At 63.9% G+C, this 46900-nt stretch carries 50 protein-coding genes; 28 read left to right on the forward strand and 22 right to left on the reverse strand.

Annotation, left to right across the window (positions count from 1 at the left end; genetic code table 11):
- Positions 1 to 314, reverse strand: a 314-nt coding sequence (locus FEZ63_RS25345; RefSeq protein ID WP_201274283.1) for a hypothetical protein, incomplete at its 3' end; no start/stop codon positions are given.
- Between the two features lie 353 nt (positions 315 to 667).
- Here FEZ63_RS25345 and map point away from each other — a divergent pair.
- The 3 genes from map (at position 668) to FEZ63_RS24525 (ending at position 2478) form a co-directional block, all read left to right on the forward strand.
- The gene (map, locus tag FEZ63_RS24515; RefSeq protein WP_150950035.1) at positions 668 to 1417 is read left to right on the forward strand and encodes a type I methionyl aminopeptidase; all 750 of its coding nucleotides are present in this window, start codon (positions 668 to 670) and stop codon (positions 1415 to 1417) included.
- Positions 1418 to 1618: 201 nt separating this feature from the next.
- Positions 1619 to 2062 carry a DUF4112 domain-containing protein gene (locus FEZ63_RS24520; protein WP_244622980.1) on the forward strand — a complete coding sequence of 148 codons (444 nt, stop codon included), beginning with the start codon at positions 1619 to 1621 and terminating at the stop codon, positions 2060 to 2062.
- The gene (locus tag FEZ63_RS24525) at positions 2059 to 2478 is read left to right on the forward strand and encodes a hypothetical protein (RefSeq protein ID WP_150950038.1); all 420 of its coding nucleotides are present in this window, start codon (positions 2059 to 2061) and stop codon (positions 2476 to 2478) included. Before FEZ63_RS24520 ends, FEZ63_RS24525 begins: the two co-directional genes overlap by 4 nt.
- Before the next feature lie 16 nt (positions 2479 to 2494).
- Here the strand turns inward: FEZ63_RS24525 and FEZ63_RS24530 are convergent, their stop codons facing one another.
- The 5 genes from FEZ63_RS24530 to FEZ63_RS24550 form a co-directional block, all read right to left on the reverse strand.
- A complete protein-coding gene (locus FEZ63_RS24530) occupies positions 2495 to 3289 on the reverse strand; it encodes an ABC transporter ATP-binding protein (protein ID WP_150950040.1) in 795 nt (264 codons plus the stop codon).
- Complete coding sequence (locus FEZ63_RS24535; protein ID WP_150950041.1) at positions 3282 to 4007, reverse strand: ABC transporter permease; 726 nt, start codon at positions 4005 to 4007, stop codon at positions 3282 to 3284. The genes FEZ63_RS24530 and FEZ63_RS24535 overlap by 8 nt, the downstream gene beginning before the upstream one ends.
- Positions 4007 to 4729: an ABC transporter permease gene (locus FEZ63_RS24540; protein ID WP_275552365.1), complete on the reverse strand. Its 723-nt coding sequence runs from the start codon at positions 4727 to 4729 to the stop codon at positions 4007 to 4009. Before FEZ63_RS24540 ends, FEZ63_RS24535 begins: the two co-directional genes overlap by 1 nt.
- Positions 4730 to 4798: 69 nt before the next feature.
- The gene (locus FEZ63_RS24545; RefSeq protein WP_150950043.1) at positions 4799 to 5644 is read right to left on the reverse strand and encodes a lysine/arginine/ornithine ABC transporter substrate-binding protein; all 846 of its coding nucleotides are present in this window, start codon (positions 5642 to 5644) and stop codon (positions 4799 to 4801) included.
- A 228-nt stretch (positions 5645 to 5872) separates the two neighbouring features.
- Positions 5873 to 6718, reverse strand: coding sequence for a lysine/arginine/ornithine ABC transporter substrate-binding protein (locus FEZ63_RS24550; RefSeq protein ID WP_150950046.1), 846 nt, complete (start codon positions 6716 to 6718; stop codon positions 5873 to 5875).
- Positions 6719 to 6935: 217 nt separating this feature from the next.
- On the opposite strand from FEZ63_RS24550, the gene FEZ63_RS24555 reads away from it, so the two are divergent.
- Positions 6936 to 8420, forward strand: coding sequence for an FAD-binding oxidoreductase (locus tag FEZ63_RS24555; protein ID WP_150950048.1), 1485 nt, complete (start codon positions 6936 to 6938; stop codon positions 8418 to 8420).
- Positions 8417 to 9340: a sugar kinase gene (locus FEZ63_RS24560; RefSeq protein WP_150950049.1), complete on the forward strand. Its 924-nt coding sequence runs from the start codon at positions 8417 to 8419 to the stop codon at positions 9338 to 9340. The genes FEZ63_RS24555 and FEZ63_RS24560 overlap by 4 nt, the downstream gene beginning before the upstream one ends.
- Positions 9341 to 9388: 48 nt before the next feature.
- Here FEZ63_RS24560 and FEZ63_RS24565 read toward each other — a convergent pair whose 3' ends face one another.
- Positions 9389 to 10069 (reverse strand): DUF4142 domain-containing protein, encoded by a 681-nt coding sequence (locus FEZ63_RS24565; RefSeq protein WP_150950051.1) that lies wholly within the window; start codon positions 10067 to 10069, stop codon positions 9389 to 9391.
- Positions 10070 to 10333: 264 nt separating this feature from the next.
- Between FEZ63_RS24565 and FEZ63_RS24570 the strand changes: the two genes are divergently transcribed.
- A complete protein-coding gene (locus FEZ63_RS24570; protein WP_244622981.1) occupies positions 10334 to 11398 on the forward strand; it encodes an acyltransferase family protein in 1065 nt (354 codons plus the stop codon).
- Between the two features lie 4 nt (positions 11399 to 11402).
- Here FEZ63_RS24570 and FEZ63_RS24575 read toward each other — a convergent pair whose 3' ends face one another.
- A complete protein-coding gene (locus FEZ63_RS24575) occupies positions 11403 to 12317 on the reverse strand; it encodes a metallophosphoesterase family protein (protein WP_150950053.1) in 915 nt (304 codons plus the stop codon).
- 494 nt (positions 12318 to 12811) lie between these two features.
- Between FEZ63_RS24575 and FEZ63_RS24580 the strand changes: the two genes are divergently transcribed.
- Together FEZ63_RS24580 and FEZ63_RS24585 are read left to right on the forward strand one after the other, a co-directional pair.
- Positions 12812 to 13300 (forward strand): NUDIX domain-containing protein, encoded by a 489-nt coding sequence (locus tag FEZ63_RS24580; protein WP_150950055.1) that lies wholly within the window; start codon positions 12812 to 12814, stop codon positions 13298 to 13300.
- Positions 13301 to 13448: 148 nt separating this feature from the next.
- Complete coding sequence (locus tag FEZ63_RS24585; protein ID WP_150950057.1) at positions 13449 to 13952, forward strand: GNAT family N-acetyltransferase; 504 nt, start codon at positions 13449 to 13451, stop codon at positions 13950 to 13952.
- 6 nt (positions 13953 to 13958) lie between these two features.
- Here FEZ63_RS24585 and FEZ63_RS24590 read toward each other — a convergent pair whose 3' ends face one another.
- From FEZ63_RS24590 to FEZ63_RS24605, 4 genes are read right to left on the reverse strand one after another with little or no spacing between them, the layout of a single operon-like run.
- A complete protein-coding gene (locus FEZ63_RS24590; RefSeq protein ID WP_150950059.1) occupies positions 13959 to 16031 on the reverse strand; it encodes a hypothetical protein in 2073 nt (690 codons plus the stop codon).
- Between the two features lie 15 nt (positions 16032 to 16046).
- Positions 16047 to 18848 (reverse strand): DUF4159 domain-containing protein, encoded by a 2802-nt coding sequence (locus FEZ63_RS24595; protein ID WP_150950061.1) that lies wholly within the window; start codon positions 18846 to 18848, stop codon positions 16047 to 16049.
- Positions 18849 to 19775: a DUF58 domain-containing protein gene (locus FEZ63_RS24600; protein WP_150950063.1), complete on the reverse strand. Its 927-nt coding sequence runs from the start codon at positions 19773 to 19775 to the stop codon at positions 18849 to 18851.
- Between the two features lie 10 nt (positions 19776 to 19785).
- Positions 19786 to 20802, reverse strand: coding sequence for an AAA family ATPase (locus FEZ63_RS24605; RefSeq protein WP_150950065.1), 1017 nt, complete (start codon positions 20800 to 20802; stop codon positions 19786 to 19788).
- A gap of 190 nt (positions 20803 to 20992) precedes the next feature.
- On the opposite strand from FEZ63_RS24605, the gene FEZ63_RS24610 reads away from it, so the two are divergent.
- Genes FEZ63_RS24610 through FEZ63_RS24625 form a run of 4 tightly spaced genes read left to right on the forward strand, consistent with a single transcriptional unit; the run spans position 20993 to position 23719 of the window.
- Positions 20993 to 21592: a DUF1285 domain-containing protein gene (locus FEZ63_RS24610; protein ID WP_150950068.1), complete on the forward strand. Its 600-nt coding sequence runs from the start codon at positions 20993 to 20995 to the stop codon at positions 21590 to 21592.
- On the forward strand, positions 21592 to 22227 hold the full coding sequence (locus tag FEZ63_RS24615) for a CoA pyrophosphatase (RefSeq protein WP_150950070.1): 636 nt from the start codon (positions 21592 to 21594) through the stop codon (positions 22225 to 22227). The genes FEZ63_RS24610 and FEZ63_RS24615 overlap by 1 nt, the downstream gene beginning before the upstream one ends.
- Positions 22224 to 22481, forward strand: a complete 258-nt coding sequence (locus FEZ63_RS24620; protein WP_150950072.1) for a DUF6111 family protein — start codon at positions 22224 to 22226, stop codon at positions 22479 to 22481. The genes FEZ63_RS24615 and FEZ63_RS24620 overlap by 4 nt, the downstream gene beginning before the upstream one ends.
- The gene (locus FEZ63_RS24625; protein WP_244622982.1) at positions 22478 to 23719 is read left to right on the forward strand and encodes a CCA tRNA nucleotidyltransferase; all 1242 of its coding nucleotides are present in this window, start codon (positions 22478 to 22480) and stop codon (positions 23717 to 23719) included. Before FEZ63_RS24620 ends, FEZ63_RS24625 begins: the two co-directional genes overlap by 4 nt.
- Before the next feature lie 2 nt (positions 23720 to 23721).
- On the opposite strand, the gene hemF is transcribed toward FEZ63_RS24625, so the two are convergent.
- Entirely contained in the window at positions 23722 to 24618 is an 897-nt protein-coding gene (gene hemF / locus FEZ63_RS24630) for an oxygen-dependent coproporphyrinogen oxidase (protein WP_150950130.1), read from the reverse strand.
- A gap of 7 nt (positions 24619 to 24625) precedes the next feature.
- The gene (locus FEZ63_RS24635) at positions 24626 to 25102 is read right to left on the reverse strand and encodes a tRNA (cytidine(34)-2'-O)-methyltransferase (protein WP_150950074.1); all 477 of its coding nucleotides are present in this window, start codon (positions 25100 to 25102) and stop codon (positions 24626 to 24628) included.
- A gap of 84 nt (positions 25103 to 25186) precedes the next feature.
- Between FEZ63_RS24635 and FEZ63_RS24640 the strand changes: the two genes are divergently transcribed.
- The 6 genes from FEZ63_RS24640 (at position 25187) to FEZ63_RS24665 (ending at position 31586) form a co-directional block, all read left to right on the forward strand.
- Complete coding sequence (locus FEZ63_RS24640) at positions 25187 to 27034, forward strand: ABC transporter ATP-binding protein (RefSeq protein WP_150950076.1); 1848 nt, start codon at positions 25187 to 25189, stop codon at positions 27032 to 27034.
- 207 nt (positions 27035 to 27241) lie between these two features.
- Positions 27242 to 27790 (forward strand): ubiquinol-cytochrome c reductase iron-sulfur subunit, encoded by a 549-nt coding sequence (gene petA / locus FEZ63_RS24645; RefSeq protein ID WP_150950078.1) that lies wholly within the window; start codon positions 27242 to 27244, stop codon positions 27788 to 27790.
- Positions 27791 to 27843: 53 nt separating this feature from the next.
- Complete coding sequence (locus FEZ63_RS24650; RefSeq protein WP_150950080.1) at positions 27844 to 29145, forward strand: cytochrome b; 1302 nt, start codon at positions 27844 to 27846, stop codon at positions 29143 to 29145.
- A 24-nt stretch (positions 29146 to 29169) separates the two neighbouring features.
- On the forward strand, positions 29170 to 30048 hold the full coding sequence (locus tag FEZ63_RS24655) for a cytochrome c1 (protein ID WP_150950082.1): 879 nt from the start codon (positions 29170 to 29172) through the stop codon (positions 30046 to 30048).
- Between the two features lie 63 nt (positions 30049 to 30111).
- Positions 30112 to 30987 carry an S-methyl-5'-thioadenosine phosphorylase gene (locus FEZ63_RS24660; RefSeq protein WP_150950084.1) on the forward strand — a complete coding sequence of 292 codons (876 nt, stop codon included), beginning with the start codon at positions 30112 to 30114 and terminating at the stop codon, positions 30985 to 30987.
- A 53-nt stretch (positions 30988 to 31040) separates the two neighbouring features.
- Positions 31041 to 31586: an adenine phosphoribosyltransferase gene (locus FEZ63_RS24665; RefSeq protein WP_150950086.1), complete on the forward strand. Its 546-nt coding sequence runs from the start codon at positions 31041 to 31043 to the stop codon at positions 31584 to 31586.
- A gap of 19 nt (positions 31587 to 31605) precedes the next feature.
- Here FEZ63_RS24665 and FEZ63_RS24670 read toward each other — a convergent pair whose 3' ends face one another.
- The 8 genes from FEZ63_RS24670 to FEZ63_RS24705 form a co-directional block, all read right to left on the reverse strand.
- Positions 31606 to 32619, reverse strand: a complete 1014-nt coding sequence (locus FEZ63_RS24670) for a MaoC family dehydratase (protein WP_150950087.1) — start codon at positions 32617 to 32619, stop codon at positions 31606 to 31608.
- Between the two features lie 143 nt (positions 32620 to 32762).
- Complete coding sequence (locus FEZ63_RS24675) at positions 32763 to 32948, reverse strand: hypothetical protein (protein WP_150950089.1); 186 nt, start codon at positions 32946 to 32948, stop codon at positions 32763 to 32765.
- 71 nt (positions 32949 to 33019) lie between these two features.
- Entirely contained in the window at positions 33020 to 34117 is a 1098-nt protein-coding gene (gene ychF, locus FEZ63_RS24680; RefSeq protein ID WP_150950091.1) for a redox-regulated ATPase YchF, read from the reverse strand.
- Positions 34118 to 34121: 4 nt separating this feature from the next.
- Positions 34122 to 34745 carry an aminoacyl-tRNA hydrolase gene (pth, locus tag FEZ63_RS24685; protein ID WP_150950093.1) on the reverse strand — a complete coding sequence of 208 codons (624 nt, stop codon included), beginning with the start codon at positions 34743 to 34745 and terminating at the stop codon, positions 34122 to 34124.
- Between the two features lie 84 nt (positions 34746 to 34829).
- Positions 34830 to 35471 carry a 50S ribosomal protein L25/general stress protein Ctc gene (locus FEZ63_RS24690; RefSeq protein ID WP_150950095.1) on the reverse strand — a complete coding sequence of 214 codons (642 nt, stop codon included), beginning with the start codon at positions 35469 to 35471 and terminating at the stop codon, positions 34830 to 34832.
- Positions 35472 to 35644: 173 nt separating this feature from the next.
- The gene (locus tag FEZ63_RS24695; protein ID WP_150950097.1) at positions 35645 to 36577 is read right to left on the reverse strand and encodes a ribose-phosphate pyrophosphokinase; all 933 of its coding nucleotides are present in this window, start codon (positions 36575 to 36577) and stop codon (positions 35645 to 35647) included.
- Between the two features lie 156 nt (positions 36578 to 36733).
- Positions 36734 to 37282, reverse strand: a complete 549-nt coding sequence (locus FEZ63_RS24700) for a hypothetical protein (protein WP_150950100.1) — start codon at positions 37280 to 37282, stop codon at positions 36734 to 36736.
- Between the two features lie 41 nt (positions 37283 to 37323).
- A complete protein-coding gene (locus tag FEZ63_RS24705; RefSeq protein WP_150950102.1) occupies positions 37324 to 38484 on the reverse strand; it encodes a benzoate/H(+) symporter BenE family transporter in 1161 nt (386 codons plus the stop codon).
- Between the two features lie 111 nt (positions 38485 to 38595).
- Between FEZ63_RS24705 and uvrC the strand changes: the two genes are divergently transcribed.
- The 10 genes from uvrC to FEZ63_RS24755 all read left to right on the forward strand — a co-directional run bounded on the left by uvrC (position 38596) and on the right by FEZ63_RS24755 (position 46687).
- Positions 38596 to 40641: an excinuclease ABC subunit UvrC gene (uvrC, locus tag FEZ63_RS24710; RefSeq protein ID WP_150950104.1), complete on the forward strand. Its 2046-nt coding sequence runs from the start codon at positions 38596 to 38598 to the stop codon at positions 40639 to 40641.
- A gap of 116 nt (positions 40642 to 40757) precedes the next feature.
- Complete coding sequence (gene pgsA / locus FEZ63_RS24715) at positions 40758 to 41354, forward strand: CDP-diacylglycerol--glycerol-3-phosphate 3-phosphatidyltransferase (RefSeq protein ID WP_150950106.1); 597 nt, start codon at positions 40758 to 40760, stop codon at positions 41352 to 41354.
- Between the two features lie 7 nt (positions 41355 to 41361).
- Positions 41362 to 41613, forward strand: a complete 252-nt coding sequence (moaD, locus tag FEZ63_RS24720; protein WP_150950108.1) for a molybdopterin converting factor subunit 1 — start codon at positions 41362 to 41364, stop codon at positions 41611 to 41613.
- A gap of 6 nt (positions 41614 to 41619) precedes the next feature.
- Complete coding sequence (locus tag FEZ63_RS24725; RefSeq protein WP_150950110.1) at positions 41620 to 42081, forward strand: molybdenum cofactor biosynthesis protein MoaE; 462 nt, start codon at positions 41620 to 41622, stop codon at positions 42079 to 42081.
- A gap of 56 nt (positions 42082 to 42137) precedes the next feature.
- The gene (locus FEZ63_RS24730; RefSeq protein ID WP_150950112.1) at positions 42138 to 42404 is read left to right on the forward strand and encodes a hypothetical protein; all 267 of its coding nucleotides are present in this window, start codon (positions 42138 to 42140) and stop codon (positions 42402 to 42404) included.
- 532 nt (positions 42405 to 42936) lie between these two features.
- Entirely contained in the window at positions 42937 to 43926 is a 990-nt protein-coding gene (locus tag FEZ63_RS24735; protein ID WP_150950114.1) for an extensin-like domain-containing protein, read from the forward strand.
- Between the two features lie 98 nt (positions 43927 to 44024).
- The gene (locus tag FEZ63_RS24740; protein ID WP_150950116.1) at positions 44025 to 44456 is read left to right on the forward strand and encodes a hypothetical protein; all 432 of its coding nucleotides are present in this window, start codon (positions 44025 to 44027) and stop codon (positions 44454 to 44456) included.
- Positions 44453 to 45112 (forward strand): ribonuclease T2 family protein, encoded by a 660-nt coding sequence (locus FEZ63_RS24745; RefSeq protein ID WP_244622983.1) that lies wholly within the window; start codon positions 44453 to 44455, stop codon positions 45110 to 45112. Before FEZ63_RS24740 ends, FEZ63_RS24745 begins: the two co-directional genes overlap by 4 nt.
- Entirely contained in the window at positions 45109 to 45957 is an 849-nt protein-coding gene (locus FEZ63_RS24750) for a 23S rRNA (adenine(2030)-N(6))-methyltransferase RlmJ (RefSeq protein WP_150950118.1), read from the forward strand. Before FEZ63_RS24745 ends, FEZ63_RS24750 begins: the two co-directional genes overlap by 4 nt.
- A gap of 124 nt (positions 45958 to 46081) precedes the next feature.
- Positions 46082 to 46687: a glutathione S-transferase family protein gene (locus tag FEZ63_RS24755; RefSeq protein WP_150950120.1), complete on the forward strand. Its 606-nt coding sequence runs from the start codon at positions 46082 to 46084 to the stop codon at positions 46685 to 46687.
- Positions 46688 to 46900: the final 213 nt, after the last annotated feature.

Genomic DNA, 46900 nt, shown 5'->3' on the forward strand with positions numbered 1-46900 from the left:
GCGCCGAATTTCGCCGCGACATCCGCCACGACGTTGCGCAGGCTGCCGGGCAGACAGGTGGTCGGCGCGCGCGGCCGCAGCATGATCGCCCCGCGTGCGACCTGCTGGTCGAAAGTCGAGAATCCACGCGTTGATCCCGCGGCGGCGTTCACGCGAGCCTGATCGCGTAAGCTGTTCCCGGGCAGGCTGACATACTGAGCCGGCGGTTGCTCTCCTCCTTCGGCACGGCCCGTGCCGGTCGAGACACTGAAAACGATTGCGGAGAGTGAAACGACAAGCCACATCGCGGCGGGCGATTGAGGTTCGGTGCTCATAGGGTTTCCCCGTTCGAGCCCCCTTTTTGGTGAGCCGTTCGCCACAACAACGCGCGGCTGGCTTTCGATATTATGTAACTAGTGTTTGAAGTTTTCAGACATTTGCAAGCTAAGGTAGTGCCCGCGTCAGGCAATTGGCCTTTGGCCGATGCGCACTGATCTTTGGGGGTAGAGGTCCGTTGCAGCTGGGTGATAAAGATGCATTCGGAGCTTTATCTATTCTCGCTACGACGGTGTCATCTCTACTTTGCGCGGGCAGTGGCATTTGTGACCTGCAACGACATTGGCGCGCGCTCTCCTGTTTGTGAGTCGCGTTCAAAAGCGCTATGCCGTGGCTTTCGGAAGAGCCTGATATGACGATCTCCAATGACAACGATCTCACCCGCCTCAAAGAGGTCGGGCGTATCGTCGCCAATACCCTTGAGGCGATGGGGAAGGCCCTCGAGCCGGGCATGACCACCTCTGAACTCGACCAGATCGGGCGAAAGCTCCTGGAGGCTGCCGGGGCGCGTCCGGCACCGGAGTTGGCCTACGCCTTTCCTGGGGCGACCTGTATCAGCGTGAATGAGGAGATCGCTCATGGCATCCCGGGTGCCCGACGGATCGAGCGTGGCGACCTGGTCAACATCGACGTTTCAGCCGAGAAGAACGGCTTCTTTGCGGATACGGGAGCCTCGTTCGCCGTTCCACCCGTAACTCGCTCGATTGAACGTCTTTGCAGGGATGGTCGGCGGGCCATGTGGACGGGCCTGCGGCAGGTGGGAGCCGGCAAACCGATTGCTGGCATCGGTCAAGCCATCGGGACCTTTGCGCGGAAAAACGGCTACAGTCTCGTCAGGAATCTTGCCAGTCACGGTGTCGGCTTATCGCTTCATGAGGAACCGACAGAGATCGCAACGTGGCCCGATTCCTCCGAACGTCGCATCATGAGCGACGGCTTGGTGTTCACCGTCGAGCCATTCCTGTCCTTTGGCGCAGAGTGGGCCGAGGATGGTGATGATCCGTGGACACTCTACAGCAGCCCCAAGGCCCCTACCGTCCAGTACGAACATACCGTTATCGCAACCCGAAACGGACCTTTGATCGTTACAATGGCCGGTTAAGGCCTACTAGGTCAGCGCCCGAGGCTTGCCCTAAACATCCTATCGAAAGTCCCGACGGATTCGCACGACTCGTCCTCGCCGGCCGGCGAGGACGGGGAAATCGGGTGCGACGTCCTGACAGCGCGTCGATCTTGCGTTGCCTTCGCCCAATACACACATCCAGCCAACGTGTCGCCATTCCGGGGCGCGAGGAGACAGAGATTGAACGCGGCGCACAGCGCGAACTTTGGCACGATGGGGATCCGCGACCGTAGCCCGGCCGATGCGGTCGCGCGGGTTGCCATGCTGGCGAGGCTCCTCGATAGCGCGTTCTTCATCCCGGGCCTGAATCGTCGCGTCGGCCTCGATTCCGTGATCGGTCTCTTTCCTGGCATCGGCGATGCGGTCTCGGCCGCTCTTGCGAGCTATATCATCTGGGAAGCGCACCGGCTCGGCTTGCCGCGCTGGAAAATTGCCCGGATGATCGGCAATCTGGTCGTCGATACGACGATCGGCGCCATTCCGGTCGCGGGCGATCTCTTCGACGTGTTCTTTAAATCCAACCAGCGCAACCTGCGCATCATTCACGAACATCTCGGCATGCCCAAGCGGGGCCCGCGCGAGATCGACGGCACTGCCGTGCGGATGGACGAACGAAAACAATGACACGGGTCTTGTGGGTCTTTGCCTTTCTGACCGTCTCGGTCTGGACGCTGCTCGCGTGGGGTGTTTACGGGCTGATCAATTTCTTCGGCGACACGGCCGCGCGAAACGCCGATGTGGTCACGAACCACCCGGAAAGCGTCGAATGGTTGTCGTGGGGGCTCTCTGCATTGCGCAATGTCGGCCTTGCGGCTGTCGTATTCGTCTGGGGCGTGGTGTCGTTCGTCATCCTCGCCGTGCCGACGCTTCTCAGCCTCGCGCTCGGAACGCTCGGTCGGGGACGGAAGACGGCGCAAGGGCCGATGACATGGCCGCCTCAGGCCCGCTGGCCCTCGGATGAACCACGGCCGGGCTATCGCGACGTCACGCCCGAAAAAGCGCCGCGCGATGCCGAGATTCGGCAGATCGAGCGTCAGTAGATGCGCGCCTCGCGATCTAGCGATGGCTTGAGATAAACTGCTTGAAGCGCTCCGATTTCGGGGCGCCGAACACGTCAGCCGGCGCGCCTTCCTCTTCCACCATGCCCTGATGCAGGAACATGACGCGGTTGGAAACGTCACGTGCGAACGCCATTTCGTGCGTGACGACGAGCATCGTGCGGCCTTCTTCTGCAAGCGAGCGCATCACGCGCAAGACCTCGCCGACGAGTTCCGGATCGAGCGCCGAAGTCGGCTCGTCGAAGAGCATCACCTGGGGATGCATGGCGAGCGCGCGCGCGATGGCGGCCCGTTGCTGCTGCCCGCCCGACAGGTGCGATGGGTATTGGTTGCGCTTGTCGACGATGCCGACTTTCTGGAGGATCGCCTCGGCCTCGGCAATACACTCGGCCCGCGGCCGCTTCTGCACGTGAATGGGCGCCTCGATGACGTTTTCGAGGATCGTCATGTGCGACCACAGATTGAAGCTCTGGAACACCATCGCGACGCGGGAGCGGATCCGGTCCACTTGCGCCTGATCCGCCGGTTCCATTCCCCGCCGCGTCCGTTTGATGCCGATCGCTTCGCCACCGATGCAGATCTGGCCGGAATCCGGCACCTCGAGCATGTTGATGCACCGAAGCATGGTGGATTTGCCGGAACCCGACGCGCCGAGAATCGAGATGACGTCGCCGTCATTCGCAGACAGCGACACGCCTTTCAGGACTTCGAGGGAGCCGAAACTTTTGCGGAGATTCTCCACCGAAACCGCGGGAGTGGACGCTGTCGTCAAGACCGATGCTCCGTTAGACATGGGCGGCCTCCAGACGCGGCTCGACGGTGGAGGGCCGGCGCAAATGCGGGGAAAGCCACCATTCGAACGCCATGATGATGCGTGTGATGGCGAAGTTGAGAATGAGGTAGATCAGGCCGGCCACGATGAAGACCTCTACCGCCCGGAAGGTCTGCGAGATGATCTTGGCGGCAAGCCCGGTGACCTCCATCATGGTGATGATCGAGGCAAGCGACGTCGCCTTCACCATGAGGATGATTTCGCTGCCATAGGCGGGCAGCGCCTGCCGCACCGCGATAGGGAAGACGATGCGGCGGAAGAGAAGAAAACCTGACATGCCGCATGCCTTCGCGGCTTCGACCTGCTGGTGCGGGACGGATTGCAGCCCGCCGCGAATGATCTCGCTCGCATAGGCGCCGGTGTTCAACGTCAAAGCCAGGATCGCGCACCAATAGGGCTCGCGAAAGAACACCCACAAGCCCCATTCCTGCAGCGTCGGGCGGAACTGGCCAAGGCCATAATAGATCAGGAAGATCTGCACCAGCAGCGGGGTGCCGCGGAAGACGAACACATAGGCTCTCGCAAACCCGTCGAGGGCGCGGATGCCCGACATGCGCATGAGCGCCAGCACCATCGCGAGCACCGCACCGAAAGCGACCGACGTGAACGAGAGATTGAGCGTCAGAGGAATGCCGCTGAGGAGCTGCAGGAACGTGTCCCACATGAAGCCGAAATCCATCAGGAAGCCCTCCTGATGCCGCGCATGGAATGCGTCTCGGCGCGCTGGAAGAGATAGGTCGAAAACCACGTGATGACGAGATAAAGGACGGCGGCCGTGATGTAGAAATCGAACGGCCGGCGCGTCGATCCGGCGGCGATGTGCGACTGACGCAGGAGTTCCACCAGACCGGTCACGGAGATCAGCGCCGATTCTTTCAGCACCAGCTGCCAGGTATTGCCGAGGCCCGGAATGGCATAGCGCAGAACCTGGGGCGCGATGATGCGGCGGAAGATCAGCCAGCGGTGCATGCCGACCGAGCGCGCCGCCTCGAGTTCGCCGCGGTTGAGGATCTGGTAGGCGCCGCGAAAGACTTCGGCCTGATACGCGCCCGAGACGATGCCGATGGCAAGCGCGCCCGTGACGAAGGCTGGCACGCCGATGAAGCCATCGGCGCCGAACAGGCTGCCGATCGCGCCAAGCGCCGCGCTGCCGCCGAAATAGAACAGGTAGATGACGAGCAGATCGGGAATGCCGCGAAGCACCGTGGTGTAGCCGTCGCCCAGCGTCCGCGCCGCCAGATTGCGCGACAGCTTGGCCCAGGCGACGAACGTGCCGACGACCGAGCCCGCGAGGAACCCGCACAGGGCGACCGCGAGCGTCATTCCCGTTGCGGTCAGGAGGGCGAGGCCCCAGCCCTTCGGCCCGAAACCGATGAGCTCGAAATAGCTCAGTTGCTGCACGTGTCGCACATCCTGCTATGCGTCATCCCCGGCGGGGATGACGCGGTTCGCGATCATGGGGTCGAACGTTCAGCCCTGCGGCGTCATATCGACCTTGAACCATTTCTGGGTCAACTTCGCGATGGTGCCGTCGGCGATGGCCGATTGAATGGCGGCGTCGAACTTGCCCTTCAATTCCGTATCGTCCTTGCGCACCGCAACGGCGACACCGCGGCCGAGAACGCCGCCCGACACACCGGCGCCGGCGATCGTCATGTCCTTGAATTCCGGCTGGTCGAGCGTCGCCTGCAGGGACGAATGCGCTGCGTAGATGGCGTCGACGCGTCCGGCTGCGAGATCGAGGTCGTGCTGCTCGGTGGTCTTGTACTCGCGGATCGTGACGACGTCCTTGAGGTATTTCTCAAGGAACTGCGAATTGACGGTGGAGCCCTGCGTGCCGACCGTCTTGCCCTTAAGAAGCGGCTTCCAGGCTTCGATCGTTTTCTCGGCGGCCTGAGGGTCCTTGTCGAGATTGACCCGCTCCCCGGTGCCGGCGAGCTTCGCCAGCGGCGAATTCTTCATGGTCGCGAAGCCGTGCATGCCCGACGCGTAAGGCCGGGTGAATGCGACGACCTCGAGTCGCTTGTCGGTGATGTTCATGCCGGCCATGATGGCGTCATACTTCTTGGCATTGAGAGCCGGGATGATGCCGTCCCAATCCTGCGCCACCATTTCGCATTTGACCTTTACCCGTGCGCAGAGGTCGGCCGCGAGATCGATCTCGAAGCCTTCGAGCTTGCCTCCGGCTCCGGTAAAATTCCACGGGGCGTAGGCGCCCTCGGTGGCGATCTTGATCGTCTTGTCCTGCGCCGCGGCGCTGCCGATCGCGAGAGCGGAAGCGAGCAATCCGAGGCTGATTGTTCTGAACAGTTTCATCGTCGTTCCCTGTGGTCAGTTTAACCGAACCATTTTCCGGGTCGCCCTTGGGCCCATGCCTGCGGCAATTTCCCGGTTGCTCAAAGCTAACAGGCAAATGCCGAGCTGGCGCAAGTGCCATTCCGGCCGAATATAGGGCGCGGCCTGTTGTTTTCGGTCGCAGATGAGGGCGATCGGGATAAAAAGGCGCGACCTCCGCCGCGCCCTTGTTCCTTAAGCTGTTCAGGGTCAAGTCGACGGGGTGGTGTCGATCTTGAACCACTTGAGCGAGAGCTTCTTCACCGTGCCGTCCTTGATGGCGGCCTGGATGGCCTCGTCGAAGCTCTTTTTCAGTTCCTGATCCCCTTTCCGGACGCCGACGCCCACGCCCGAACCGAGCATGCCGCCGGTGATGGAGGGGCCGACCAGGGCGTAATCCTTAAATTCCGGCTTCTCCAGAGTCCCGATGATAGCGGTGGCGTCGGCCAATACGGCGTCGATGCGGCCGGCGGCCAGATCGAGGTCGTGGGCTTCGGTCGACTTGTATTCCCGGACCTCGGCCGTGCCCTTCAGGTATTTGTCGGCGAAGTTCGAGTGGATCGTGGAGCCCTGAACGCCGACGGTCTTGCCCTTCAAAAGAGCCTTGCTTGCCTCGATGGCCTTCTCGGCGGCAGCCTTCTGAGTTCCGAGGTTATAGGCCTCGCCCGTGCCCGGCATCTTGGCGAGCGGCGAGTTCTTGGCCACCAGGAAGCCGTTGGGTGAGTTGGCGTAGGGACCGGCGAAATCGATGACCTTCTTGCGGTCGTCGGTGATGCTCATGCCGGCCATGATCGCGTCGTATTTCTTGGCGTTCAGGGCGGGAATGATGCCGTCCCAATCCTGCGCGACGACCTCGCACGTGACCTTCATGCGACCGCAAAGGTCGTTGGCGAGGTCGATCTCGAATCCTTCCAGCTTGCCGCCGGCGCCGGTGAAGTTCCACGGCGCATAGGCGCCTTCCGTCGCAATCTTCACGGTCTTGCCCTGCGCCGCCGCACCGCCGATGGCGAGCGTCGAGCCGAGGAGGGCGAGACTGACCGTCTTGATGAAATTCATCTTTGTTCCCTTTTTTAATCGCCCCGCCTGAGGCGGAGCTTCGAGGCCGCGATCGTTCCGACCGCGCTGATACTCAGTAACCGCCAAAGCAGCCAAAAAGGCAAGAGTGCTCCCGGCAACGTGTTTTCCGCGTGTGACGGGTTCACGGGACGGGCAGGAGATCTTGCGATCCGGCGCGCAAGACGCGATGAGTAGACCCGATCATTGAGGAGACCGGATGACCGTTCCGAGCCAAGCCGAAGCAGCGCTGATCGAGACCCTCCAGGAGCGCTTGGGGAAAGCCCACGTCCTGACGGCTGCGAGCGACATGGAAAGCGCGCTGGTCGAGCTGCGCGGCCTCTATCGCGGCACGGCGCTCGCCGTCGTGCGGCCGGGCGATACGCAGCAGGTCGCCTTTACGATCGCGCAATGCGCGAAGCGGGGCGTTCCTGTCGTGGCTCAGGGTGGCAATACCGGTCTGGTCGGCGGCGGCGTTCCGTTCGGCGGTGTCGTTCTGTCCCTGGCGCGGCTTAACCGCGTCCGCGAGATCGATCCTCTCAATGGTACCATGACGGTCGAGGCGGGCTGCGTCCTGCAATCGGTTCAGGCGGCAGCAGCAGCCGCCGGCTATCTCTTTCCGTTGTCGCTCGCATCCGAAGGCTCCTGCACGATCGGCGGCAATCTTGCGACCAATGCCGGTGGAACCGCGGTCCTGCGATATGGCAATACGCGCGAGCTCACTCTCGGGCTCGAAGTGGTGCTGTCAGACGGGCGGATCTGGAACGGGCTGAAGGGTCTGCGCAAGGACAATACGGGGTATGACCTGCGGGATCTCTTCATCGGCTCGGAAGGCACGCTCGGCATCATCACGGCGGCCGTTCTGAAACTTTCTCCAGCACCAAAGACGCGGGTGACGGCCTTCGTAGGATGCGCGTCGCCGGGCCATGCGCTGGCGTTGTTCAACAACTTGCGCGACCCTGCGGGGGACCAGTTGACGGCGTTCGAATACATGCCCGATTTCGGTCTCGAAATCGTTCTCAAGCATCGGCCCGCTTCAGTTCGGCCGCTCGCTGAACGGTATCATTCTTACGCATTGGTCGAGCTGACATCGCCGCGGGTAGACGCCGATCTCCGCCGAACTCTCGAAGAGATTTTGGCGAGCGCGCTGGAGGACGGCACGATCGCGGACGCGGTGATGGGCGACAGCGAGGCGCAAAGCCTCGCGCTGTGGGGATTGCGCGAGAACCTGTCGGAGGTGCAACGCCTCGAAGGCGGCTCGATCAAGCACGACGTCGCGGTGCCGGTGTCGCGCGTCGCGGAATTCATCGAGATTGCGACGAAAGCGTGCGAGGATGCGATGCCCGGCGTACGGGTCTGTGCGTTCGGCCATTTCGGTGACGGCAATATCCACTTCAACCTGTCGCAACCGCTTGGCATGGACAAGGACGCGTACTTGAGCGAATGGGCGCGCTTCAACGTCATCGTCCATGATATCGTGAATGGCATGAACGGCTCGATTGCCGCCGAGCATGGGATCGGCCTGATCAAGCGGGACGAGCTTGCGCGGTACAAGGATCCGGTCGCGCTCGACCTCATGCGCGCCATCAAGCGAACGCTCGATCCCGGCAATCTCCTCAACCCCGGAAAGGTCGTGGAGATCGGAGCCGACAGTCCGGCGACGTTTCCCGTCGAAACGCGCGTAACCAAAACAGGCCTTGCATGAAAACGATCGACATTCTCACCATCGGCGAACCTCTTGTGGAATTTGCGGAGGTCGAACGGGCCGGCGAGCGATTGTATCTGCCGGGGCACGGAGGCGACGTTTCCAACACGGCTGTCGCTGCTGCGCGACAGGGCGCGAAGGCTGCAATCTTCACCGCGTTGGGGGGCGACTCGTTCGGCGCGGATTTTCTGAAGCTCTGGGATCTGGAGGGCGTCGACCGGTCCTCCGTCGTCGTGCGGCCCGAGGGTCGAACCGGGGCCTACTTCATCAGCTATGGCAAGGACGGGCACGTGTTCTCGTATGCGCGTGCGGGATCTGCCGCGAGCCTCGTGCAGGTCAACGAGCTGCCGCTGAGGCAGATCGCTTCGTCGCGCATCCTGCACGCGTCCGGCATCAGCCAGGCGATTTCCGACAGCTGCGCGGATTCGGTCTTTGCCGCCATTCGCCACGCACGGGAGAGCGGCACGACCATCAGCTACGACACCAACCTGCGGCTGCGGCTCTGGCCGCTCGATCGCGCGCGCGCGGTCATCCACGGGGCCGTGGCGCTGTCCGATATCGCGCTGCCGGGCCTCGACGACGCGCAACAACTGACAGGTCTTGAACGGCCGGAGGACATCTGCGGATTTTATCTGACCCTGGGCTGCCAGATGGTCGCGCTCACCATGGGAAAATCCGGCACCATGGTGGCGGTGGGGGAACGGCGCGAGGTCATGCCTGCGCGCCCCGTGGAGGCGGTCGACGCGACGGGCGCAGGCGATACGTTCGACGGCGCTTTTCTTTCCGAATGGCTCGTGGATGGTGATCCGTTCCGCGCTGCGGCCTACGCGAATGCTGCCGCCGCGCTCTCCACCCTCGGACGGGGCGCCGTCGCGCCGATGCCGACGCGCGCCGAGACCGAAGCCTTCATGCGCACATAAAAAAAGCGGCGGGGCCGAAGCCCCACCGCCACTTTTGTTGATCGCGCCTCAGCGTGCTCGGGTCGCGCCGGGGAGACGCCGCGCATCCGCGAGATGCTGCTCAAGATGAGGAATGACCGACTGCGCGTAAGTGACCAGCGCGGGGTCGCTCCCGCTCTGCGCATATGAACGATAAAGGTTCAGCGCCTCCTCATGAGCCGCCAACTGGTAGCGGCCATAGCGCTGGTCGAACTGGCGACCCGTGCTTCCCGCCAACTCGTTCAACATCGCGGTCTTCTGCGGGTCGAGAGGGACGCCCATGCGCATCGGTGCCGACACGGAGCCGGTTGCCTGCACGTCCCGCGCGGTCGCCGCGCCAGCGACAGTTCCCGCCGTTGCTCCGACGCCGGCGCCGACTGCGGCACCGACCGGACCGCCCACCAACGCTCCGATGCCCGCGCCGGCCAAGGTGCCGCCGGCGGTCGTCCCGAGCCACTCACCGGAGGCGGAATAAAGCGGCTGGCCGCCATTGAGGGCCTGGCTCGTCTGGCTATGGCTGGAGATCATGTTCTGGGCGTAGGTTCGGACGCGTGGATTCTGCGACCGGTCCAGGGCGAGGCGGCTCGCGGCAATCTCAAACGCGTCCGCCTGGGAGGCCATTTGGCGGAAGGTTGCAGAATCCATGCTTTGAGCGAAAGCCGGTGCCGAAACCGTGGCCATAAGGGCCACCATGGCTACGTATTTTTTCATCGAATCATCTCCTTGGGAATTCGGAGATCGGAACTGAGTAATTGCCCGATCATCTTCCAGATCGTTACTGCACTGCACTAACGAATTGGATTTTGGAGGGTTCCCATACGTGATGATAATCCCCCAATACGCTCACGCTTGATTGTGAAAACTTTGTGGCATCGCGAAGTCCGGCTTAAATACTCGGCATGAGATGCGGTCATCGGCTCGGATGATCTTTGCCGCCGGATGGTCTAAGAGCGTGCACGCATTCACGAGACGCCCTTGTCCAAGCTGCTCCACATTCAATTTCTCAGAGGCCTCGCCGCCCTGTCGGTGGCATTTCTTCATGCCCAGCACGATGCGGCCTCGCTGGCGGCGCGCACGGGCGACGTGTTCGAGGCGTTCACGCGCCTCCCGTTCATGGCGGGTGTGGACGTGTTCTTCGTCATTTCCGGTTTCATCATGGTCTACGCGTCGCGACCGATATTCGGAAAGTCGGAGGCTCGCGGCATCTTTCTGACGCGGCGCATCGCCCGCATCGCTCCGCTCTACTGGACGGTTACGACGCTCTATCTCGGGATTGCGCTGGTCGCGCCCTTCGTCCTCAATCAGCCACCGCCTTCGGCATGGATGGTGATCGCCTCCTATCTGTTCATTCCGGCAACCCGGCCAGACGGTCTCGTGCAGCCGCTCTATTCCCTGGGCTGGACGCTCAATTACGAGATGTTCTTCTACGCCCTGTTCGCGCTGGTCATCGTGCTGCCGTTGAGAAGCGCGCTGGTGCGCCTGATGGCGATTCTGATCGGGCTGGCGCTGGTTGGCTACATCATGCGCCTCCCCGGGCCGCTGGCGTTCTGGACCGATCCGATCATTCTTGAATTCGCGCTGGGGGCCGGGCTTGGCTGGCTGCAAAGCCGGGGCGTCACCTTTGGCAGGGCGACCCGATGGGCACTCGCCCTGATCGGCCTCGCTCTCCTGGGTCTTGCGAGCTCGGATCTCGTTGGCGCTGGACCCTTCTCGCGCCCGGTCGTGTGGGGCATTCCCGCTGCCTTGCTGGTAGCGGCGGCGGCCTTGCGGGAGGATCGCGTGGAGAGGGTGAGCCCATTCACGCGCTTCTGTGCATTCCTCGGAGACATCTCCTACGCCATCTACCTCATCCATCCCTTCGTCATCCGCGGGGCGAGCGAGATTGCGGTGAGGTCGGGGATGGCAGGGGTCATCGGGCCGATCGGCTTTATCATCGTCGCAATGGCCGGAACATTGATCGCCGCGTGGGTCGTCCATCAGGCGTTCGAGAAGCCCGCGACGCGGTACCTGCGGCGCGGGCTCGAGCGCGCAGCCGCCTGACAGGTCAGGTCCCGCCCGATGATCGCCTGATCTGTCCCAGCGCCAGCATGCCCATTCCGCCAATGCCGCCTTCGGGCAGCAAACCTCGCTTTTCAGCAGTGAGCAGGAAGCCGCTTTCGTCGCGATCTATGGTGTAGAGCAGGTAGCCCGCCCGATGCGTCAGGGTTCCGCCGCGTGCGGATGCGGACGGCGCGCCGATCACCGGGATCGGGCCACGCGGACCTGCTATATGCGCGACGGAGCCCACATGGTTGTGCCCGTGCAGGATCAGTTCCGCCCCCACTCGGCCGATCATCGCCTCGAAAGCCTTGGCGTCGGTGAGATCCCGGCCCGGTTGCGCTCCGCCCCTGTGCGGCGGGTGATGGATCAGGACGACGCGGAAGCAGGAGGGGTCCCCTCCAAGGCGCGCCAGTATCGCTTCGGCCTCCCGCATCTGGCGCGATCCGACGCGGCCGCTGGCAACGAACGGAAACGTCGGAATGGCCGAGGACAACCCGACGATGGCGACCTCCTTATGCTGGCGCAGATAGGGAAAGACGCCTTCGGTGCCGTTGTCGCCCTGTGTCCAGGGTCCGATCTCGTGAAGCAGACCTTCGAGGGCACCGGGCACATAGGCATCGTGGTTTCCGGGCACGAAGCTGACGTTGCGGGGAGCACCGAGACCTTCCAGAAAGACGCGGGAGACCGCCCATTCGCTCGGCAGGCCGATATTGCAGGTGTCGCCCGTACAGGCGATGTGGTCGGGGTTTTGTCCGCGAACGTCGAAGACCAGCTGCGCCAGCAGCTCCATGTCGTGCATGCCGCGCCGGCCGCGGTGCCAGTTATACCAGCCTGTCAGGCGCTTGCTGAGCAATTGCCGCAATTGCGGGCGCGGCAGGGGACCCAGATGCGGGTCTGTCAAATGAGCAAGGCGGAACATGGCGACCTGATGAGCGAAGGACAGCGAGGGTTCGCTGAAGTGCCCGTCGGGGTCAAGCACTCAACCGGAGCGCACAAGGGGGTTATGGCCTCTGCAGAGGTTCTTTGCGACCAAGTCAGTTCGTCGGGAGGGACCAATACGAAGCCGTCGTGCAGCCCGTCATCGAAGCGCAAGCGTCGACGGAAGCCATGATCCGCGAAATCGGCAGGCGTCAAAAAGAAGCTTGGCCGAAATCGCGAAACGGATCAGTACTGTGCGCCGGCGATCAGGGTCGAGCGGATCGTATGATCCGTCAGGTCGAGGGCGGGCGACCAGGAAAAACGGGCGGAACGAGCGAAACGGGACAGGATGAGCGAGAGAAACATGGGACACCTTTTTGATGCGGAACTCATACTCCCGCGCCCCGAGCCGGTCACGCGCTGAAACAATGGATCAGCTATGCGTTTTTTGAATGAATCCGTTCATCAACCTGTAATCTTGGCTGTGCTTCGCTCATGAGACTGCCCAATCTGACCCGACCGACCCTTTCGGCCCGTTCGCTGCGCTGGGCATTCCACACATACTGGCGCTTCTCGCGCGGGCTGACGATGGGAGTGCGCGGGGTCGTCCTCGACGAACAGAACCGCGTCTTCCTGATCCGGCATACCTATGTGCCGGGCTGGCATCTGCCGGGGGGAGGGGTCGAGACGGGCGAGACCACCGAAGAGGCGCTGCGCCGCGAACTCCTCGAGGAGGCCTGCATCAGGCTCGATGGCGAGCCGCTGACACATGGAGTTTTCTACAATCGCGGTGCGTCGAAACGCGACCACGTGGTGGTCTATGTGGTCCGGGCCTTTACCGTGACGTGCCGGAAAGCACCGGATCAGGAAATCGCCGAAGCGGACTTCTTCCCGCTGGATGCCTTGCCCGAGGCGACGACCCAGGCGACCCGTCGCCGCCTGGCGGAGATCCTTGAGGGCCAAGTTCGAACAGCGACCTGGTAGGAGAAGCGTTTGCAGAGCGCCCGGGACGCTGCTATGGCGAAGGACCATAAGGAAGCGCCCCATTTCATGACTGCGACCCGGATCCTGCGACGACGACACGGCTGAGTTGCCTCCAGCCCCATTTGTTGCCGTCACCGCGAGTCCGTTCATGACCGAGCTCTCTCTTTCCATCCGTTCCGAGCAACAAGGCGATTCCGACGCGATCGATCGCCTGCACGAGCGGGCCTTCGGGCCCGGTCGTTTTGCCCGCACCGCCTCGCGGCTGCGCGAGGGCGCGCCGCACCTCTACGAATTGTCGTTTACCGCCCTTGTCGGAACCTTGCTGGTCGGCTCCGTCCGGCTCACCCCGGTGCAGGCAGGCGACGAACCGGCATTGATGCTGGGACCGTTGACGGTGGAGCCCGCTTTCGAGGGGCGCGGGATCGGCGCGGCACTGATAAGGCGGTCTCTGCAAGCCGCGACGCAGAACGGGCACGGCCTGGTGTTGCTGGTGGGCGACGAGCCCTATTACAGCCGCTTCGGCTTCGTGCACATACCGCCGGGGCATCTGGTGCTGCCGGGCCCGGTCAATCCCATGCGATTTCTGGCCCACGAACTTGTCGAGGGCGCACTCGCGCGGGCGCATGGGCTCGTGTCGGCGCTGCCCCGATAAGCGCCGTCAGGCGCGCCTGCGCCCTTCCGCGATCCAGGCGATGAGGGTTGCGCCGACCAACAGGACGAGGCCGAGGAATCCGAGCGCCAGCGGCAAGATCGAAACGCCCCGGATGACCGCGCTCTCGCTCGGCCGGATGCCGATCCAGTCGCCGCCCGAAAGTCTTGTGCCGGAGCGAACCGCCAGGATCCGCGGAACGGTGATGCCCCGGTCGCCTTCCATCGCCACGCGCCGGACCGAGCCGCCGGTCGCCTCCACGATGGGGCGAAGCGCATCCGTATTGCTGAACACGTCGGTCAACTCGCGAGGATTGGCAGGACCAATGCTCACGAAGGCGATGAGATCGCCCGATCGGAGGGTGTGCAATCCGAGTTCGGCGCTGTCGACCTGCGCCGTGAACACGCCCGGCTTGGTTTCGGCCAACTCGACGTTGCTCTGTGTGCCGCCTGGAGCCGTCAGCGTCACCGGGTCGGTCGTCTCCTTCATGGTCTGCCGCTCGATGCGAATGGTGCGGCCGGCCGCGCTGGCGCGCAGCGCCTCCTCCTCGAGCGCCGGCTCCTTCATGAGCCAATGCGCGAGGCGCCGCAGCAGATCGAGATGCGGTCCGCCGTCGTTATAGCCGCGCGCCCAGAGCCAAGCGTGGTCGGAAAGAAGCAGCGCGACCCGGCCCTTTTCCTCGCGCCGCAGGACGAGGAGCGGAAGATCGTTCGCGCCCGACATGAGCGCCGATCCCGACTGAACCTGAGCCCCGATGATGCGCAGCCACTCGCCCCAGGCCGGCGGTTGCGTCTCCGAGCCGGGGAGTTCGCGGGTGACCGGATGCCGGTTTCCCGTATCGGTAATGCGCGCCTTGTAGGGTTCCTCGACGATTCGCCCGCTGGGGGCGCCCGGAATAATCGGCGCAAGCCGCGTCTGCGCAAGACTGCCGTAACTGGCAAATTCCGGGCCTGCCGCTACGAGAACCGCGCCGCCGTCACGGACGTAGCGGACGATGTTTTCGAAATAGCTTGGCGGCAGAACGCTCTGGTTGGCGTAGCGGTCGAAGATGATGAGGTCGAAATCCTTGATCTTCTGCTGGAACAGTTCGCGCGTCGGGAATGCGATCAGCGAGAGTTCATTGATGGGCGTGCCGTCCTGCTTTTCCGGCGGACGCAGGATGGTGAAATGCACCAGATCGACGTTGGCGTCGGATTTGAGCAGGTTGCGCCAGGTTCGCTCACCCGGATGAGGCTCGCCCGAGACCAGCAGCACGCGCAGTTTCTCGCGAATGCCTTCGATCGGGATCACCGCGCGGTTGTTGGCAAGCGTCAGCTCGTCCGGGAGGCCCTCGACCTCCAGCTCGATCACATTGGCGCCGCCGTGCTCGACGCGCACGTCGATGGAAAACGGGGTGTCGGACCGCACCTGCTGGCGGGCGAATTCCTGTCCGTCCCGGCGCACGGTCACAAAAGCCGAACCCGTGCCGCCCCGTTCCATCACCACGGCGCGGATGGTCTGGTCACGGCCCACGATGCCGAAACGCGGAGCCTCGAGGAGCTTGATCTGCCGATCCCGCTCATCCGGCCGGCCCGTAATCAGAGCATGGAGGGGTGCGCGAAATCCGAGGCTCTCGATCGAGGGCGGGATATCGTGCACGACGCCGTCCGTGACGAAGATCACGCCGGCCAGCCGATCAGGAGGCACATCCGCCAGTCCGTTGGAAAGTGCCGCGAACAGGCGCGTTCCGTCATCGCCCGCGCCGTCATCGGCCTCGATGTAGCGGGGCTCGACATCGGCCAGCGACCCAAATCGGCGCTGCAATTCCGCCCGGACCTGTTCGGTCATCGGCTGCCGGTCGCCAAGCGTCTGCGAGGTGGAACGGTCGATGACCACGGCCACGACGTCCTTGACCTTCTCGCGTTCCTCCTGAACCAGCGACGGATTGGCGAGCGCCAGAACGACGAGGGCGAGCGCCACCGCGCGAATGAGCGCCACAGGCCCGCGAGATAGAAGAGCGAGCACGGCCAGAAGCACCGCCACGGCAACGATGACCCAAAGCGCGTAAACGGGGATGAGAGGCGAGAAGCTGACCGAAAGCAAACTTATGTCCTCACCCTATTGCCCGAGCCGCTCGAGCAGCGCCGGCACGTGGACCTGATCGGCCTTGTAGTTGCCGGTCAGCGCGTACATGACGATGTTGATTCCACTGCGATAGGCCATTTCGCGCTGGCGCGGATTGCCGCCCACCATCGGGTTGAGCGCCTCGCCGCGCGGTCCGACCGCCCAGGCTCCGGCGAGGTCGTTGGAGGTGATGATGATCGGCGACACGCCGTCGCCGGAACGCGCCGGACGCGCCGCCTCGTCCTCCTGCGGCGGCATGACCTCGACCCAGGTCTGACCGGTGGCGTAACGCCCTGGAAAATCGTCGAGGATATAGAACGTCTTCGTCAGCACGTGATCGAGGGGCACCTGCTCGAGTTCCGGGATGTCGAGCGTCGCCAGCATGTTGCGCAGGTAACGCCCTTCCGCGCTCACTGCCCCATCCGGCCGGGCGTTGAAGGCATCGCGGGTGTCGAAGATCACGGTTCCGCCGCTCTTCATGTAAGCGTCGAGCTTTCGAATGGCCGCTTCGCTTGGAATCGGCCGGTTCGCCGCGATGGGCCAGTAGAGGAGGGGGTAGAATGCCAACTCGTCCCGCGCCGGATCGATCCCGATCGGCTCGCCGGGCTGCAGCGCCGTGCGCAGGCCGAGCACCTGGGTCAAACCGGTCAGCCCGGCCTTGCTGTTCTCATCCACCTGCGCATCGCCGGTGACGATGTAGGCGAGGCGCGTGACAAGTGCGGATTGCAGGTTGTCGCGTGAGGGGGGAGGCCGCTGCTCCTGCGCCACGAGGGGGAAACCTCCTGCCGACACGAGAAGGACCGCCGCCGCAAGGGCCGCCGCAGCACCAGCCCGATGGGCACGCCTGAAGCGGTTGGACAGATGTCCTCCGAGCCATAGCGAGACCGCGGTGTCGATCAAAAGCAGGATAATCGCCAAGGTCAGAAGGGGCGCCCGCAGATCGACCGTCTGCGATCCGGCGAGCGGCGCTATCCGCGCTTGCAACGGCGCGAAGTCGAGAAGGGCCAGTTTGTCGCCCGGGACGAGGGCGTTCACCGCAAGAGAAGCATCGACCGGTCCGTAGAAGCCCGGCGGATGTTCGCTCGTGGCCCGATCCGCGAAGGTTCGGGTGATCGGGCGGGCGTTCGCCGGAGGCGATGTGAAGATGCCGAAACCGTCGAGGGTTAAGCGGGGAGCGATGGTCTGGTTCTCCGCATTGCGGGCCTCGACGCCCACATCATGAGGCGTGCCTGCGAGTGCCGTGATCCGCCGCAGCATGTCCACGAAGAGACCCGACAGGGGCAGGTTCGACCAGGTGGTATCGGCCGTCACGTGGTACAGCACGATGAGCCCGCTGCCGCGCTTGTCGGCCGTCACGATCGGCGTCCCGTCCACCAGCGCCGCCCAGGTTCTGGCCTGGAGGTCGCCATCCGGCTCGGCAAGGATCTGGCGTCGGATGCCGATCTCGTCCGGGACTGGCAAGCCGAAGAAGGGGCTCTCCCGCGGGAATGGCGCGAAGGTTTTGGGCGTGTCCCAAGACAGCGTGCCGCCGAGGTTGCGCCCGCCGCGGCGCAGATTCACCGGCACCAGCGGGTCGTTGCCGGCGGCAAGGCGGGAACCGGCAAAGCGCAGCAGCATGCCGCCGCCTTCCACGAATGCGCCCACCTTGGCGAGAGTCTCACGATCCAGGCCGCCCACATCGGCAAGGACGAGGATCGATACCTGCTCGTCAAGAAGTTGGGTCACCGCATCCGCCACGCCGCCGCGGCCGGTGCGGATTTCGGCGTAGGGCGCGAGCGCGCGCTCGATGTAGAAGAGCGGCGACAGAAGCGGTTGCGCCTGATCGGTGGTGCCGCCAAAAACAAGGCCGACCCGGCGGCGCTTGCCCCGCTCGTCGAGCAGGCTGACGGCTCCGGCGGAGCTTTCGCCGAGGATTTCGATTCGCGCGATCGCATTCCGGATCTCCGTCGGCGCATCGAACGCGACGGTGGTCTCGGTGGCATTCGGCGTGAAGGCGAAGCGGGCATCCGCGAGCGGGAGGTTCTTGAGGTCGAGCGCCCGCAAGGTTCCCCCGTCGCGGCCGTTCGGTTCGGCGCGCACCAGATGGGCCGTCAGTTGCCCGCCGGCATTCTCGGTGCCTGAAAGCGCAAGGGCACCGGCCTGGTCAGTCTTGAGGATCGTCACGCGGCGTCCCGTCACGACTTGCGACAGACCCGCCACAAAGGCCTGCCCATCGCTTCCGGCGACGCCATCGCTGATCCAGACGATTTCCGCGTCAGGCGCGGCCTGCAGGAACCGCCGGACGGAGTCCAAGTGGGCCTGCCTGTCAGGCAGAACAGGTTGCGGCACGAAGGAGCGCAAGCGCTCCAACGCGGCTCCCGGGCCTGCCGCCGTTATCTCAGCCGGCTCGCCAGCCGTCGCCACAACCGCAACGATACGCCCATCGCGCTCGGCCGCTTCGAGGCGTGAAGCGGCCAAATTCGTCCGCTCTCGCCAGTCGTGAGACGACGTAAAGCCGTTATCCACGAGCAGCAGGAGGGGAGCCCGGCTGCCGCTCTCGGCGAGCGGGTTCCAGAGCGGGCCCGAGGCGGCCAGAATGAGAAACGCTGCCAGCAACAGCCGAAGCAGCAGGAGCCACCATGGGGTGCGGGCAGGGGTTTCGCGCTCAGGACGCATATCCGTCATGATCTTCAGCGGCGGGAAATTCAGCCGCAGCGGTTGCGGCGGCGTGATGCGCAGGAGGAGCCAGATCGCCGGGAGAGCTGCCAGCGCCGTGAGAACCAGCGGAACCGTGAAGGTCAGTGGAAGGCCCAGCATCTAGCGCCCTCCCATGCTGACACCGCGCGAGGTTGCGACCAGGGTCAGAATTCGCAAGGCGGCTTCGCTGGCCGGTCGGTCGGTGCGATGAATGGTCAAGGTCCAGCCGCGGCTGCGGGCGATTTCCTCGATTTCGGCGCGATGTTGGCTGATCCGATCCCGGTAGGCCTCGCCCCAGGCGGCGGCATCGCCCACGCGCAGCGACAGACCCTCTTCCAGGTCGTAGAGGATCGCCTGCCCCTGAAACGGGAAGGTCTCCTCGACGGGATCGACGATCATCACCAGATGACCGCGCGCGCCGCGGCTGGAAATGCCCTCCACCGAGACAGCGATGTCTCGCGGCGCCGACAGGAAATCGCTGATCAAAATCGCCTCGTCGAGCGTCGCAATCGAACCGGAGGGCGGCAAATCCGTGTCCAGGGCGCGACTGTCGGCCACGAGAGCCTGGGCCATCGTCTCGGTGATGTGGGTCGCCGCGCGCGGTGGCATCAGCCCGAGCAGGCCGACCCGCTCGCCGCTTTCGACGAAGGTATCGCCGAGCGCGAGGCCAAGCACCAGCGCCCGCTCGATCTTCGATGCCTGCGCCAGATCGGAGGCGAAGCCCATGGAGGCCGAGCGGTCGGTCCAGACCCAGATGCTCTGCGCCGTCTCCCATTCGCGCTCGCGCACGTAAAGGCGGTCGTCACGGCCGGATCGGCGCCAGTCGATGCGCTGCGCGGCTTCGCCGGTCACGAACGGCCTGAATTGCCAGAACGTCTCGCCGATGCCCGCGCGCCGGCGGCCGTGGATCCCATGCGAAAGACTCGCCGCCACCCGTCGCGATTCGAGGATGAGATGGGGCATCCGCTGCGCCAGGGTAAGCGCCGTCGCGGTTTCGGCCCGCCCCGGCGAGCGGGCTTGTGGTTCCAGCACCCTCACGCGGGGCATCGCCGGAATCCTAGCGCGCCAGCCGCGCCGTCAGGCGGCCGATGAGGCTCGGGATGGTTTCTCCGTCGGCGCGTGCCGAGAACGTCAGCGCCATGCGGTGCTTGAGCACGGGTTCGGCAAGGGCCACCACATCGTCAATTGACGGTGCGATCCGGCCCTCGATCAGGGCGCGGGCGCGCACGGCGAGCATCAATGCCTGGCTGGCGCGGGGTCCTGGCCCCCAGAGCAGCTTGTCGGTCACGCCGGCGATGCCCTCGCTGCCGGGGCGTGCGGAGCGTACCAGATCCAGAATGGTCTCGACCACGCTGTCGCCGACCGGCAGGCGCCGGACGAGGCGCTGGGCGGTCTTCAGGGTATCCCCGGTCATGACCGGGACCGGATCGCGGGCGTCGATGCCGGTGGTCTCGATCAGGATGCGTCGCTCGGCCTCGCGATCCGGGTAGCCGATGTCGATTTCGAGCAGAAAGCGGTCGAGCTGCGCCTCGGGCAGGGGGTAGGTGCCTTCCTGTTCGATGGGGTTCTGGGTCGCCAGCACGTGGAACGGGTCCGGCAGATCGTGACGCTCCCCCGCCACCGACACATGATGCTCCTGCATCGCCTGCAGCAGCGCCGATTGGGTGCGCGGGCTCGCCCGGTTGATTTCGTCGGCCATCAGCAGCCGCGTGAAGATCGGCCCCTTGACGAAGCGGAAGGAGCGCCGCCGATCCGGGCCCTCATCGAGAATTTCCGAGCCGAGAATGTCGGAGGGCATCAGATCGGGGGTGAACTGGACCCGTCGCGCATCGAGCCCCAGGACCGTCCCGAGAGTCTCCACGAGCTTTGTCTTGGCAAGGCCGGGCACGCCGACGAGGAGGCCGTGGCCTCCTGCAAGAAGCGTGATCAGCGTCAGGTCGACGACCTCTTCCTGACCGAAAATGACCGAATGAATGGCGTCCCTGGCACGCCCGACCGTCTCAAGCGTCGCCTCGGCATTGCGGATGATTGCGTCGTCGAGGCCAGTGGGTGCTTGAGCGATGCCAGCCGTCATGTGGTATCCTTCCACTCATAAGCCCCCGCCGTACTGTGCCGTCGGTTGCCGTCGTTATGCAAGGGATCGTTGCGCCGCAGCAATGGGCAATGAACTGGACGGACCATCCGATGTTACTATGCTTAAGGAAGTAGCGATTCATGGCATTTCGTCGATCCTAAAGGTGCATTTTTTTGTTCACTGTTGCGTCATGACGAACGAACCCTCGCCCGCTTCCGACAGCGCTCTCTCGCGACTTCTCGATGCGCTCGGTCCCGCTGCCGGGCGCAAAGGACCCCCGCCCGTCGAGCGCTGGAATCCGGCCTATTGCGGCGAAATCGACATGCGGATCGCCCGCGACGGCACCTGGTTCTACATGGGCACGCCGATCAACCGACCCGCTCTGGTCAAGCTGTTCGCCACCGTGCTGCGCAAGGACCCGGAGCGGTATGTGCTTGTCACTCCGGTCGAATGTGTCGGCATCGAGGTGGAGGATGCGCCGTTCCTTGCGGTCGAGATGGCGGTGGATGGGGACGGCGATGCGCGCCAGATCGCGTTTCGCACCAATGTGGACGACGTGGTGGAGGTCGGACCCGATCACCCCTTACGGTTCGAGCGCGATGACGGCGGTGGCGTGAAACCGTATCTCCGCGTCCGGGGCGGTTTGTGGGCGCTTGTCACACGCCCACTTGCCCTCGACCTCATCGCCCTCGGCGATCAGCGCCGTTTCGGTGGGATCGAGCAATATGGGGTCGCCATCGGCGGCGTGTTCCATCCGATCGCGACCGTACCCGAACTGGATCGTTCCTGATGGAGGCGTCGCCCATCGCCTCCGACTTCGTCGCTCTCACCTCCGCGCGCCTGCGGCATGAGCCGCCCGATTTTACCGACGCGCTGTCCAATCCGCGCGGCGATCACACGCTCGACGATGTGCCGTTGCTTCATCCCCTCCAGCCGAAATCCGCCGCCGTGCTGGTTCCGGTCGTCATGCGGGAAGAGCCGACCCTGCTCTTCACCGAGCGGTCGTCGCAATTGCGCCAGCATTCGGGCCAGATCGCCTTTCCGGGCGGAAGAGTCGATCCCACCGATGCCTCCATCGCGGCCGCGGCCTGTCGCGAGGCCGACGAGGAGATCGGCCTCGAGGAGCGCCATATCCGGGTTCTGGGCTATCTCGATCCTTATCTGTCCACGACGAATTATCTCGTCATGCCCGTGGTGGCGGAGATTGCGCCCGCCTACACGCTCTCCCTTAATTCCCATGAGGTCGCCCACACGTTCGAGGTCCCGTTGCGGTTTCTGATGGATCCGCGCCATCACGAGCTCCATTCCCGGGAATGGAAAGGCCGCTTGCGCCGCTTCTATGCAATCTCCTACCAGGAACACTACATCTGGGGTGTCACGGCCGGCATCGTTCGAAATCTCTACGAGAGGCTCTACGCACCATGACCCGGGCGATCATTCAGGAATTGCTCCTGTTTCTCCTGCCTTTCGCCGCCTATGCCATCTTCCTCATCCTTGTCCGACGCGATCCGCTGGCATGGTCGTCGTGGAGCAAGCATACGTCCTGGCTCGTCATCGCCGGCCTGGGGTTCATTATCGTCTCGTTGCTGACGGGCGGGTTTCTGGCGGAACGGCGCACCGGCGCCTACGTGCCGTCGCACATGGAAAACGGGGTTCTGGTGCCGGGGCATTTCAAGTGACGCACCCCATCAACCACGCGGCTCCCGCCGCATTGCTGAAGCGGCCGCGGCTTCTTCGCCTGCTCGAGGTGATGAACGGCGACGGGGAGGAGACCCGCATCGTCGGCGGCGCCGTCCGCAACGCATTGCTCGACCGGCCGGTGACGGAGGTCGATCTCGCCACCACAGCGTCTCCGGCGGTGGTCGACGAACGAGCACGCCGCGCTGGCCTGAAAACCATACCGACCGGCATCGATCACGGCACCATCACGGTGATCGTCGAAGGGGAGACTTTCGAAGTCACGACCCTGCGGGAAGACGTGGAAACCGATGGGCGGAGGGCGGTGGTGCATTTCGGGCGTGACTTTGCGGCCGATGCGCTGCGCCGCGACTTCACCATCAATGCGCTTTTCCTCGATCGCGACGGTCGCATCCACGATTACACGGATGGTGTCGAAGATCTGGCGGAAAGACAGGTGCGCTTCATTGGCGACGCGCATGCGCGCATCCGCGAGGATTATCTGCGGATCCTGCGGTTTTTCAGGTTTTATGCCGAATATGCGGAAGCGGAGCCCGATGCCGAGGGACTTGCGGCTGCGGGCGCCGAGCGGGCAGGCCTCGCCATCCTGTCGCGGGAGCGCATCAGGCACGAGTTGATGAAGATCCTGATGGCGCGCAGGAGCGTGGAGACCATCAGAATCCTCGCTGAGCACGGCTTCCTCACATGGCTTCTCGGCGGGGCGGCCGAGTTCGGACGGTTCGAGCGCGTCGTGGCGGAAAGAAATACAGGCCCTGTCAGCCGCCTGTCAGCTCTTGCCGTCATGGTGCCCGATGATGCGGACCGCCTGCGCGAACGGCTGCGGCTCTCGAACGACGAGCACCGGCAGATGGCCGATTACGGCGACGTTCTGGGCGTTCTAAGGACCGGTCAGGGACCGCTCGACGCGGTTGCGGTTCGCCGTCTCGTTGCCGAGCACGGCATCAAGACGCTCGCGCTTGCGCTGACTGCTCTTGCGGGCGAGCCCCTGCCGATCCTGCACGACGATGCGAAGACGGCATTCCGGAATTATCGGAACGGCGTCGAGCCGGTGCCGGTCTTCCCGCTGCGCGGTGCAGACTTCATGGAAAAGGGTGTGCCGCCCGGACCGCGGATCGGCCGCCTGCTCGCACAGGCGCGGCAGGTGTGGCTCGACAGCGGCTGTCCGACCGACAGCGCCGCGACGCAATCGCTTCTCGAACGAATGGTCGCCAAACTCTGATCTTAAGGCCAGCGAACGGTCGGTGGCATGGATGAGAGGATCGATTCGATGTTGCCACCGGTCTTCAGGCCGAAGATCGTGCCGCGATCGTACAGAAGGTTGAATTCCACGTAGCGCCCGCGCCGGACCTGCTGCTCGACCCGGTCCTGCTCCGTCCAGGGCGTCGACGCGTTGCGCCGCACGATCTCGGGATAGATCTTCAGGAACGCCTCGCCCACGTCGCGGGTGAAGGCGAAATCGTCATCCGGATCGCCGGTCCAGTGATAGTCGTAGAAGATGCCGCCGACGCCGCGCGATTCCTGGCGGTGCTTGAGAAAGAAATACTCGTCGCACCACGCCTTGTATTTCTCATAAGGCGCGCCCGGCTGATGGCGTTTGCAGGCCTCTTTCAACGCGGCATGGAACGCGATGGTGTCGGGATCCTCCTGCGCCCGGCGTCGATCGAGCACGGGCGTGAGATCGGCGCCGCCGCCGAACCACGGTTTTGTCGTCACGACGAAACGTGTGTTCATGTGTACTGTCGGCACGTTCGGGTTCCACGGATGCGCGATCAGCGAGAGACCGGCGGCCCAGAAGCGCGGATCCTGGTCCGACCCCGGAATCTGGCCGCGAAATTCCGGTGCGAATTCCCCGTAGACCGTCGAGACATGCACGCCGACCTTTTCGAACACGCGTCCGCGCATCATCGACATGACGCCGCCGCCGCCCGGATGGCCACTGTGATCCTGGCGCTCCCACGGCTTGCGTTCGAATTGCCCCGGTGATGCAGCGTCCGGCGGCAGGGGCGCCGAGACCTCGTCCTCGATTGCCTCGAACGCGGCGCAGATCCGGTCCCGCAGGGCGGCAAACCAGATGGGCGCTTCGGTTTGAAGGCGTTCGGCGGCGGCTGCGTCGGTGATCAATGTCTCAGGTCTCCGAAAGGGGGCGGGGAAAGGTTCCGGTCTGCCGCAACGCCTCCCCCAAAATCATGGCGGCCGTCACCGCCACATTAAGCGAGCGCAAGCCCTGCTGCATCGGGACAAGCAGCCGCGCATCCGCGGCCTCATGCACTTCCTCCGGGACGCCTGCGGATTCCCGCCCGACCAGAATGATGTCGGCGGGCTGAAAAGTGAAATCCGCATACGATATGGCGCCTTTCGTGGTCGCCAGAACAAGGCGCCCTTCCGTCCCGCGACGCCATTCCGCGAAGGCGCGCCAGGAGATGTGGCGGGTGATCTTCACCTGGTCGAGATAATCCATCCCGGATCGCCGCAGGTTCCTGTCGGAGACGTCGAAGCCGGCAGGCTCGATGATCTCGACTGGAACGCCCAGGCATGCCGCGAGACGCAGCATCGTGCCGGTGTTCTGCGGGATGTCGGGTTGATAGATCGCGAGACGAGGCATGGAACGCGTCATCGGCGCAAGCGGACCCCTTCGTCAAGTGAACTTCGCCGTGTTAAACGGATGGCGGAGTGATCCGAGATGCGAATGTTCCAATGGCTTGAAAAACGGATCGATCCGTTCGCCCCCTTCGATGAGGAAGAAACGCCGCCCGCCAGCGTGAGCGCGTTCGCCTGGCATTATCTGCGGCCGGTGCGCCTGTGGCTCGGCGTGCTGTTCGTCGCCTCGCTCGTCGTCGGCCTGTTCGAAGCCTCCCTCTATGTGATCATGGGCTGGGTGGTGGATATTCTCGCCACCTCCACGCCTGACCGGCTGTGGGCGGACCACGGCACCGGGCTGATGTTGGTGGGCGGCGCCATCCTGTTCGTGCGGCCGCTCCTGCATTTCTCCCATGAACTCATCACCAACCAGATTCTGGTGCCGCAAAGCACCAATATGATTCGCTGGCGCACGCATCTCTATACGCTCGGCCACGCGCTCGGGTATTTCCAGGCCGATTTCGCCGGGCGGCTCGCCAACCGCATCACGCAAGGCGGGCCGGCAATCCGCGAGATCGCGGTGACGATCCTCGACACGCTTTTGTATGTGGCGATCTTCGCGTTCACGGCGCTGGGCCTGTTTTCGAGCGTCAGCCCGTGGCTCGCCTTGCCGATGGGGTTGTGGATCGTCGTCTATATCGCGCTGCTGCGCTATTTCGTGCCGCGGGCCAAGATCCGCTCCCTTCGGGTCGCCGATACCCGCTCGGCTTTGGTCGGGCGCGTGGTCGACAGTTACACCAACATTCTCACCGTCAAGCTATTCGCACGCAGGGCCGAGGAGCGGTCGGCGGTGCGGGATTCGATTGCCGCCCACACGCAGGCTTTCCTCAATTCCTTCCGGCTCATCACCGGGGTCGGCGTGGTGCTGACGGTGATGAACAGCGTGCTTCTGGTAGCCACCGGCGCGCTCTCCATCGTACTCTGGATGCGCGGGCTGATGACGAGCGGCGAGGCCGCGACCGGCATATCCCTCGTCATGCGCATCCTCGCCATGTCGGGCTGGGTGATGCAGTCGGTGCGCGGGGTCTTCGAGAATATTGGGGTGGTGCAGGAAAGCATGCAGACCATCGCCAGGCCGCACGGCATCGTCGATGTGCCCAGAGCCACCCAGCTCCAGGTCCCGCGCGGCGAGGTGCGATTCGAAGGCGTTTCGTTCCATTATGGGCGCGAGGACGGGGTCATCGAGGATCTCGATCTCACCATCCGCCCCGGCGAAAAAGTCGGGCTCGTGGGCACCAGCGGCGCCGGCAAGACGACGATCACGTCCCTGCTCCTGCGGCTGCACGATGTGGAGAAAGGGCGAATCCTGATCGACGGACAGGACATCGCGCGGGTCAGCCAGGACAGCCTGCGCTCCGCCATCGCCATGGTGACGCAGGACACCTCCCTGCTTCACCGCTCCATCCGCGACAATATCGCCTACGGTCGGCCGGGCGCCGAGGAAAGCGCCATCGTCGAGGCGGCGCGCCTCGCCCATGCGCACGAGTTCATTCTTGAACTCGAGGATAATCGCGGGCGGCGCGGCTATGACGCCCATGTGGGTGAGCGCGGCGTGAAGCTCTCGGGCGGGCAGCGCCAGCGGATCGCCATCGCGCGGGTGATCCTCAAGGATGCGCCGATTCTGGTTCTGGACGAGGCGACCTCCGCGCTGGATTCGGAGGTCGAGGCCGCCATTCAGGAGGCACTGTCCACCCTCATGGAAGGCAAGACGGTCGTCGCTATCGCGCATCGGCTGTCAACGATCGCCGCCCTCGACCGGCTGATCGTCATCGACCGGGGCCGGATCGTCGAGGAGGGAACCCACGCCCAGCTTCTCCGGCGGGACGGCCTTTATGCACGCTTCTGGCGGCGCCAATCGGGCGGCTTTCTCGGGGCGGACGAGCAGGCGGTTTCCTAGGGCGCTCAGGCTGGAACAAGTCCAATCCGGCTATGGACAGGCGAGCTTTGCCATGTCAAAGAGCCTCCGCGTGGCGACGCCCAGTCGCATTGCGCGCGCAATGGCGCGTATGCTTGTTGCAAACGAAGCAGCGTGCCGAGTGTTTTGGTTTTTCAGGACACTGAAAATGCGCGGTTCTCGTTTGTTGACGTTTTGCTGGAGAGCCAAGTGGCTGAGACCACCACGACCGTCGTTGAGCCCACACGGCGCGATTTTCTTTTCATCGCCACGGGTGCCGTTGGGGCCGTCGGCGCCGCAACCCTCGTTTGGCCATTTGTCCAATCCCTGACGCCCGACGCCGCAACGGTGGCGGCTGGCGCTCCGGTCGATGTCGACCTGACGCCGATCGCCGAAGGCCAGATCGTCAAGGTGTTCTGGCGCGGCAAGCTGATCTTCATCCGCAACCGCACGCCGGCCGAGATCAAGGCCGCCGAGGACGTGAACGTCGCGACCTTGCGGGATCCGCAGGCGGATTCGGCGCGCGTCAAGGAAGGTCACGCCAAGTGGCTGGTTGTCTATGGCAACTGCACCCATCTCGGCTGCGTGCCCCTCGGCCACCAGGGCGAGTATGAAGGCTGGTTCTGCCCCTGCCACGGTTCGGTGTTCGACACCTCCGGGCGCGTGCGCGGCGGTCCGGCCCCGACCAATCTGCCCGTGCCGCCCTATGCGTTCACTTCCGATACGAAGATCGTCATTGGCCAAGAGGCTACCGCGTAACTCAAGGCCACGGCGTAATTCTCCGCGACGGTCCATTCGATCAGGCGAAATTCATGAGCCAGCATCCCACCACCTACGTTCCCAAGAGCGCCTTCGGCAAATGGTTTGAGAGCCGACTGCCGATCGCGGGTCTCGTGCATTCATCGTTCATCGCGTTTCCGGTCCCCCGGAACCTGAACTACTTCTGGACCTTCGGCGCGATCCTCGCCTTCATGCTGGTCTCGCAGATCGCCACCGGCGTGTTCCTGGCGATGTTCTATACGCCGAATGCTTCGCTCGCGTTCCAGTCGGTCGAGCACATCATGCGTGACGTGCATTACGGCTGGCTCCTGCGCTATCTCCACGCCAACGGCGCCTCGATGTTCTTCGTGGCCGTCTATATCCACATCTTCCGCGGCCTCTATTACGGCTCGTACAAGGCGCCGCGCGAGGTCCTGTGGATTCTCGGCGTGATCATCTACGGCCTGATGATGGCCACCGCCTTCATGGGTTACGTGCTTCCCTGGGGCCAGATGAGTTTCTGGGGCGCCACCGTCATCACCAACATTCTGGCGGCCATCCCGGTGGTGGGCGATACCATCCAGAGCCTGCTCTGGGGCGGCTATTCGGTCGGCAATCCGACGCTGAACCGGTTCTTCTCGATCCATTACCTGCTGCCGTTCATGATCGTCGGCGTGGTGGCCCTGCATATCTGGGCGCTGCACGTGCCCGGCCAGAACAATCCGACGGGCGTTCCGATCAAGTCCGGCAAGGACGCGGTGCCGTTCACGCCCTACGCCACGATCAAGGATGTCTTCGCGACCGTCGTGTTCCTGATCTTCTTCGCGTATTTCGTGTTCTACATCCCCAACTTCATGGGCCATGCGGATAACTACGTTCCGGCCAACCCGTCGGTCACGCCGGCCCATATCGTTCCCGAATGGTACTTCCTGCCGTTCTACGCGATCCTGCGGGGGATCACCTTCGACATTCTCTTCATCAACTCGAAACTCGGCGGCGTCATCGCCATGTTCGCGGCGATCGCGGTGCTGGCCTTCGTGCCGTGGCTCGACACTTCGCGCGTGCGCTCGACGGCCTATCGTCCGCTCTACAAGCAGTTCTTCTGGATCCTGGTCGCCGACACGATCCTGTTGGGCTGGCTCGGGGCGAAGCCGGCCGAGGGGTGGTACGTGATCGTGACTCAGGTCGCCACTGCCTATTACTTCATCCACTTCCTGATCATTCTGCCGGTGCTTGGTTTCGTCGAGCGGCCGCTTCCCCTTCCGAATTCGATCCTCGAATCGGTGTTGGGGACGAAGAAGAGCGGAGCGGGAATGCCGGCCGGCGCCAATGCCGAGCCGCAATCCAAAGGCTGATGAGAGCGCTGGAGAAAAACAATCATGATAAAGCGTAGTCTTCTCATTGCCGCCGCCGTTCTGGGCTTCTCGGCTCCGGCCTTCGCGGCGGAGGGCACCCCGATCCCGCCGCAACTGCAGTGGAGCTTCCACGGACCTTTCGGCATGTTCGATCGGGCGCAGCTCCAGCGCGGCTTCAAGGTCTATCGCGAGGTTTGCTCCTCCTGCCATGGCCTGAGCTATGTGGCGTTCCGCAACCTCTCGGAACCGGGCGGGCCGGAATTCTCCGAGGCGCAGGTGCGGGCGCTGGCGGCCGAATACACCATCAAGGACGGGCCGAACGACGCGGGCGACATGTTCGATCGTCCGGGCCGCCCCGCCGACCGCTTCCCGAGCCCGTTTGCCAACGACAACGCGGCGGCAGCGGCCAATGGCGGCAAGGCGCCGCCCGATCTGTCGTTGATGGCGAAAGCCCGCACCTACGAGCGCGGTTTCCCGTGGTTCATCATCGACATGTTCACGCAATTCGCCGAGACCGGACCGGATTACCTCGTGGCGCTTCTGAACGGCTACAAGGAGCCCCCGGCAGGGTTCACAGTGCCGGAGGGCGGCCACTACAACGAGTACTTCCCCGGCCACATCATCGCGATGCCCAAGCCTCTCAGTGACGGGCAGGTCGAATATCCGAAGCTCGAGAGCGGCCAACCCCAGGTGCCCGAGACGGTCGATCAATACGCCCGCGACCTCACCGCGTTTCTGATGTGGACCGCCGAGCCGCATCTCGAGGCCCGCAAGCGCCTTGGCCTGCAGGTGATCCTCTTCCTGATCCTGCTTTCCGGGCTGCTCTACTTCACCAAGAAGAAAGTCTGGGCGCGGGTCGGGCATTCAGACACCGCCCCGGCCGCGACCTTCCTGCCGGATTAGCATCACTGAAAGGGCCCCCGATGGGGCCCTTTTTCTTGGGCGTTGTCATCGGGGACCACCGACATGACCCAGGCCGTACTCGGAATCATCGGCGGATCGGGCGTCTACGACCTGCCCGGCATCGAGGATCTCAGCGAAGAGCGGATCGCCTCGCCCTGGGGTGACCCTTCCGACCTGCTCCGCACCGGACGGGTCGGCACGACCCGGGTGGTGTTCCTGCCCCGTCACGGACGCGGCCATGTCTATTCCCCCTCGGACATCAACTACCGCGCCAATATCGACGTGCTCAAGCGGGCGGGCGTCACCGACCTGATTTCGGTTTCGGCCTGCGGGTCCTTCAAGGCCGAACTCTATCCCGGCTCATTCGTGCTGGTCGATCAGTTCGTCGATCGCACGTTCAAGCGGGACACATCGTTCTTCGGCAAAGGCTGTGTGGCCCATGTGCCGATGGCGCATCCGGTGGGGCCGCGGCTGCAGGGCCGGATCGCCGACGCGGCGAAGGCCGAGAGCATTCCGTTTAGTCAGGGCGGGACCTATGTGTGCATCGAGGGCCCGCAATTCTCGACTTATGCCGAATCGCTCACCTACAAGGGGCTCGGCTACGATGTGGTCGGCATGACGGCGATGCCGGAGGCGAAGCTCGCCCGCGAGGCCGAGATCACCTACGCGACCATCGCCATGGTGACGGATTTCGATTGCTGGCACCCGGAACACGATGACGTGGATGTGGCCTCGGTGGTGAAGATCGCGCAGCAGAACGCCGCGACCGTAGCGAAACTCATCGCGCGCATCGCCCGGGATTTCCCGGCCGAGCACGAACCATGCCCTGTGGGCTCCGACCACGCGCTGGACGGGGCCATCATGACGGCGCCGTCGATGCGCGATCCGGAGATGCTGAAAAAGCTGGATGCCGTAGCCGGACGCGTGCTCCCGCGTTAAGAATGCGCGAGGGGCAGCGCCCCAACCTTTCCGTTCCAAACCCCGAGTCGACTATGGACCAGCGCTTTCGCACCGATCTCAAAGCCGCGATCCGCTCGATTCCGGATTATCCCAAGCCCGGTATCATCTTTCGCGACATCACCACGCTGCTCGGAGACCCGCGCGCGTTTCGCCGTTCGGTGGACGAACTGGTTCATCCGTTCGCCGGCGGCCGGGTCGACAAGGTGGCGGGGATCGAGGCGCGGGGTTTCATCATCGGCGGCGCCGTCGCCCATCAGCTCTCGGCCGGATTCGTGCCGATCCGCAAGAAGGGCAAGCTGCCGCACGAGACGGTGCGGATCGCCTATTCGCTGGAATACGGCGTCGACGAGATGGAAATCCATTCGGACGCTTTCGGGCAGGACGCGAGCGTCATTCTGGTCGACGACCTGATTGCCACGGGCGGGACTGCGATCGCCGCAACGCAACTCCTGCTCCAGATGGGCGCAAAGATCGTCGCCGCCTGCTTCATCATCGACCTGCCGGATCTGGGCGGCGCCCAGAAGCTCCGCGATCTCGGCGTGGAGGTGCGAAGCCTTGTGAGCTTCGAAGGCCACTAGGGCGTGATCCGGCGCTCTTTCAATGCTCCGAGCGCCGTTCCCAGAAAACCGCCCCTTCGAACGACATCACCATCTCGCCATGCTGATTGATGGCCTCGTTGTGGTGGGCGGCGATGCCCCAGCCCCGGCGGGATGCTGAGACGCGCTTGCCAGTGAGCGTGCTGCGATAGCTGATCGTGTCGCCCGCATAGACCGGCTTCAGCCATTTGAGGTTGGTGAACCCCGGCGAAGGGCCGAGGCGGGCGGGGCGCTCGCCACGCGCCAGCGTTTCGCTGCGAACGTGATCGCGATGAGCCGCCAAAAGCTTCATCCACACGCTGGTGGTGTGCCAGCCCGACGCGCAAAGACCACCAAACAGGCTGTGTTTTGCGGCGTCGGGATCCACATGGAAACGCTGGGGATCGAATTGCCGCGCGAAGCGCACGATTTCGTCGGCCGAGAACGTGAACACGCCGAGCTCGTCCGTGGCGCCGACCATGAGATCCTCAAGGAACGGATTGGCCGACATTCCCTCGCGAATCGGCACCGCGTTCGGCGCCGGGCTTGGTTGAGCCGGGGAGGACGCCGGGGGTGCCTCCACCGGCGGCGCGTCGCGCCGTCCGAACATCACCCAATTGCTCTGGGTCAGGACGGTCTCGTCGCGCTGGTTGGCCATTTCAAATTTGAACTGTACCAGCCCGATCTCCGGGCGGCTCCTGGATTCGCGGCTGTCGGTCACGGTCATCCGGCACCGCAGCGTGTCGCCCGGCTTGACGGGCCGCATCCACTTCAGGTCCTCGACCCCCGGCGCGCCCATTCCGGTCGAATCGAGCAGGATGCCGTCCGCGAACATTTTCATGTTGATCGAACAGGTGTGCCAGCCCGAGGCGATCAGGGTGCCGACGAAGCTGTCCTTGGCGGCGATTTCGTCGATGTGAAAGGGTTGCGGGTCGAATTCCGTCGCAAAGGCGATGATGTCTTCCTTCGAAACCGAGACTGGACCGAAAAGCTTGGTCATCCCCGGTGTAAAGTCTTCAAAGGCGTAGCGGGTCATGGATTTGTCCAGCAGGCGGGCGGTGCGGGCAATATCCGCAGCACCGCAAGGGGAATGTCCCCGCCTTGTGCGCCAACGCCAACACGTGCCGCAAGATCTTTTTTGAAATCAGCCGGGGAGGCGGAATCGATCAGCGCCGCACTTCAGGGGCGGCGTTCCGGCAGATGGCGGTCTTCATGAGGATGGCAGCCTGAGAGGGCGGCTCGCATGGCGCTCCAGGCAAAGCCGAGGCCGACCAGCAGCCCCAAGACGAGTTCAGCAGCGCCCACTCCCGGCGAGACCAGGCCCCCGCCGATGGCGAAGGCGATATTTTCCAGCAATTCCGGCATGCTCCAACCCTCCATGCAGACCAACGCATGGTGGGCCTGAACAGACGGCGAAGCTTGCGTTCACGAAACCGTCAGTTAGCGAAGCGGAAGTGCAGCACGTCGCCATCGTTGACGGGGTATTCCTTGCCTTCCAGTCGCAGCTTGCCGGCGTCGCGGGCACCCGCCTCTCCCTTCAGCGAGACGTAATCCGCATAAGCGATGGTCTCGGAGCGGATGAAGCCCTTTTCGAAATCCGTATGGATGACGCCCGCGGCCGCAGGCGCCTTGGTGCCCTTGGTGATCGTCCAGGCGCGTGCTTCCTTGGGCCCGACGGTGAAATAGGTGATGAGGCCGAGCAGTTCGTAGCCGGCGCGGATGACCCGGTTGAGGCCGGGCTCGGCAAGACCGATGGCGTCGAGATAATCCTTCTGTTCGGCGGCATCGAGGACGGCGATCTCGCTTTCGATCTTGGCCGACACGACGACGGCCTTGGCGCCTTCCTGCCGGGCGCGCTCCATCACCATGTCCGAGAAGGCATTGCCCTTGTCGGCCGATGCTTCCTCGACGTTGCAGACGTAGAGAACCGGCTTCGAGGTGAGCAGGCCGAGCATCTGGAACAGCTTCTCCTCCTCGGGCTTGCGTTCGACCGCGCGAGCCGGGACGCCGTCCCGCAGGAGGACGAGGGACCGGTTGACGAGATCCAGGGTTTCCTTGGCTTCCTTGTCGTTGCCTTTCGCCTTCTTCTCCAGCGTCTGGATGCGCTTCTCCAGGCTGTCCATGTCGGCGAGCATCAACTCGGTCTCGATGATGTCGATATCGGCGATGGGGTCGATCTTGCCTTCCACGTGGGTGATGTCGGTATCGACGAAGCAGCGCACCACGTGGGCAACCGCATCGACCTCACGGATATTGGCCAGGAACTGGTTGCCGAGGCCCTCGCCCTTGGACGCACCGCGCACGAGACCGGCGATGTCCACGAAGGTCAGGCGCGTCGGGATGATCTGGCCCGATCCGGCGATCCCCGCGAGCGTGTCGAGGCGCTCGTCCGGCACCGCCACGTCGCCGACATTGGGCTCGATGGTGCAGAACGGATAATTGGCCGCCTGTGCCGCCGCGGTCTGCGTCAGCGCGTTGAAAAGGGTGGATTTGCCCACATTCGGCAGACCAACGATGCCCATCTTGAAGCCCATGGCCTCACTCCTTGTTGCTGTCGGCCTTTTCGCCAGGCCGTTTGACGTCCGTCCAGCCTCTCGCCTCCATGGCGAGGTGGACCTTGTTCTGAAAGCTCGAATCCTCAGCCTTGGCGAGAAGTTCGGCATTGTCCGCAAGCGCCCGGCAGAGATCTTCGACCCAGGCCTCCTCGGCCTTGCCGAAATCCCCCAGCACATAGCTTTGCACGAGCGGCTTGAAGCCCGGATGGCCGATGCCGAGGCGGACACGCCGGTAATCGTTGCCGCAATGGGCTGTGATCGAGCGCAGGCCGTTATGGCCCGCATTGCCACCGCCGATCTTCACGCGGAATTTCGCCGGCGGAAGATCGAGCTCGTCGTAGAAGACCGTCACGTCCGCGAGCGGGATCTTGAAGAACCGCATGGCATCGGCCACCGCTCGCCCCGACTCGTTCATGTAGGTCTGCGGCTTGAGGATGATGACCTTCTCGCCGCCGATGACCGCCTCGGCGGTGTCGGCCTGAAAGCGCTTGCGCCAGGGCGCCGCCCGATGGGCGCGCGCAATCGCGTCCGCCGCCATGAAACCGATATTATGCCGGTTCTTGGCGTAGCGCGGGCCGGGATTGCCGAGGCCGACGAAGAGGCGCATCGCGAGACATACTCATAAGAAACGCCCCGGCCTTGCGGTCGGAGCGTCGAAGGCATGGGCGCGGGCAAAGCCCGCGAGCGAGGATCAGGCCTTCGCCGCGGGAGCCTTGGCGGGGGCAGCAGCCGCAGCTTCGGCCGCCGGTGCTTCCTCTTCTTCCTGCATGCCTGACGGTGCCACCACGGTGACGAGCGTCAGATTTTCGGTCGAGGTCGCCTTGGCGCCGTTCGGCAGCTTGATGTCGGCGATGTGGATCGACGAGCCGATGTCGAGATCGGCGACCGAAGCTTCGACCGCATCCGGGATCGAGTCGGACGGCACCAGCAATTCGATCGAGTGTTCGACGATGTTGATCGTGCCGCCGCGCTTCACGCCGGGGCACTTGTCCTGGCCGACCACGTGCACGGGGACCACGACCTTGATCGACTGACCCTTCGAAAGGCGCAGGAAATCCACGTGGACCGGGAAATCGCGGACCGGATCGAGCTGGTAATCGCGCGGGATCGCCCGGGTCTTCTTGCCGTCGACATCGATCTCGAAGATCGTCGTGAGGAAGTGACCGGCGAAGATCAACCGCTTGGTTTCGTTGAAATCGAGGGCGATGCCCGTCGCCGGCTGACCGGCTCCATAGATGACCGCGGGAACTTTGCCTTGGCGCCGAACGGCCCGGGCGGCCCCCTTGCCGCTCCGGTCGCGCGCCACGGCCGTGATTTGCTTAACATCGCTCATGGCTGTGGTCCTTAAAGATTGCGTTGTAAAAACCGAAGGCCGCCAAGTCCTTGCGAACAATCGACGGCCGTCAGGTAAGCGCCCGTGCCTCCAAGGGTGTCGAGCGGGCGCGAGGCGGCTTATAGAGAAAGCGGCCCGGAATTGCAAGATTTGCCCGCGGGAGGGCCGAAAGCTCAGTCAAACAGGCTCGAGACCGAGCTTTCCGTCGCGGTGCGGCCGATGGCCTCGCCCATGAGCTGGGCGATCGGCAGGACGCGGATGTTGTGCGCCACCTTCACGGCCTCGGTCGGCATGATCGAGTCGGTGATGACGAGTTCCTTGAGCTTGGAGTTGGTGATGCGGGAGACCGCGCCGCCCGAGAGCACGCCATGGGTGATGTAGGCGTAGACTTCCTTGGCGCCGTTCTTGAGCAGCGCCTCGGCGGCGTTCACCAGCGTGCCGCCGGAATCGACGATATCGTCGAGAAGGATGCAGGACCTGCCCGCCACGTCGCCGATGATGTTCATGACCTCTGACTCGCCGGGACGTTCGCGACGCTTGTCGACGATGGCAAGCGGGGCGTCGATGCGCTTCGCCAGTGCGCGGGCGCGAACCACGCCGCCGACGTCGGGCGAGACCACCATCTGGTTGCCGTCGGAGAGCCGCTCCTTGATGTCGCGCACCATGACGGGGGCGCTGAACAGGTTATCGGTCGGGATATCGAAGAAGCCTTGGATCTGGCCGGCATGGAGATCGAGCGTCAGGACGCGGTCGACGCCCGCATTGGTGATGAGATTGGCCACCAGCTTGGCCGAAATCGGCGTCCGCGCGGCGGGTTTCCGATCCTGCCGTGCATATCCGAAATAGGGGATCACGGCCGTGATGCGGCGCGCCGAGGACCGGCGCAGGGCATCGCAGATGATCAGCAATTCCATGAGGTGGTCGTTGGCCGGGAAGGACGTCGACTGGATGATGAACACGTCCTCGCCGCGCACATTCTCCTGCACCTCGACGTAGATTTCCATATCGGCGAAGCGCTTCACCTGACATTTGGCGAGCGGGATATTGAGATAGGCGGAGATGGCCTCCGCCAGCGGACGGTTCGAATTTCCCGCAACGAGCTTCATGAAACCATCTTTGGTTTGACCTGTGACATAGGGAGCCCACCGCGTGACGTTCTAAGACCTTGCGCGGCAAGGCGCAGGGGTCTTAGCAGCGATAGGAAACCGTCACAATACGCGCGTGGCCGCAGACGGGCAGCTTTTCCGACCGTTTCGCACAGGTCACTCGGCAGCCACAGCTTCATCGTCAACCGGGGCCTCCGCAGTCCGGATCGGGGATTCGGCCTTCGCGGCGCTGAGAAACTCGGCAATTTCATCCATGCTGGAATTTGCCAGCCGGGCCAGCGTTTCCTTGTCGAGCGACGACAACGATGTGTAGCTCACAAGAACCGGGCTCGTCCCCGACAGGCGCGTGGCGCGCTTGTTCTGGGAGTCGAACACGTCCCACACATACGCGACCTTGGTGCCGCCGCCGTCTGCCGTCTCCGCCGAGAGGTAGCCGCGCACCCGGTAGCGCGCCTGCGCGGTCGCGTCGACCAGGTCGACCTTGCGATGGGATGCGGCGGTGTTGAGTTCGCCGATCAGGGCCGTGCGGATCTGGGTCGGGGGCCCGTCGATGCTCTCGAGCGCGATCGGCACGCCTTCGGGCGAACCGCTCATGGAGGAACCGGAGGTCTGGCAGGCGGCGAGACCCGCGACAAGCACCACCGTGAGGAGACCTGTGAAATGCCTGGCTTCGACCATCACGACCTCGTTGTTCGCATTCTTCATTGGTAACGAAGTCTTAAGCTTAAGGAGCGGCGGCGTCCAGTTCAGCGCGGTTTGCGCAAGTTCCGGGCCAGGACATCGAGCGTCATGACCAGCAAACCCGTGGCGAGCCCCCAGAAAGCGGATCCGATTCCGAATAGGGAAAGGCCCGATGCCGTCACCGCAAGGGTGAGCACCGCCGGAAACCGTTTCTCCTCATCGGCGAGGGCGGAGGCCAGCGCGCCCGTGAAGGCACCGATCAGCGCCAGTCCGGCGACCGTCTTGATGAGCTCCGGCGGGAGGGCGGCGATGGCGGCGATGAGGGTGGCGCTGAAGGCGGCAAAGATCAGGTAGCAGAGCGCATAGAACGGCCCCACCATCCACCGTTTGGCAGGATCCGGGTGCGTGTCAGGTCCGGTGCAGATCGCCGCCGAGATGGCCGCGAGATTGCTGGTATGGGCGCCGAAGAACGCGCTGATGATCGACGCGGCGCCAGTGACTGCGAGAATCGGGCGCGAGGGCGGCGTGTAGCCGGAGGCGCGCAACACCGCGAAGCCCGGCAGGTTCTGCGACGCCATGGTCACGAGGAACAGGGGGACACCCAACCCGATGAGGATGGCGGGCTCCCATGCCGGCGGGATGAAGGTCAGGGTCGAGAAGGTGAGTTCGGACGCGACCGGCTGGGCAAGCCCGCTGCCGAAGGCCAGGCCCAATCCGACAAACAGTACCGCCAGCACGGCGAGCGCAGGATTGAAGAGCCGTACCACCAGAAACACCGCCACCAGGGGCAGGACGAGACCCGGCGCGCCTTGGGCGCTCTCGAACACCGCCATGACGAATCGGATCAGGACCCCCGCCAGCATGGCGGCCGCGATCGAAGTCGGAATGCGCTCGATCAGCCGTCCGAACGGCTTCACGGCCGCGGCCAGCACGATCAGTACGCCCACCAGCAGAAACGCCCCCACGGCGGCCTCGATGGAGATGCCGCTCGAGGCGGCGATCAGGGCCGCGCCCGGCGTCGACCAGGCGGCCACCACCGGCATTCGGTAGCGGACGCTGAGATAGGCGCTGATGGCCGCCGTGCTGAGACAGATCGCGGTCACCCAGGACGTGGTCTGAGCAGAATCCGCCCCAACCGCCTGCGCGGCCGCAATGATGATCGCGATGGTGCTGCCAAACCCGACCAGAGCCGCGATGATGGCGGAAGAGATAATGGACAGGCGCATGCGAGGTTTGCCCACCTTGACTGTTGCTCACGGCTTTAAACCCAAGGTCAGATGCACGCTAGTTGGCGGAAGGGTCTTTCCCGGGGAATCGCAAACGCTTAAATCTCCCCCATGAGTCCCAAGCCCACCAACGACGTGCCCCCGGAAATCCTGAGCAACGACGAAGACGACGACGTCGTCTCGCTCGAGAGCAGCTCGGATGTCGAATTCGACCTCGAGGCCCATCCCGGATCGGTCAAGCGCGGCACCGAGATCATCCAGCATTTCTGGAGGACCCTGCCGAACGCGCCCGGCGTCTACCGCATGCTCGATGGCAAGGGCGATGTGCTCTATGTGGGCAAGGCGCGCAGCCTGAAGGCTCGGGTCGGCTCCTATGCGCGGGGGCAGGGGCATTCGAATCGCATTGCCCGGATGATCGCCGAGACCTCGGCGATGGAATTCGTCACCACTGCGACCGAGACCGAGGCGCTGCTCCTCGAAGCCAATCTCATCAAGCAGTTGCGGCCGCGCTACAATGTGCTGCTGCGGGACGACAAGTCGCTGCCCTACATCCTGCTGACGGGGGACCACGAGGCGCCGCAGCTCGTGAAGCATCGCGGCGCGCGCAAGCGCAAAGGCGACTATTACGGCCCCTTCGCCAGCGTCTGGGCCGTCAACCGCACCATCAACGCGCTGCAGCGCGCCTTTTTGCTGCGCTCGTGCAACGACAGCTATTACGAGAATCGCACCCGGCCGTGCCTGTTGTTCCAGATCAAGCGCTGCTCGGGCCCGTGCACGCAGGAAATTCCGCTCGACGAATACGCGAAGCTCGCCGAGCAGGCGCGCGCGTTTCTGTCGGGCAAGTCGAATCTGGTGAAGGCGCGTATCACGGACGAAATGCAGCAGGCGTCCGATGCGCTCGAATTCGAGCGCGCGGCCCGATGCCGCGACCGGCTCGCGGCCCTATCGGCCATTCAGGGCGTGCAGGGCATCAACACGCAATCGGTCGAAGAGGCGGATGTGTTCGCCATCGACGAGCAGGCCGGGCAGTTCTGCGTCGAGGTCTTCTTTTTCCGCAACTGGCAGAACTGGGGCAACCGCGCGTATTTTCCCAAAGCCGACAAGACCATCAGCCGCGAGGAAGTCCTGACGTCGTTCCTGGCGCAATTTTACGACGACAAGCCGGCGCCGCGACTGGTGCTCCTGTCGCATGAGATCGAGGATCCGGAACTGATGGGTGCCGCGCTGTCCACGCGCGCCGAGACCAGGGTGGAGATTCATACTCCTCAGCGGGGAGAGCGGCGTCAGCTGATCGAATATGTGCTGCGCAACGCCAGGGAAGCCTTGGGCCGCAAGCTCGCCGACACAGCCTCGCAACAGAAGCTTCTCGTCTCTCTTGGACAGGCGTTCGGATTGGAAAAGCCACCGCGCCGGGTCGAGGTCTATGATAACTCGCACATCATGGGCACCAATGCGGTCGGCGCCATGATCGTCGCGGGCGCGAACGGATTCATGAAGCAGCATTACCGCACCTTCAACATGAAATCCGAGGACCTGAAACCGGGCGACGATTACGGGATGATGCGCGAAATGCTCCATCGCCGTTTCGCCCGCCTGGTCAAGGAAGAGCCGCGCGTTGCGGCCATCGAGAACGGCGAGACATCCGACTCGCCGCCGATCGCCGCCGGCCCCGACGCGGTCGCGGACGATAATTTTCCCGTATGGCCCGATCTCGTGCTGATCGACGGCGGCATGGGCCAGCTGCAGGCAGCCCGACAGGCGCTTGCGGAGATCGGCGTCACCGACAACGACGTGGCGCTCATCGGCATCGCCAAGGGCAGGGACCGCGATGCGGGACGCGAGACCTTCTTCAGGCCGTCGCAGCCGCCGTTTAAGCTCCCGCCACGCGATCCGGCGCTGTATTTCGTCCAACGGTTGCGCGACGAAGCGCACCGTTTTGCCATCGGCGCGCATCGGGCCAAACGCAAACGCGAGCTGGTGAAGAACCCGCTCGACGAGATCTCCGGCATCGGACCGACGCGCAAGCGCGCGCTCCTGCATCATTTCGGCACCGTCAAGGCGATCCAGCGCGCAGGGCTCGAGGATCTCGTCAAGGCGCCGGGCGTGAATGCTGCGACGGCGCGCGCCGTCTATGACTTTTTCCACGAGCGAAGCTGACGTCTCACAACAAAGTTACAAATCATGACTTGTCGCGGACAGGCGGGCATCCAAATACTAGGAGGTCGGCCGAGTCCGGTTGACGGATCAACCCTCGGCATGCTTCCTGCCGGTCAATGAGCACCGCATCCCCCATGCGCCGGTCGAAGGCTTTCAATCTTCCGAACAACCTGACCTATTTGCGGCTGGCTGCCATTCCGGCCGTGGTCGGTCTGTTGTTCTGGCCGGAAGACCATTGGTCGCGCTGGATGGCGCTCGCGGTGTTCGTCCTGGCGGGCATCACCGATTACCTCGACGGATATTTCGCGCGCATCTACGCGCAGCAATCCGTTCTCGGCCGGATGCTCGATCCCATTGCCGACAAACTCCTGGTCGCGGCCTGCCTTCTCATGCTGGTCGCCGACGGGACGATCCATGGCTGGGCGCTCTGGGCCGCGATCGTCATTCTCTGCCGCGAGATTCTCGTCTCCGGCTTGCGCGAATTCCTTGCCGAACTGAAGGTGGGCGTGCCGGTGAGCCGCGTCGCCAAATGGAAAACGACGGCCCAGATCGTGGCCGTGGGCTTCCTGATCGCGGGACCTGCCGGCGAGACGGTCCTGCCCGGCACCGTGATGATCGGCCTCGTGCTTCTGTGGCTTTCCGCCCTTTTGACGATCTATACGGGCTGGGATTATCTCAAGACCGGTCTCCGTCACATGATGGACGAGGGGTGAGACAGCCATGCGGCTCGTCTATTTCGCCTGGGTGCGGGAACGGGTCGGCAAGACGGACGAGGAGGTGGATCTCCCGTCGTCGGTCTCGACGGTCGCCGATCTCGTCGGCTGGCTGAAGGCGCGCGGCGACGAATACCAATATGCCTTCGAGAACGAGGGTGTCGTGCGTGCGGCCATCGATCACGTTCACGTCAAGCCGGACGCGCCGGTCGCCGGCGCGCGCGAAATCGCGTTTTTTCCGCCGATGAGCGGCGGCTAGACGCCCATGCCCGCGTCCATTCGGATCCAGCGCGAGGATTTCGACGTTGCGGTCGAGACCGCCGCGTTGACGCAGGGACGGCCGGATGTCGGCGCGGTGGTGGCCTTCACGGGCTTTTGCCGTGATGAGGATGGGCGGCTATCCGCACTCGAACTCGAACATTACCCCGGCATGGCCGAAGCGGAACTGGCCCGCATCGTCTCCGACGCAGAGGCGCGATGGCCGCTTTGCGGCGTCACGATCATTCATCGCTTCGGCGCGATCAGGCCGGGCGAGCAGATCGTTCTGGTGCTGACGGCCGCAAGCCACCGGCGTGCTGCCTTCGAGGCGGCGGAGTTCCTGATGGATTATCTCAAGACGCGCGCGCCGTTCTGGAAACGCGAGCATCTTGCCGATGGCCGTATCGGCGCGTGGGTCGAGGCGGCCGCGAAGGATGATGACGCGGCGGCCCGATGGGAACGTCCTTGACGGCGCCTTTCCGGAGGTCGAGCATCGGACGGGGGTGAATTCGACGGAGATGCGTCATGCGCAGCGTCGTTTTTCTGCTCGGCCTGCTGGTCTGCCCGCTCGCCCCCACCGCCGCAAGCTCCGGCGAACAGCCCGTTCTTCAGCACACTCAGATGTCCGGTCCCAGCCACGCCAATTGCTTCTGCCGGGCCCAAGGCCGAATGTTCGCATATGGCGAGAGCGTCTGCCTGCGGACGCCCGAAGGCCCGCGGCTGGCGCAATGCTTGATGGCGCTGAACGTCACGTCTTGGACGATCACCGAGCGGCCGTGCCCGGAATCATGAAAAAGCGCTGCCGGACATCTCCGGCAGCGCTGCTTAAATCAAGAATTAGCTGAACCGCGGATCGCGGCTGAAAACAATCAGAAAACGCCAACCACGATGGCGCAGATGAATGCCAGTGAAACGCATACGGCTGCGATGTTCAGTTTGGAAGCTCGGTCCAAATGAGAGGCAACGTGCATGGGATACCCCTGTCTGAATGGAGAGGAACGCTAGCAAACCTCCGAGCGTGTGGAAAGCCCTTCCGCACAGTCAAAACCTCAACGCGCAGGGGATAGATTGGTTTCCAAGGCGTTAATTCATTGTTTTGACGACGAAATATGCGGTTTTGTCTTAGGCCGTAAAAATTCAAGAGTGCACCGCTGCTGCGATAGAATTCGATCAAGACATAGACGTCGGAAGTCTATTCATCAAAGCGACGACAAAGTTTGGCGTTTCGCAAGAATAGAGGAAAGGCGCCATGGATTTGCCATGGAATTTCCAAGGCAACGACGCCGTTGACGGGATGTTTACGCGTTCGAATTAGCATCCGGGAATGCGTCGTGGGTTCGTTGCGTTCTTTGCCCTATCGCTCGTCGGAATTGGGCTTACCGGGTGCGGGTTGTTCAGGTTCGAACAGCGCGAGCCCTGGCGTGCCCAGGCCGAAGAGGCGTGCCTTGCTCAGCGCCTGGTCCAGCCTTCCGCCTATATGGCCCTGTCGTCGAAGATCGATGGGCCGGGAATCTGCGGGATGGATCACCCGTTCAAGGTCGCGGCTTTCACCAATGGCGAGGTCGGGCTGAAGTCGAAGGTGACGCTGGCCTGCCCCATCATCCCGCGCATCGACACCTGGCTCGACGAGATCGTAAAGCCGGCCGCGATGCTGTATTTCGGCGTGCCGGTGGTCGATGTGAAGGCGGGTTCCTATTCGTGCCGTCCGCGCAACAATCAGCGCGGCGCGAAGTTTTCGGAACACGCCTTCGGCAACGCCCTCGACGTCATGGCCTTCACCCTCGCCGACGGCCGCGAGGTCTCGGTCGTGAAAGGCTGGAAGGGTGCACCGGCGGAGCAGGAGTTCCTGCGCGAGGCATTTGTCGGGGCGTGCCGGTACTTCACCACGGTCCTGGGTCCAGGATCGGATGCCTTCCATTACGACCATCTGCATCTCGATCTGGCGCGGCACAACCCGCGCGGCGATAGGCGGGTCTGCAAGCCGATCCTCAAATTCGAGCCGCGGATCGATCCTGTGCAGAGCCGGCTCGCGGCCCCGCAGGCGGCGCCCTCGGCCGATCTCGCGCCGATCGACATGGAAGAGGATGAAGCCGGGCTGCCGGCGCCCCGCGGCCAAGGTCCTGGGATCTCTCCGGCCGATATGGGTCGCCAGCCCGTCTACGCGGCGGATCTGCCTGCGCGGAATGGGGCCGACCTTCGGGCGCCACGAGCCCAGGCGCCTGCGCAACCCCCCGCCCAAACTTACGCGCCGCCCCTCCAATTGCGGCGTTCCGGCAACGAGCCCTTGGCTTTGAACGGGCATGGCATCTACTAAACTGGGCACGGCGGCGCAGGGTGCTTGACCTGAACGCGCGGCACCCACATGGTTCGGTTTAGAATTTCGGCACGAACCTGGATTGTTGGAGCATTACGATGAAGTGGCTGGCGGCTTTGGTCTCATGCGTGCTGCTGAGCGCTCCCGTTCTGGCAAGTGAAATCACGCCCGCCGAGCGACGCGATCACTCCTTCGACGCCGCGATCCCGGCTTGCAGCGACGCCATGGTGCTGAGCGACATTTCCTGGCGTTTTCAGACGCGGGAAGGCCGGTTCTGGAATTCCGACTTGACGATCGTCGGCTTTGAGAACATCCGCGAAACGGCCTGGCGCCCTTGGGGCCTCGAACATCTGCCGCGCCGGTTCTGCTCCGGCACCGTGCTGGTCTCCGACGGCTACAAGCGCAAGATCGAGTTTTCCGTGCGCGACGGCCTTGGCTTTCTGGGTACCGGATGGGGCACCGAATGGTGTGTGGCTGGCCTTGATCGCCACTATGCCTACGCGCCCCAGTGCAAGCAGGCGGCGCCTTGAGCCTGTGCCGATGGCTCACTGCGGCGAGCCTGCTGGCGCTCTCGGTTTTCCCCGCAAACGGGCAGGAGAGGCGCGGTGCGCCCTCGGGTGAGTTCGACTTTTACGTGCTGGCGCTGTCATGGTCGCCCGGCTTTTGTCAAGTCAGCTCGACCGCTCCATCCGACAGGCAATGTCTGAACGGAAGCGGGCTGGGTTTCGTGACGCACGGTTTGTGGCCTCAATCCGACGCAGGCTATCCAAGCTTCTGCGAACCCTCCGGACGGTTTGCGCCGCGGGCGGTGCTCGATGAATACGGCGATCTTTTCCCCAGCCCGAACCTGGCCCGGTATCAGTGGCGCAAGCACGGGACCTGCACGGGGGAAAGCCCGAGCGGCTATTTCCGTTTGGTCAAACAAGCGCGCGAGCGCGTGCATATTCCGGACCGTCTTGCCACGGTGGCGACGGGCTCCCGCGTGATGCCGATCGAAATCGAGCGTGCTTTTGCCGACGTCAATCCGGGGCTGCGTCCGGAGATGATGTCGATCTCCTGCGGCCGGCGGGTGTTTCAGGAGATCCGAATCTGCCTCGATCGCGACCTGCGCAGTTTTCGGCAATGTCCCGAGGTCGATCGTGACGGCTGCCGCGCGGGCCAGATCGCGGTTCCACCGGTCCGATGAATTACCGGCACGCGTTCCACGCGGGAAATTTCGCCGACGTCATGAAGCACGCGCTGCTCGTGCGTATCCTCGCCTATCTCCAGCGCAAGGAAACGCCGATCCGCGTCATCGATACCCATGCGGGTGTCGGTCTCTATGATCTTTCCGGCGATGCAGCCGGGCGGACCGGCGAATGGGTTGCGGGAATCGGGCGCCTCGATGAGGCGTTTGCGCCCGAGATCGAGGAGTTGCTGGCGCCTTATCGAACCATCGTTGCCGATGTGCGCGCCCGCCACGGCCCGACCATCTATCCGGGCTCTCCCGGCATCCTTCGCGAAATCCTGCGTCGGCAGGACAGGGGCGTTCTCGTCGAACTCCATCCCGCCGATCACAAGGCTTTGAGCCGCGCGTTCAATCAGGTGGCCAATCTCAAGGTGCTTCATCTTGATGGCTGGACGGCTCTGCACGCGTTGATTCCTCCGAAGGAGAATCGCGGGCTGGTCCTGGTCGACCCGCCCTATGAAGAGCCGAACGAGTTGGAGCGGCTTGGCGCCGAACTGCTCGGTGCGGTGCAGAAATGGCCCAACGGCGTCTATGCGGCCTGGTATCCGATCAAGGATCCGGAGCCCGTGGACACGCTGGTGGCGCGACTTCATGCGGAGAGCCCGCGGCCGGGCCTGCGGCTCGAACTGCTGATCGACGATCCACGCGATACCACGCGTCTCAATGGAAGCGGCCTCCTCGTTCTCAATCCGCCCTTCGGGTTGCGGGAGGAGGCGGAACTCCTGCTTCCGGCGCTCGCGGAGCGGTTGGCGCGCGGGCAATATGCCGGCTACCGCTGCGAGCCTTTCGGACCTCCCGCCTAACCTGCATTCGGCGATTTCGTCTGCGGCGGTGCGCCCGCTTCGCTTGAGCAAAATCTGAAAAGCGGTTGCGGTGGGATGTACCGGGCTGCATGAATGGCCATTCTCTTTTTTCAGGAAAGTTCGCATGCTGACGCTTCGCTCCTCGCCTGCATCGCCCTTCGGCCGCAAGATCAAGATTGCGGCCTCTCTCCTTGGTCTTCTCGACAGGATCGAGGTCGCCGAAGCCGATACGTCCAATCCCGAGGACAGCCTCCGGCAGCAAAACCCGCTTGGCAAGATTCCAACGCTGGTGCTTGAAAACGGCGAGACGCTCTACGATTCGCGCGTCATTCTCGAATATCTCGACGATCTTGCCGGGGGCGGCCATATCTTCCCGTCGGGCTGGAACCGCTTCGCCGCGTTGCGGCAGCAGGCGCTGGCGGACGGGATCATGGATGCGGTGCTGATCCAGGTCTACGAGGGACGGTGGCGCGCGGAGGAAAAGCGCGAACCGAAATGGGTGGACCACCACGCGGGCAAGGTCGCGCGAGGTCTGGAACATGCCGAGGCGAACCTCAGTTCACCGACGGCGACGATCCATGTGGGTCACATCGCCCAGGCCTGCGCGCTCGGTTATCTCGATCTGCGCATGGGCGGCCGCTGGCGCGAAAGCTATCCCAAGCTCGTCGCGTGGCTAGCCGATTTCGAGGCACGCGTGCCAGCCTTCGGCAAGACGGCGGTAAAGCCCTGACAATAAAAAAGCCCGGTGTTTCCACCGGGCTTTTTCCTTAGTGCCGTATCGGCTCTTAGTAGGAGCTGAACTTGTAGTTCAGGCCAGCGCGAACAACGCCGAACTCGGTGTTGTCGTTGTTGGCGAAGGCGCCGAAGTTGTTGCTCTCGGTGTCGAGGTTCACGTACAGACCTTCGATCTTCGCGGTCAGGTTGTTGGTGAACGCGTATTCGA

Origin of the sequence: Microvirga brassicacearum (assembly GCF_008757455.1) — a bacterium.
Classification (GTDB): domain Bacteria; phylum Pseudomonadota; class Alphaproteobacteria; order Rhizobiales; family Beijerinckiaceae; genus Microvirga; species Microvirga brassicacearum.

What these genes read in the sequence shown, in the direction of transcription:
- FEZ63_RS24600 (WP_150950063.1), bottom strand. Translation starts at nt 19,775, where the DNA reads ATGCCCCGCGTGAGGGTGCTGGAACCACAAGCCCGCTCGCCGGGGCGG.
- FEZ63_RS24550 (WP_150950046.1), bottom strand. Translation starts at nt 6,718, where the DNA reads ATGAATTTCATCAAGACGGTCAGTCTCGCCCTCCTCGGCTCGACGCTC.
- FEZ63_RS24565 (WP_150950051.1), bottom strand. Translation starts at nt 10,069, where the DNA reads ATGAAAAAATACGTAGCCATGGTGGCCCTTATGGCCACGGTTTCGGCA.
- FEZ63_RS24545 (WP_150950043.1), bottom strand. Translation starts at nt 5,644, where the DNA reads ATGAAACTGTTCAGAACAATCAGCCTCGGATTGCTCGCTTCCGCTCTC.
- ychF (WP_150950091.1), bottom strand. Translation starts at nt 34,117, where the DNA reads ATGGGCTTCAAGATGGGCATCGTTGGTCTGCCGAATGTGGGCAAATCC.
- FEZ63_RS24585 (WP_150950057.1), top strand. Translation starts at nt 13,449, where the DNA reads ATGACCGAGCTCTCTCTTTCCATCCGTTCCGAGCAACAAGGCGATTCC.
- FEZ63_RS24700 (WP_150950100.1), bottom strand. Translation starts at nt 37,282, where the DNA reads ATGAAGAATGCGAACAACGAGGTCGTGATGGTCGAAGCCAGGCATTTC.
- FEZ63_RS24595 (WP_150950061.1), bottom strand. Translation starts at nt 18,848, where the DNA reads ATGCTGGGCCTTCCACTGACCTTCACGGTTCCGCTGGTTCTCACGGCG.
- moaD (WP_150950108.1), top strand. Translation starts at nt 41,362, where the DNA reads ATGCGGCTCGTCTATTTCGCCTGGGTGCGGGAACGGGTCGGCAAGACG.
- FEZ63_RS24740 (WP_150950116.1), top strand. Translation starts at nt 44,025, where the DNA reads ATGAAGTGGCTGGCGGCTTTGGTCTCATGCGTGCTGCTGAGCGCTCCC.
- FEZ63_RS24655 (WP_150950082.1), top strand. Translation starts at nt 29,170, where the DNA reads ATGATAAAGCGTAGTCTTCTCATTGCCGCCGCCGTTCTGGGCTTCTCG.
- FEZ63_RS24650 (WP_150950080.1), top strand. Translation starts at nt 27,844, where the DNA reads ATGAGCCAGCATCCCACCACCTACGTTCCCAAGAGCGCCTTCGGCAAA.
- FEZ63_RS24725 (WP_150950110.1), top strand. Translation starts at nt 41,620, where the DNA reads ATGCCCGCGTCCATTCGGATCCAGCGCGAGGATTTCGACGTTGCGGTC.
- FEZ63_RS24610 (WP_150950068.1), top strand. Translation starts at nt 20,993, where the DNA reads ATGACGAACGAACCCTCGCCCGCTTCCGACAGCGCTCTCTCGCGACTT.
- pgsA (WP_150950106.1), top strand. Translation starts at nt 40,758, where the DNA reads ATGAGCACCGCATCCCCCATGCGCCGGTCGAAGGCTTTCAATCTTCCG.
- FEZ63_RS24530 (WP_150950040.1), bottom strand. Translation starts at nt 3,289, where the DNA reads ATGTCTAACGGAGCATCGGTCTTGACGACAGCGTCCACTCCCGCGGTT.
- FEZ63_RS24620 (WP_150950072.1), top strand. Translation starts at nt 22,224, where the DNA reads ATGACCCGGGCGATCATTCAGGAATTGCTCCTGTTTCTCCTGCCTTTC.
- FEZ63_RS24695 (WP_150950097.1), bottom strand. Translation starts at nt 36,577, where the DNA reads ATGAAGCTCGTTGCGGGAAATTCGAACCGTCCGCTGGCGGAGGCCATC.
- FEZ63_RS24755 (WP_150950120.1), top strand. Translation starts at nt 46,082, where the DNA reads ATGCTGACGCTTCGCTCCTCGCCTGCATCGCCCTTCGGCCGCAAGATC.
- FEZ63_RS24690 (WP_150950095.1), bottom strand. Translation starts at nt 35,471, where the DNA reads ATGAGCGATGTTAAGCAAATCACGGCCGTGGCGCGCGACCGGAGCGGC.
- FEZ63_RS24555 (WP_150950048.1), top strand. Translation starts at nt 6,936, where the DNA reads ATGACCGTTCCGAGCCAAGCCGAAGCAGCGCTGATCGAGACCCTCCAG.
- FEZ63_RS24635 (WP_150950074.1), bottom strand. Translation starts at nt 25,102, where the DNA reads ATGCCTCGTCTCGCGATCTATCAACCCGACATCCCGCAGAACACCGGC.
- FEZ63_RS24605 (WP_150950065.1), bottom strand. Translation starts at nt 20,802, where the DNA reads ATGACGGCTGGCATCGCTCAAGCACCCACTGGCCTCGACGACGCAATC.
- FEZ63_RS24575 (WP_150950053.1), bottom strand. Translation starts at nt 12,317, where the DNA reads ATGTTCCGCCTTGCTCATTTGACAGACCCGCATCTGGGTCCCCTGCCG.
- FEZ63_RS24665 (WP_150950086.1), top strand. Translation starts at nt 31,041, where the DNA reads ATGGACCAGCGCTTTCGCACCGATCTCAAAGCCGCGATCCGCTCGATT.
- FEZ63_RS24580 (WP_150950055.1), top strand. Translation starts at nt 12,812, where the DNA reads ATGAGACTGCCCAATCTGACCCGACCGACCCTTTCGGCCCGTTCGCTG.
- FEZ63_RS24735 (WP_150950114.1), top strand. Translation starts at nt 42,937, where the DNA reads ATGCGTCGTGGGTTCGTTGCGTTCTTTGCCCTATCGCTCGTCGGAATT.
- uvrC (WP_150950104.1), top strand. Translation starts at nt 38,596, where the DNA reads ATGAGTCCCAAGCCCACCAACGACGTGCCCCCGGAAATCCTGAGCAAC.
- FEZ63_RS24705 (WP_150950102.1), bottom strand. Translation starts at nt 38,484, where the DNA reads ATGCGCCTGTCCATTATCTCTTCCGCCATCATCGCGGCTCTGGTCGGG.
- pth (WP_150950093.1), bottom strand. Translation starts at nt 34,745, where the DNA reads ATGCGCCTCTTCGTCGGCCTCGGCAATCCCGGCCCGCGCTACGCCAAG.
- FEZ63_RS24675 (WP_150950089.1), bottom strand. Translation starts at nt 32,948, where the DNA reads ATGCCGGAATTGCTGGAAAATATCGCCTTCGCCATCGGCGGGGGCCTG.
- FEZ63_RS24560 (WP_150950049.1), top strand. Translation starts at nt 8,417, where the DNA reads ATGAAAACGATCGACATTCTCACCATCGGCGAACCTCTTGTGGAATTT.
- FEZ63_RS24670 (WP_150950087.1), bottom strand. Translation starts at nt 32,619, where the DNA reads ATGACCCGCTACGCCTTTGAAGACTTTACACCGGGGATGACCAAGCTT.
- FEZ63_RS24525 (WP_150950038.1), top strand. Translation starts at nt 2,059, where the DNA reads ATGACACGGGTCTTGTGGGTCTTTGCCTTTCTGACCGTCTCGGTCTGG.
- FEZ63_RS24750 (WP_150950118.1), top strand. Translation starts at nt 45,109, where the DNA reads ATGAATTACCGGCACGCGTTCCACGCGGGAAATTTCGCCGACGTCATG.
- FEZ63_RS24730 (WP_150950112.1), top strand. Translation starts at nt 42,138, where the DNA reads ATGCGCAGCGTCGTTTTTCTGCTCGGCCTGCTGGTCTGCCCGCTCGCC.
- FEZ63_RS24640 (WP_150950076.1), top strand. Translation starts at nt 25,187, where the DNA reads ATGTTCCAATGGCTTGAAAAACGGATCGATCCGTTCGCCCCCTTCGAT.
- map (WP_150950035.1), top strand. Translation starts at nt 668, where the DNA reads ATGACGATCTCCAATGACAACGATCTCACCCGCCTCAAAGAGGTCGGG.
- FEZ63_RS24535 (WP_150950041.1), bottom strand. Translation starts at nt 4,007, where the DNA reads ATGGATTTCGGCTTCATGTGGGACACGTTCCTGCAGCTCCTCAGCGGC.
- FEZ63_RS24660 (WP_150950084.1), top strand. Translation starts at nt 30,112, where the DNA reads ATGACCCAGGCCGTACTCGGAATCATCGGCGGATCGGGCGTCTACGAC.
- FEZ63_RS24615 (WP_150950070.1), top strand. Translation starts at nt 21,592, where the DNA reads ATGGAGGCGTCGCCCATCGCCTCCGACTTCGTCGCTCTCACCTCCGCG.